The organism is Vibrio sp. 10N.222.55.C7, assembly GCF_041473335.1.
Taxonomy (GTDB): Bacteria; Pseudomonadota; Gammaproteobacteria; order Enterobacterales; family Vibrionaceae; genus Vibrio; species Vibrio crassostreae_C.
Genome location: NZ_JBFRSC010000062.1, coordinates 1 through 49,864 on the forward strand (window position 1 = coordinate 1; position 49,864 = coordinate 49,864).

Below are 49,864 nucleotides of genomic sequence, written 5' to 3' on the forward strand. Positions count from 1 at the left end.
TTAAATTGTTAAAGAGCTTTACTTGTTGAGCCTTCCTTTTAGTAAGGAGCCTCTCGAAGTGGACGGCCATTCTAGCGGATTAGATTCCAGTGTCAAACACTTTTTCCAGCTAATTTTTCAAAGCATCTTAAATGCTTATCACCGTCTTGTTACTCAGTTCAAACCGCTTGGTTATCCTTGGCAACGGAGGCGCATTATAGAGAGAATAATCCTTTGTACAAGGCTAAAAACGAAAAAAAGCCGCCACCGGCGACCGTTCGAACACTATTCATACAAAGCGTTTAAAATAGGTACGATTAAGCCTTAATTTCGGCCAATCGTACCTACCGCTCTTACTTCAACTATTGGTGAGCAATAATGCGGTCGTTGTTTACTAATAGCTGCACTTTCTTATCTGGATTAATTTTTCCTGCCAGTATCGCTTTCGCTAACGGGTTCTCGACACTTTGTTGAATCGCTCTTTTCAAAGGTCGCGCGCCATATACTGGATCAAAGCCAACTTGAGAAATCAACTTGAGTGCTTTATCCGAAACTTCAAGCTCATAACCATTGTCTTCCATTCGCTTCTTAAGGTGCTCAAGCTGAATAGCAGCTATCGACTGAATGTGCTCTTGACCCAATGGATGGAACACCACGCTTTCATCAACTCGGTTCAAAAACTCAGGACGGAAATGTTTACCTACCACTTCCATCACTTCATTCTTTATTCCTTGGTAGTCGAGCGTATTGAAGTTCTCTTGAATTCTCGAAGAGCCAAGGTTGGATGTCATGATCACTACCGTGTTTCTAAAATCGACTGTACGACCTTGTCCATCAGTTAAGCGTCCATCATCAAGCACCTGCAATAAGATATTGAAAACATCCGGATGCGCTTTCTCTACTTCATCTAACAAAATCACCGAGTAAGGCTTGCGACGTACCGCTTCTGTTAAGTAGCCACCTTCTTCATATCCAACGTAACCCGGAGGAGCACCAACTAAGCGAGCAACAGAGTGTTTCTCCATAAATTCAGACATGTCGATACGCACCATTGCATCGTCACTATCAAACATGAAGTTCGCGAGTGTTTTACACAACTCGGTTTTACCAACGCCGGTTGGGCCAAGGAATAAGAAAGAGCCAATCGGCTTGTTCGGATCAGATAAACCTGCACGGCTACGACGAATCGCATTCGATACCACTTCGACTGCTTCCGCTTGGCCAATAACGCGCTTATGCAGAACACCTTCCATTTTAAGAAGCTTCTCTTTCTCAGCTTCTAGCATTTTAGAAACAGGGATGCCTGTTTGCTTCGATAACACATCTGCAATTTCTGCATCCGTGACCTTATTACGCAGCAGTGTCATTTCTTGCATTTCAGCTTGAGTCGCAAGATCTAACTGCTTCTCTAATTCTGGGATTCGACCGTATTGCAATTCAGACATTCGGTTAAGATCACCAGCACGTCTCGCAAAATCCATATCCATACGAGCCTGTTCTAGCTCTGACTTGATGTGTTGCGTGCCTGAAAGCGCGGCTTTCTCTGCATTCCACACTTCTTCAAGCTCTGCGAAATCGCGTTCTTTGTCAGAAAGCTCTTCTTGTAATGTTCGAAGACGTTTTTCACTGGCTTCATCATTTTCATTGGTAAGAGCTTGCTGCTCGATCTTCAATTGAATGATCTTACGCTCGAGCTTATCTAGCGACTCAGGTTTTGAGTCGATCTGCATACGGATACTCGAAGCCGCTTCATCAATCAGATCAATCGCCTTATCTGGCAGCTGACGATCAGAAACGTATCGATGAGATAATGTTGCCGCCGCAACAATCGCTGGGTCGGTAATTTCTACATGATGGTGAAGTTCATAGCGCTCTTTCAAACCGCGGAGAATTGCGACCGTGTCTTCCACGGTTGGCTCATCGACAAGCACTTTTTGGAATCGACGCTCTAACGCAGGATCTTTCTCTATATACTGGCGATATTCATCGAGTGTGGTTGCCCCTACACAGTGAAGCTCACCACGAGCCAATGCTGGTTTTAGCATATTACCCGCATCCATAGAGCCTTCGCCTTTACCCGCACCTACCATGGTGTGAATTTCATCGATGAAGAGAATGATATTGCCCTCTTCTTTCGATAATTCGTTAAGAACTGATTTCAAACGTTCTTCAAATTCACCACGATATTTAGCGCCTGCAATCAAAGAGCCCATATCTAACGAAAGTACACGTCGGCCTCTCAAGCCTTCAGGTACTTCATTATTGATAATACGCTGTGCTAAACCTTCGACTATCGCTGTTTTACCAACACCTGGTTCACCGATAATGACGGGGTTGTTCTTAGTGCGGCGTTGAAGTACTTGGATCGTGCGACGGATTTCGTCGTCTCGGCCAATTACCGGATCCAGCTTGCCTTGCTCTGCTCTTTCGGTCAGATCAATGGTGAACTTCTCGAGCGCTTGGCGTCTATCTTCCGCATTCGGGTCATCGACCTTCTGACCACCGCGAACTTGTTCAATAGCTTGAGATAATTTTGGCTCAGTAAGACCTAGTTCTTTAAGTAGGTTTCCTAAAGGACCTTTGTCTTCAATAGCAGCAAGTAGGAATACTTCTGAAGATATGTAACTGTCTTGACGCTTTTGCGCGACCTTATCACATAGGTTAAACAACGTTCCCATCGCATTCGATAGCTGAACGTCACCACCGATGCCGCTTACTTTAGGCACTCGGTCTAATATTTCGCTCAATTTAGAACGCAATTGAACCACATCAATATTCAGCATGGTGAGCAATGGGCGAATTGCACTACCATCTTGATTAAGCAAAGACACCATTAGGTGTACAGGTTCTATATATTGGTGATCACGACCTAATGCGAGCGACTGAGCATCAGATATCGCAATTTGGAATTTACTAGTGAATCGATCGAGACGCATGCCAACCTTCCTACTCTTAGATATGTTTATCTTATGGTTAGAAGATGGATACGGTAACGCGGATTTTCAAGGGATAAGAATGAAGAATAGAGCTGATATAAAAATATAAATTAACTGGATGACTAGTTGCACTAGCTAAAGGTTACTCTAGCCAAATAAAAGTAGCTTGGCGCCCAGTAATACCATCACGACGATAAGAATAGAACGCATCCGCATCAGCGAAGGTACATAGATTGGAGTCTGTCACAGAAGTGACACCAACTTTGTTCAGTCGTTGCGTTGCAAGCTGAGACATATTCGCTAGCCATTTGCCTGGTTCAGCTTTGGCTTCAAATGCGAGCTTAGCTTGAGGGTCAAAACTAACGAAAGCTTCCAACACATCATCGCCTACTTCAAAGGCTTGTTTGCCTATTGCAGGACCAAGCCAAGCAATGAGCTTATTCTCTGAATCTAGGTTTGAAAACTTTGCGACGGCATTTTCAAGAATTCCACCAGCAAGACCACGCCAACCAGCATGAACAGCAGCAACTTGAGTGCCTTTGGTATCAGTAAGGATTACAGGTAAGCAATCGGCTGTCATCGCAGAACAAACAACACCTTTAGCTGTGGTAAATGCACCGTCAGCATTAAGAATATCTGCCGTAGATTGTAAAACCGTAACGACATCTGTTGAGTGAGTTTGATTTAGCCATACCGGAGCTGCAGGCATATTAGCGTGTTGCTTGAGCCAGGTTCTGTTGTTTTCAACAAGCGAAGTATCATCCCCAACATGCGTACCTAGGTTTAATCCTTGATACTCACCAGTTGAAAAACCATCAAAACGTGTCGAAGCAAATGCTTTCACGTTTTTTGGTGCATTCCAGTTAGGGATGATCATCGACATGATTAAATGTCGTCTTCCAAGTTTTCGCGAGCATCAACACGTAACGCTTCAGCCATCACAACCATGTCATTTGGCACAGGAGCGTGGAACTCAACTTCTTCACCTGTAATTGGGTGAACAAATTTAAGCATAACGGCGTGCAGTGCTTGGCGATCAAAAGAACGAATCATAGTTGTTAGTTCTTCAGATGCACCTTTTGGAATACGAGCACGACCACCGTATGCAACATCACCTAGCAGCGGGTGCTGAAGGTATGACATGTGAACACGAATTTGGTGAGTACGACCCGTTTCTAGGCGTAGACGAATACGAGTATGCTCGCGGAAGTGCTCAGCAACACGGTAGTGAGTTACCGCAGGCTTTCCTAATTCATTTACGTCCATCAAGGTACGCTTAGTTGCATGACGGCTAATGCCTTTCTCTACCACACCACCAGCGGTCATTTTGCCAATTGCAATTGCTTCATATTCACGAGTAATACGACGCTTAGCAAGAGCACGCACAAGACGAGTTTGAGCTGGAACCGTTTTAGCCACAACCATAAGGCCTGTTGTGTCTTTATCAAGACGGTGCACAATACCTGCACGAGGCACTTCTGCAATCTGTGGGTAATGGAAAAGCAATGCGTTTAGTATGGTTCCATCCGGTGTGCCTGCGCCTGGGTGTACAACCAGATCGCGAGGCTTATTGATAACCAATAAGTCATCATCTTCGTAGACAATGTCTAGAGGAATATCTTGTGCTTCCCAGCGCTCTTCATCTGCAAGTTCAGCTTGCAAGATGATCTCTTCACCGCCCAAAACCTTAACGCGCGGCTTTGTAATAACTTCGCCATCCACTTGGATTTTGCCGTCAAGAAGCCACTCTTTAATGCGAGAGCGAGAAAAATCGGTAAATAGTTCAGCGACAGCTTGGTCTAAACGTTGACCTAACTGGCTGCTTTTTACTGTGTCTGTTAATGTGATCTGCTGAGCCATATCGAACTTTTTTAAAAACCGTGAGACTAATACCCATTAGTATGGATAAAATAGAATAATTGCATCATTGTATCTGTTACTGGTTAGAAAGTAACGGAAGCTTACGAAATATTTAATTCAAGGAATCGACGCCTGACATGAAACACCTTACTTTATCGGGTCTATTAGCCGTATCACTCTTGGTTGGTTGTTCAAGTAGTGAAGAGATAGTGCCAGATGTACCACCATCGGTTCTCTACTCTGACGCTCAAGAATCACTGCAGAGCGGTAGCTGGCTTTCAGCAATAGAAAAGCTAGAAGCCCTAGACTCACGTTACCCATTCGGCGCCTATTCTGAGCAAGTACAGCTCGATCTGATTTACGCTTACTACAAAAATGATGACTTGGCACTTGGCCTCGCTACCATTTCACGTTTCCTACGTTTGAACCCAACGCATGAGAAACAAGACTGGGTTCTTTACATGCGCGGCTTAACGCACATGGCGCAAGACCGAAACTTCATGCACGATATTTTTAATATCGACCGTAGTGACCGAGATCCTGAACCAGTGAAACTTGCGTTTGCTGACTTCAAGCGACTACTCGAACGTTTCCCTAGTAGCCCTTATGCTGAAGATGCACAAAAACGCATGTTCGCACTTAAGAACCGCCTAGCAGAGTATGACTTAGCAACCGCTGATTTCTACCTACGCCGCGAAGCTTGGATTGCTGCGATCAACAGAACGCAAGAGCTGCAAAAAACTTACCCAGACACCATTGCTGCGCGTAAGTCTTTAGATATCCAGCTAAAAGCTTATCAACAACTCGGCCTAGATGACGCTGTGTTAAGAACAGAAAAGTTGATTGAGTTAAACCCACTACCTTAATCAAACCTCTTACATCTCAATCCTAAAAGCGCGCTAATTTACTAGCGCGCTTTTTTTCATCTACATATCGCAAACTTGATGGATCGCATAATACACGGTATCTTCAAAAGATAACTTTTAACAAAACATCAACATGGAGTGTGGATGTGAGTAGGTTGTTATTATTTATCTGGATATCGCTATTTAGCCACTTATCCTACGCATTAGAACTGTCTCCATTAAGCAATAAGCCTTACATGGGTGACTTGGATGTGCTCAAAACCAAAGGAACGGTTAGAGTGCTAGTGTCTGCCGATCTTGGTTTCTATTACATCGAGGATGGCAAGCCAAAAGGCATCGTGGCAGAAATGCTCTACCACTTTGAGAAAAGCCTTCGTAAGAAACATCCCTACCTCAATGTTCAAGTCATCCCCGTGCAACGAGATGATCTACTTCCCTCTTTAGAGTCTGGCTATGGTGATGTCGCTGTCGCTAACCTAACGATCACCGATAAACGATTACGAACCATCGATTTTTCGGATCCGATGATTAAAGATGGTAAAGAACTCATTATCACAGGGAAAAAGGCCGAACCTATCACCGAAATCAAGCAATTGAGTGGCAAAGAGGTGTGGATACGAGCAAGCTCGAGTTACTTCGAGAGTGTACAAAGAGTCAATAAGGAGCTTAACGAGCTAGGTTTACCACCACTGCATGTCCACTTTATCGAGGAGTCATTACAAGACTACGAGCTGATAGAACTGGTTAACCAAGGTTATATACAAGGCACAATTCTGGATAACCATAAAGCCAAGCTCTGGATCGATGTAATGGAAAACATTCAAGTCCATAACGACTTACCTTTACGAGAAAATGGTCGTATTGCTTGGGCTTTAAGAAAAGACAGCCCTCAACTGAAGAAAGAGATAAACAAATACGTCAAGACCGCACGAACAGGCACCCTGCTTGGGAATGTCATCTACCAGAAATACATCGACAATACTCGCTGGTTAGGCCGAGCACTCAACCCCAATAAAGTAGACCGAGTAGCTAAACTCTCAGATGTCTTTGAAAAGTATTCGAGCAAGTATGAATTTGATCCTTTGATGATGTCAGCTCAAGGTTTCCAAGAATCAGGACTGGATCAGAGCCGGATTTCTCATCGCGGGGCTATTGGTGTGATGCAGGTATTACCGAGTACCGCCAAAGATAAAAACGTCAACATCAAGAACATCCATAAGGTGGATAACAACATCCATGCGGGTGTGAAGTATATGCGCTTTATCAAAGACCGATATTTTGACGACCCGGCAATATCACCCGACAATCAAATCTACTTTACCTTGGCTTCTTACAACGCTGGTCCTGCTAAGATCAGAAAGATGAGGAGCATTGCCAAGCAGAAAGGTTACAACCCAAACATCTGGTTTAAAAACGTAGAAATCATCACTCGCAAATACGTGAGTAAAGAACCCGTAACCTATGTTGCCAACATCAATCGTTACTTCGTAATCTATAAACAATTACAAGCTATCAATGCTATCCGAGAGGACGGCACAGCGAGATTACTGAACACTAACGACTAGGATCGCCTCCATCCCAGAGCTGGGGAGCCAAAGGTATTAGGTAAAGCTAAAAAACACAAAAGCCGCATAAGAATACTTATGCGGCTTTTGTTTATCTAATTCTGAAGAAGCTTATGTAGCGACCTATATTACAAGACCTATATCACAAAACACTATTGAGTAAATTTCAATCAAGCACTTTCCATAGGCTGTAGGACGCCCCTAAAAACTGATTTAATTTTTAGCGAAGCCTTGCCTCCAAGTTATCGTTTTTCATAAGGATAACAAGCATTTTTCGCCAAAAAGATACTAAGACTTGCGTAAGATCACATTTGATTTTAATGCTTATCCCACCCAACCAAAACAAGATCTAGATCACATTCTTTATTCCTAAAAGTCGTAATCTGAAGTTAACCCATGAGGGATACAACAGAGGAAAACTTCTATGAAAATGAACATCACTGGTAAAAACATCGACATTACCTCTGCAATCCGTGATCACATAGAAAGCAAATTTAAAAAGCTAGATAAATGGCAAGTAGACATCATTGGCTGCCAAGCGAGCTTTAGCGAAGAACCAAACAAGAAGAAGAAATTTGAAGCGGTACTAACCGTACCAAAAGGCCAACTTGTTGCTTCATCAATCCATGACGACCTCTACGTAGCGATCAACGAAGTAGAACAAAAACTAGAGCGTCAACTCAACAAGCTACGCCATAAACCAGAAGCGCGCCGCGCTGAAAAGCCTGAAATCGAAGAGCTAGAAGCTGAAGTAGAATAAGGAAAGAGAACAGATTAAAAAATAGCGCCTCAGGGCGCTATTTTTTTGCTTGACGCTCGTAGCTCGCTTGCTTATTGTGTTTAAACATTCATAAAACAATCACTTTTTATGCACACTCAATCTTTGTTTATTTTTGACTTCTTTTTTCTTCCGTAAATCGGAGGCTAAGTCGTTTTAGAAAAACAAGTCAAAAACGAACAAGAAGCCTCCCACACTAGGGAGGCTTTTTTATAAGGACACATTTATGACTGACCGCTCAATTTCACTGGATGATATCCGCCTTCGTCTTAATGATTTAGACGACGAACTCCTGAAGTTACTTTCAGAGCGTCGCAAGCTAAGTATCGAAGTCGCTAAAAGCAAAGTAGAGACATCAAAACCAGTTCGTGATGCAGTACGAGAACAACAACTATTAGTTAAGCTGATCAACAACGGGAAAGATAAATACGAACTTGATGCGCAGTACATTACCAAGCTGTTTCACACCATCATCGAAGATTCCGTTTTACTACAACAGTCATACTTACAAAACCTAGCGAACCCGCAAAGCCGTAAACCATTGGCTCGCGTTGCATTCTTAGGTTCTAAGGGATCGTATTCTCACCTTGCGAGCCGCGAATACTTCAGCCGCAAGAATATGGAATTGATTGAGCTGAACTGTAATCACTTCAAAGAAGTCGCATCAACAGTAGAGTCTGGCCATGCCGACTACGGTGTCCTGCCGATTGAGAACACCAGTTCAGGGTCAATTAACGAGGTCTACGACCTGTTACAGCATACGACTCTATACATTGTTGGCGAACTTTCTCAACCGATTGAGCACTGCCTTGTTGCTAAAAGTGATATCCGTTTAGAAGACATCAAAACACTCTACTCGCACCCACAACCTCATCAACAATGCAGTGAGTTCTTGAGCCGCCTTAAGGGTGTCAACCTTGAGTCTTGCGCAAGCACCGCTGATGCAATGAAAAAAGTTAAAGAATTGGGTGGTAATGACGTAGCTGCTATTGGTAATGCATCGAGCGGTAAGCTTTATGGACTACAGCCAATCCAGAGCAATATTGCAAACCAAACAGAGAACCACACTCGTTTCATCGTTGTGGCGCGTAAGCCTGTTGAAGTATCGACTCAAATACCAGCGAAAACAACGCTCATCATGTCGACATCTCAAGAGGCGGGTTCTTTGGTAGAAACACTACTGATCCTGCAACGCTTAGGCATCAACATGACTAAGCTAGAATCTCGTCCTATCATGGGTAACCCTTGGGAAGAGATGTTCTATGTCGATTTAGAGGCGCATCTGGATTCAGATAATATGCAACAAGCGATAACGGAACTAACAGCCATTACTCGCCACCTTAAGGTGTTGGGTTGCTACCCAAGTGAGAACATCAAAGCGACTCAAGTTAAGTTGTCATAGCTGAAAGTGAGTATCAGCTTTTAGCTAACATAAGTATTTGGCCTACAGCAGGCCAAATACTTAAATCACCCTCTAGTCGAGTACTATTCTCGCTAAGAAAACTCACCCTAGCATGCCTGAAACACAATTCACTTGTTTCGCACATTCGGCACGCTTACTCTCTCCACTACTTGAGCCTTTCTAACAAAAACTCATTAGTGGCTTTTTTTATCAATAAAGACAAAACCTTACCCCCTTCACAGGAAATCATCGAACTACGTATAATTAATAGCGAGTAAGCATTAAGTAACATAAACTTATGCGCTTAATTTATAAATAGTGTTGTCATTAACTATGAAGCTAAGTACTAAAATCTTACTACTAATAGCCCCTGTGATACTGATCAGTACCGCGGCTTCTAGCTATATTATTTATTCGACGCAAAAAAGCAGTTTCATCAAACGCGAAGACAACGCACTTCAACTGAACATGGAAAAACTAGCCGGATACTTTCGCCAATCTCGTTCGTTCCTCAATAGCTACTCTTACACCTTGACCCAGAGTGATATGGTGAAGCGTTATTTTCTCACTGATCAAAATCTATCTCGCGATCTTGAACTGGTCAGTAATCTTCGAGAAGCCATTCATTTCCTGCAAGATGACGATGAAAGCTATACAGGTTTAGCGCTTCTTAATGGTGATCGAAAACTGCGTTATTACGCGGATAATAGCAATGACTCACGCACTCAGATTGACAGTAAGATATTGGAGTATGTTGACCTGCACTATCAAGACACCTTAGCAACATCGAGTACCAACTATATTCAAAACTCCCAAGGCGAAGGGATGTTGGTTCACTATGACAAGGTAGATAGAAAAGCGATTTTCCCAACCGTTAACAATCAACCCGACGATGTGTTCTTTGTTGTTGTCTCTGTCTCTCTCGACAAATTTAATGCGCTGAGAAAACAGATAGAGTTCGACTACCAAACCAGCTTGTTCTTCACATCCATAGCGGTTTCTTTGGAAAATGATGTTACTCACTCAGTCAAGCTTGCACCAGAACTGTACGCCACGGTCGATCCGGCGCAATTCCTGTTGGAAAACAAGCTCGATTCAATTTGGAACAAGCTGAGTTTGTCGTTTGCACTGTCTGCGTTTGTAACTGTCGCTCTGCTACTCATGCTTCTGTCTCGCACTGTGATTACTCCAATAACACGGCTCGATCGACAGCTACAGCAAGTCGAAAAAAAACAACGTAAGAACATTGAACGCTTAGGCACTCGTGATGAACTTGGCCGCTTATCACAGCGTTTTTATGACATGTACCAAGAGCTAGACAACACCTACCAGCAAACCAAGCTCTTGGCCGAAAATGATCAGTTAACCCAAATAGCCAATAGGCATCAGTTTCAAACCTTCGTTCAGCAATCGTTGCCAAAACCGAGTTCGAATACCGAAACCTGGGTTCTCTATTTTGACTTGGACAACTTCAAGTTTGTGAACGACAAATACGGGCATCAAATCGGCGACTCGATTCTGGTTTCTTTTGCTCAGCGTATTTCAGATATTTGTCGTCATTATAAAGAGGAATTCGACGCTCATTGTATGCCAGCCCGACTTTCTGGAGACGAGTTCGTTGTCTACATTAACGCTCCTAGTCACCGAGGAAATGTCGCGCATCGATTCTCGAATGATTTACTGACTCCACTGCAAAAAGGTTTTGTCACCGAATCAGGCAGCTTTCCGATCACGGTCAGTATTGGTATTGCGACCTACCCTAATGATGGCAACTCAATCGAGAAGCTACTGTCCAACGCGGATACTGCGATGTACCAAGCCAAGCGTGCCGGTAAAAACCAATTTGCTGACTATTCACGGGATTTAGACAAAGCCATTCAGCGCCAAGCAGACATTGAACGTGCGCTTAGAGGTAAGAATTTTGATGATGAATTCAGGCTCGTTTACATGCCCTACATGGATTCTACCGGGACTGATGTTATTGGCGTTGAGGTGTTATTACGTTGGAATTCAAAGCAACTTGGTTTGGTTCCACCGGATGAGTTCATTCCAATAGCCGAACAAACCGGGCTGTTCGAACATGTTGACCGCTGGGTAATACAGAATGCGTTTGCTTCATTCCATCGACTTCAGACTCAATTTGATCACTCGATTCAATTGTCGATCAACTTATCTTCTGCTGGCATTGAAACCACTCACCTTGCGGGTTTCATTAAAGAACACGCGGAGTTAAATCGAATTCCACCAAGCCTAATCGATTTTGAAATCACTGAAACCTTTTACTCAAACTCAGAAGGCTTCCCATTGCTGAATGAGCTGTCATGCATGGGTTATCGACTGGCGATTGATGACTTTGGTTCCGGTTACACCTCTATCACTCAACTGGTGCAGTATCCAACTCAGAAAATTAAATTGGATAAAGCGTTTTTGGATACCTTAATTGAAACCGATAACCAGAACATCGTAAAACCAGTTATCGGGTTGTGTCATGCTCAGGGGAAAAAGGTCACCGCCGAAGGGATTGAAACTCAAGACATGCACCAGTGGTTACAGGATGCACAGTGCGATATGCTGCAAGGCTATTACTTTGGTAAACCCATGCCACTAGAAGAATTGAGTGACTGGTACCGACAACATCAACTCAATCTAATCGACAACAAAAAGAATCCGACACATGAAATCTGTAATCATCGCATCGCTGAACCCAGCTAAAATAAACGCCGTTAAAAGTGCGTTCTTATCTGCTTTTCCTGATACTGAATTTGATTTCAAAGGCATCAGCGTCCCTAGTGGTGTCGCCGATCAACCGATGAGCAATGATGAAACCTATCAAGGTGCCGTGAATCGAGTTCACAACGCAACTCAAGCTCAGCCTGATGCAGACTTCTATGTTGGTCTAGAAGCGGGAATAGAAACAAACGTCACCTTTGCCTGGATGGTGATCGAAACGAATGGCCAACGTGGCGAGTCTCGTTCAGCAAGTCTGATGCTGCCACCAGCCGTGCTTGAGAAACTAGAGCATGCAAACGAGTTAGGGGATGTGATGGATGAAGTGTTTGGTACCGACAATATCAAACAGAAAGGTGGTGCCATTGGCCTACTGACACATAACCAATTATCACGCAGTTCGGTCTATCATCAAGCTTTAATTTTGGCTCTGATCCCATTTGTGAATCCTGAACACTTTCCTATTTAGTATTTGAGGCTTCCTTAAACTTCAAAAGATTCCAAGAACAATCTTCAGAAACAAAAAACGCTAACATCCAGTTAGCGTTTTTTATCGAATTCGTATTCATACTATCGCGTGATAGCTTAATTCCATTATTACTTTAGCAATAGGTCGGCGATCACGATTTTCTCTTGCTCAGATTTGGCCTTTAGCTCATTTGAGCCTCTGGTTATCGTCGCTACGCCTACGCCCAGCATTTGACTCACCTGTCGTTGAGACATATCGCCTTTCATCAGCTCACAGAAGATATTAATTCGAGCAACCAGAGCATCTCGCTCGTCTGGTGTCATCATCATAGTCAACAACAGCTCGTGCTGATCTTTTTCGACAGCCGTCTTTACCAAGTCCATCAGTTGTTGCCAATTATCATATTCAGGTTGTGATGCCATATCTCTACACTTACTTTTAAATTCTGACTTTAAAGAGTCGCTTAACGATTGAAAGCGTTTAACACTTTATACCGAAACACTTGATGCGATCCAATGTAAAAAGGCAGTAAGTGGAAATGGTTCGCACTCACTGCCTTTATTCTTACTCAGTTTCGGGCCAAATGCCGAAGGCTTAGTATTTCGTTTTTGCCTCATGGGGCGCTAAAAACGTCCCTTTCTCACCCAAGATATCTCGATAGTAGGTCTCAAACATCAAGATATTCTGAACGTAGCCACGTGTCTCTTTGAATGGGATCATTTCGATAAATGCAAAGGCATCGAGCTTTTCATCGCTGCGTGAACGCCACTGTTTCACACGGCTAGGTCCAGCATTATAAGCCGCAAACGCAAAGATACGGTTGTCATCATATTGAGCGAGTAAACCATCTAAGTAGTGACTGCCAATCTCAATGTTTTTGCCGACATCATAAAGATCATCGCTGCCCTGATACTTAATCTTATGTTTGTTCGCTGTGTATTGCGCCGTCTTGGGCATAATTTGCATAATGCCACGCGCGCCAACTGGAGAGCGAGCTTCTGAATCCATCGCACTCTCTTGTCTTGCTAAAGACATCAAAGTGATTGGATCGAGATCGTGCTTTTCAGCGTAGAAGTTAAACCACCACTTATGAGCAACAGGGAAGCGCAGCGCAATGTTATCCCACATCTTCGCAGAGATACTCGCTGTTACGGTAAAGTGATTCCAACGCTGTGTCGCAGCGTAAGCGGCAAGCATCTCTTTTTGCTCTTTATCTGCATTGGTCAGTAACCAGCGCCATTCACTTTTCGCTGCCGCAATTTTGTCTCGGTCAATCAGTTCACCAATACGCACCAAAGAGGTGTCGAATGGCTTCACTGTTTCAGCATTGTATTTAAGTGTCGATGTTGGATATTGAACTGGCTTACCTAACTGCTTAGCCGCAGCCACACTGTAGAAATTACGCTGACCCAAGATATCTGACAGTCGCTTATTGCCTTTGTCAGTATCGCCCGTCGCGATTTCAGCTCTGCCCTGCCAATATTGCCAACGAAGCGAAGCCTGATGTTTATCATCCAAGCGCGCTATCCACTCTTTCAAACCCGTCCAATCGGCATGTTGAATTGCTAAGCGAGCACGTCGTTCCAGCAGAACTTGCTTTGATGAACTCGCGAGCATTTTGTCGCGCCACACCATTAACTCTTCAGAGTCGGTGTTGATCAGACGAAACGTTAGGTAATCAGCGAGCTCTTGAGATTTCTCTTTCGAAAACTTCTGAGCCTTGATGACATCATCAAACACCTTTTGAGCACTGCTTGATGATTTCCTTGCTAGCTTCTCGAAAGCAAACTCGGTTTGAGCTTGGTAGAATTCATTCGCTGGATGTTTTTTAGCAAACGCGAGTACATTTTCAGGCTTGTTGTACAACGCCTTCATCTGCTTCGCTTGAGCAATTGACTCATCATGATCCAATTGCTTAATCAGATAGCTCATTAACTTACCGTTACGGCCCTCGAACGCTAGCAGCATTCTATCCAGAATCAGCTCATCAGTTCTTAGCCCAGCTTGATCCCAGCTTTTAAATAAAGGGTCACAAGCGTCATCAACACCACTACCACTCAACCAAAGTTGTTTAGCTCCTTTAAAGGCAAGCTCTTGGTTACCTTGCTCGTAATGCGCTCGATAATAAATACATTGGTATTTTTCACCGACAGGCTCTTTGGTTTGAAACTCAAGGATCGTCTTCCACTGTTTTTGAGAAGCCAATGAGTCCAAATAAGGTGCGCGCATTCGATTGGAGAAAGGCAATGCCTTGTTCTCTTCAATGAAAGCATCGACCTCAGCAGGTGTGCGATCACCTAAGCCAATCAGAAAGGCCCGATAATCGGTGTAAGGTGTTAAAGGGTATGTTTGAATTTTGTTACGCAGCGCGGAGTAAGCTTTTAGATCACGGCTGTCTAAAACCTCTTGCGCTTTGTCATAAACGTCACGCTGCATTTCAAGCTCGGATGCATTGCTAGCCATAGCGACCGGAGCCAGTGAAACCGAAGACAAAATTGCCGATGCAGCCACAGCAATTTTCGTATTACCAATGCGGAAAAACATTCGCTCTTTCCTTAGTGCGTGTATGAATACGTGAAGTCTATTTACGCCCGACATCACATCAAATGTAAAGGATTTGAGTGTAAATATTATTAATATTTAACACTTCGCCTCAGAAGCCCATTAAATATAGTTTTAATGACCAATGTGACAATAATAGGTAAGGATTTGTTCAAGAGTGGCTTTTCTGCCCTAGGAGTAACATCTTTGAGGATATTGGTATAAAATAACAGACAATTTTGAACAATAATTAGGATCGATCGGCAATGGCTGAATACGTATATACCATGTCTCGGGTGAGCAAAACTGTTCCACCTAAGCGTCAAATTCTTAAAGACATTTCTCTTAGCTTTTTTCCTGGCGCTAAAATCGGTGTTTTGGGTCTAAATGGTTCAGGTAAATCTACCCTACTACGTATCATGGCTGGTATTGATACTGATATTGATGGTGAAGCACGTGCACAACAAGGCCTTAAAGTAGGTTATCTACCACAAGAGCCTGTGCTAGACGAATCAAAAACTGTTCGTGAAATCGTAGAAGAAGCGGTTTCTGACGTTGCTGACGCACTTAAGCGTATTGATGCGGTTTACGCAGCTTACGCAGAACCAGATGCAGACTTCGATGCACTGGCAAAAGAGCAAGGCGAACTAGAAGCTCTGATTCAAGCAAAAGACGGTCACAACTTAGAGACTGCTCTAGAGCGTGCTGCTGATGCACTTCGTCTTCCTGAGTGGGATGCGAAAATTGAATTCCTATCAGGTGGTGAGCGTCGTCGTGTTGCTATCTGTCGTCTACTTCTTGAAAAGCCAGACATGCTGCTTCTTGATGAACCAACCAACCACTTGGATGCAGAATCAGTAGCATGGCTTGAGCACTTCCTTGTTGATTACAGTGGTACTGTTGTGGCGATTACCCACGACCGTTACTTCCTAGACAACGCAGCTGGCTGGATTCTAGAACTTGACCGTGGTGAAGGTATCCCATGGGAAGGTAACTACACGTCTTGGCTAGAGCAAAAAGACGAGCGTCTTAAGCAAGAAAAAGCGGGCGAAAGCGCACGTCAAAAGACAATCGAGAAAGAACTTGAATGGGTTCGTCAAAACCCTAAAGGCCGTCAAGCTAAGTCTAAAGCTCGTATGGCTCGTTTTGAAGAACTGACAACTGGCCAATACCAGAAGCGTAACGAAACTAACGAACTGTTTATCCCGCCAGGTGAGCGTCTAGGTGACAAAGTTCTTGAAGTGAACAACCTAACTAAATCGTTTGGTGATCGCGTTCTTATCGACGACCTATCGTTCAGCATGCCTAAGGGTGCAATCGTCGGTATCGTTGGTGCCAACGGTGCAGGTAAATCAACACTATTCAAGATGCTAAGCGGTGCAGAACAGCCAGATTCAGGTACAGTTGAACTAGGCGAAACCGTTAAGCTTGCTTCTGTTGATCAGTTCCGTGACAGCATGGACGACACTAAGACAGTATTCCAAGAGATCTCTGAAGGCGCTGATATCATTAAGATCAACAACTTCGAAATCCCTGCGCGTGCTTACTGTTCTCGTTTCAACTTTAAAGGCAACGACCAACAGAAGATCATCGGTGAGCTTTCTGGTGGTGAACGTAACCGTGTTCACTTAGCGAAACTGCTAAAAGCGGGCGGTAACGTACTGCTACTCGATGAGCCTACCAACGACCTTGACGTTGAAACGCTACGTGCTCTTGAAGAAGCACTGCTTGAATTCCCGGGCTGTGCAATGGTTATCTCGCATGACCGTTGGTTCCTTGACCGTATTGCGACCCATATCTTAGACTACCGTGATGAAGGTCAAGTTAACTTCTACGAAGGTAACTATACTGAGTACACTGAGTGGCTTAAGCAGACTCTAGGCGCACAAGCGGCAGAGCCGCACCGTATCAAGTACAAGCGTATAGCTAAGTAAATAAGCTTGTATTTTGAACAAAGGCCGCGATAATAGCGGCCTTTGATATATCTGGCTTACGTGTAATGCATCGATATAGAGAGATTACTTATGGTTGAAAGACGTCAATTTTCACGAGTTATTTATCAAGTCCCGACTGAGATCTCACAAGGACAAGTAAAGGTATCAGGCTCAGTGCAAGACTTATCACTCCATGGTTTACTCATTCAATGCAATGAATCAAAACAACTTAGCCATGATGTCCCTGTTCAAGTGAGCTTTAAACTCGAAAACAGTGATATCAATATTCAGTTAGAAGCAACGATAGTCTCTACCATCAATACCTCAATGCGTTTACGCATAGAGCATTTAGATATTGATAGTATCAGCCACCTTAAGCGCCTTGTTGAGCTTAATGTTGGTGACAATGACCTGCTTTATAGAGAGATTGAACACCTTACCGACTTAGGCAAGGAATAATATCTCCATTACCCTTTTTCTATTAGAAGCATTTAGTTAATACAGAACCATGTCTAAAAAAGTGTCCATTACTATTCCCTCTAGTCAGGGGGAACAGACGTTTTACTTCGGCCGTAAAGCCGTGCTCATTTGCACTACTGCCATTTTTTCAGTACCGCTATTGATTGGCGGAGCGGCGTACATGCACTTCGAGAGTAAACAAGAACTCGCACTGCAAGCGGGTGATGCCCAACAGTTGATTGAAACACTGATTGTTGAAAAAGAACAAACAGAATTTCTTTATGCTGAGCAAGTAGAAACCAACCATTCGCTATCGCAAACACTGACCGAGAAAGAAGGCACGATTCAGCTACTTGGTAAGCGTGTATTCGATGTGGAATCAGTACTGGGTCTTGCTGATGAAGATCTGCTTACCGATGATATTTCTTTAGAAGATCGCATTGATGCGGCTGCAGTCGATTCAGCAGTAAGAGCCACAATGTTCCGCTTGATTCCAAACGACAGTCCGATGGCTTATCAACGTATATCTTCTTCTTATGGTAGCCGCACTAACCCTATTTCAGGGAAACGCCATGTACATACTGGTATCGATCTAACGTGTAAGCGTGGTGAAGATATTGTCGCGCCCGCAGATGGAGTCATTGAAACGGTACGCCCAAGTAAAAAAGGCTTCGGCAACTTTATTACTATGCGTCACTCGTTTGGTTTCATGAGTTCTTATGCGCACCTACAGAAGTTCAAGGTACGTAGCGGTCAGTTTGTCAGTAAAGGTGATGTGATTGCGAGCTGTGGTAACTCAGGTAACTCAACTGGGCCACATCTGCATTATGAAGTACGCTTCCTTGGTCGCTCATTGAACCCTCAATACTTGATGGATTGGACACCAGAAAACTTCAATTACGTGTTCGAGAAAGAGAAAAAAGTTAAGTGGGGTCCACTGGTTCAACTGATTGATAATGTGGTTCGCTTGCAGATCAACCTGACCAATGTGCCTTACATTAGCTCGACTATCGACACCGTATCCAGCGATGATAACCGAGTATCGAACGAGAATAACAAAGAGCCTATCGTGACTAACTAGGTTTGTTCGTTTGGCCCATGATGATCCAAATGCATTTCGCCTACTATAGGCCAGATGCAATATCGGCATTCAACACAAACAAAAAGAGCGACCAAATGGTCGCTCTTTTTTATTTTTCAAACCACACTATTAACCGCGATGAATCGAGTCATGTGCTTGTTTTAACAGGCTTTGGCTCTCTTGTAAAAATTGTTGTGAGTAGTCACCAAACCAATCACTCACTTGGTTGAAGCTCTCAACAAACTTAGCCTTATCTTTGCCATCTAGGATTTCTAACGCTTCTCCGAAACAGCTATGGAAGCGTCGAATCATCTCTATATTCTCATCCGAAGACAGAATGATATCACCGTACAAGTTCGGGTCTTGAGCAAATAGACGACCAACCATCGCAATCTCAAGTCGGTAGATTGGTGAGCTTAGCTTCAGAAGCTGATCAATATTCGGGTTCTCTTTACTCAGGTGTAAGCCGTAAGCAAAAGAGGTGAAGTGACGAAGTGCTTGAATCAAGGTCATGCCGTGATCGTGTTCAGCTGCATCCATCTGGCAAAGGCTCGCGCCCCAAATACCAAATTGATTCAGTAGCCATTGGTAACTTTCAGAACCACGACCATCACTGTAAACAATCACCTGCTTAGCAAGGCTAGGAACATCAGGACCAAACATTGGGTGCAATCCAACTACTGGGCCTTGATGCATGTTCATCATTGCTTGTAGAGGTTTAGATTTAATTGACGTCAAATCACATAGAATACAATCGCTTGGTAGATTACCTAGCTTCGCAATCACACCTTCCGTTAAGTGAATTGGAACAGTCACAACCACAAGTCCTGCATTATCCAAGATTTCATCGGCTGTATCCCAATCTTGGCTGCCAAGGACTTTCACTTCGTAGCCAGACAGTTTGAACATACGACCAAACAAGCCACCAAGTTGACCATTACCACCAACGATCACCACTGAACGTAACTCTGGGTTAAGACACTTAAAGCCAGAATCTTTCTCACTGGCATAAGACTCACGCATAGTACGACGCAAAATATCTTCGATTAACTGTGGTGGAACCCCTATTTTCTCGGCTTCTTGACGACGAGATGCCAGCATCGCAGCTTCACGTTCTGGTACATAAATAGGTAAACCATGTTCACTTTTTACTTCGCCTACTTTCTCTACTAGAGCAAGGCGTTGAGCCAGTAAATCCAACATTTGTTTATCGACAGCATCGATTTGGTCGCGTAATTCGTTCAGTTCAACGGCCATTTTATTCCTTACTAATCTATAAGCCCGTGCCAATCTATCATCCCACAATCACGTAGGTTCGCTAGCAACAGATCTTAAAATGCCCCATTAGATGAGGCACTTAAATTTAAACTCTGACTAACCTTTCAAGCGGTTCTCTAAGAACGGGACTAATTCCGTATGTGCATGTTTCAATAGTGCCTCAGTTGAATCCCAATTGATACACGCGTCGGTAATAGAAACGCCGTATTTCATCTCATTGAGAGGTATATCCGAAGATTGATTTCCTTCGTTAATATGGCTTTCAATCATCAGGCCGATAATCGACTTGTTGCCTTCACGAATTTGGTGAATCACATCTTCTGCAACTAAAGGTTGGCGACGGAAATCTTTACGAGAGTTCGCGTGGCTACAGTCGACCATTAGCGCGGCCTCTAAGCCAGATTTACCCAGCTCTTGCTCACATTCGTGTACCGATACTGAATCGTAGTTCGTCTGCTTACCGCCACGTAAAATCACGTGACCATTTGGGTTACCTTGCGTTGTTAGTAGTGCAACTTGACCTTCGCGGCTGATACCCATGAAACGGTGGCTAGAAGAAGCCGCCTGCATTGCATTGATTGCAGTGCCTAGGTTGCCATCGGTACCGTTTTTAAAACCGATTGGCATTGAAAGACCACTTGCCATCTCACGGTGAGTTTGAGATTCAGTCGTACGTGCGCCAATTGCCGCCCAGCTGAAGGTATCTGCTAGGTATTGCGGGCTGATTGGATCTAATGCTTCAGTCGCCAATGGAATTTCCATCTCAGCGAGTTCAACAAGTAGCTCACGACCCACATGCAGACCATGCTCAATATCGAAAGTGCCGTCTAGATGCGGGTCATTGATCAAACCTTTCCAACCCACAGTGGTTCGAGGCTTCTCAAAGTAAACACGCATAACAATATACAGTTGATCGCTAAGTTGCTCAGATAAGGCTTTTAGGCGTTTCGCGTACTCTTTCGCAGCTTCAATGTCATGGATAGAACATGGGCCACATACAACAAGCATGCGATGATCTTTCTTATGAATGATGTTTGCGATAGTTTGACGAGACTCTTGAATGAAACGACGAGCATTATCACTCAAAGGCAGTTTTGCTTTTAACTCCTCAGGAGTAATCAGTACCTGTTCGTCGATGATATTGACATTGCTTAATTCACTTTTCTGCATAACTCAACCTGTATATTTATTTTTACACCCAACATTTCCATTTGGGCTAACAATCTTTAAAAACACAATAACAGCTAAAAAAACGATTGCAAGTGTAAACAATAAAAAACATTGCGTGTAAATTAAAATTTACACATTAACTTTAACTCACTCTGAGATATAAATAGGTTTAAACCACGGATCACACATACAAAAAAGGCGATATTTATCATATCGCCTTATCTAAAATTATTATGTGTTTATTTATCACTCACTGCCTAGCATTCGTTTAATCGTCTCTGAGGTCGCTTTCCACCTAGCATCTGAGTGAAGCGTCGACAAATCAAAACTATGTTTTTTAAGCAATGAGTTGGCTAAAGGCACCTGTTGAATCGCTAAGTGATCAAGAGCTTCAATTTGTGCATCTCGTTTATTACACATCAATATCATGTCACAACCCGCATTCAAGGCCGCTTTTGCTCTGTCGGCTGGTCCGCCCATAATAGCAGCACCTTCCATGGTTAAGTCATCCGAAAATATTAGGCCTTTAAAGCCAAGTTTTTGTCTCAAGACTTTCTGTAGCCAATACTGAGAGCCACTTGCTGGTTGATCATCATAATGAGAGAACACCACATGTGCAGGCATCATGGCATCCAATATTCCGGCTTCAATTTGCGCCTTGAAGATTACCATGTCTGTTTCAAAGATATCGTCTCTAGGGTCATATGGCGTCTCTAAGTGTGAGTCAGCAATTACGCCACCATGTCCAGGGAAGTGCTTTCCTGTTGTAGCCATACCAACCGACTTCATGCCTTTGATGAAAGCGCTGCTATGACGAACAATGGTATCAATATCTTCACCAAACGCTCGGCTACCAATCGCTTTGCAGTCGTGACCTTTATCTAATACCGGTGCAAAACTCAGATCGATATCATGGGCAATCAATTCCGCCGCCATCAGCCAGCCGGCCTGTTCTGCTAACTGCTCACCATTATTCTTAGTCGCAAATTCCTGAGCAGCTGGGATAATTGAAAAGCCGTCACGAAAACGCTGTACTCGTCCGCCTTCTTGGTCAACGCCGATTAAAATAGGACGTTTTGCAACTTTGCGAATCTCTTTATTTAACGCCGATAACTGTTTGCTATCGTGGTAGTTTCGAGCAAATAAGATGAGACCACCAACGGTTGGGTGCTCCAAAATTTCTCTGTCTTCAGCTGTCAGCTCGTAGCCTGCAACATCAACCCACAACGGTCCCATATTTATCCCTTATTAAACCTAATTTCGTAAACTTCCCGAGATTATTCTCTTTAAATTTGCTTTACAATGTTTTTAAACCAATCTGTGGAAGACTTTAGGAATGCAGCGCAAGAGCTTAGGAATGGATCATAAAGAACTGTATATCGGTGTGATGTCAGGCACGAGTATGGACGGTGTTGATACTGCCTTAGTTTCGATTGAAGATACGCAAATCACATTGCTTGCTCATGATGAGTTCCCTATGCCTGATGACCTCAATGCGCGTCTGCTGGAGGTTTGTATTGGTCAGAAAACGGATTTGATTGCTATTGGTGAACTCGACCACCAGCTTGGCCATCTGTTTGCTGATGCGGTTCTACAACTTCTCGACAAGTCAGACACACCTGCATCTTCTGTGACTGCGATTGGTAATCATGGCCAAACAGTGTTTCATCAGCCAACAGGCGAATCTCCATTTACCATGCAGCTGGGTGATGCCAACATCATTGCCGCTAAAACACAGATTCAAACCGTCGCTGACTTCAGACGTAAAGACATGGCATTAGGCGGACAAGGTGCACCGTTAGTCCCCGCCTTCCACCATACAATTTTCCACCCGCAAGACAGCTCGGTTGTGGTGTTGAATATTGGTGGTATCTCGAATATTTCAGTGCTGCGCCCGAATCAGCCAACACTTGGTTATGATACAGGCCCAGGGAATATGTTGATGGACGCTTGGGTTGATAAACACACGGGCGAGAAGTTTGACCGTGATGCGCAATTCGCACTTAAAGGTCAACTCAATCAAGCCTTGCTCGAACAGCTGTTAAATGAATCTTATCTATCTCAAATGCCACCGAAAAGTACCGGCAGAGAGCTGTTCAACCTACCCTGGCTAGAGCAACAGCTTACAGAATTTAAAGATCTTACGGCAGAAGATGTTCAGTGCACGCTTTGTGAATACACCGCATTGACGATAGCCAATGAAGTGAAAGCTTATCGCTTGGGTAACCAACCTGCACTGTATGTGTGTGGCGGTGGTACAAGAAACCCATTGTTGATGAAGAGACTGTCTGAATTGCTTCCAAGTTGGGAGGTTGACTCAACCACCAGTAAAGGCGTGGACGCCGATTACATGGAAGCGATGGCTTTTGCGTGGCTTGCTCAACGTCATATTCATCAACTGCCAAGCAATTTACCAGAAGTGACTGGCGCAAGCAGAGCGGCCTCTCTAGGCGTTCTCTATCGTGCTGACTAAACAACTTTAGAACCATCATTTTAGAATCACCATTTAAGGATCATTATGAGTAACGACGCTCTCATATCAGCGCTCTCGCACCTCGTTTCGGAGGGGAGAAACCCTGACACTATGGATATTGATCTGCTCACCTCTCTCGAAGTGGTTGAAAAGATTAACCAACAAGACAAGCAAGTCCCGCTGGCGATTGAAGCGGAACTGCCACAGATCGCGAAAGCGGTCGATAAAATTGCTCATGTCTTTCAAAACGGTGGTCGACTGATTTATATGGGCGCAGGCACCAGTGGTCGATTAGGTGTGTTAGACGCCTCAGAATGCCCACCGACTTTCGGTGTTTCGGACAAAATGGTTATCGGCTTAATTGCAGGCGGACCAGAGGCGATTTTAAAAGCCAAAGAAGGTGCAGAAGACTCGCTAACTCTCGGCATTGAAGATCTGAAAGCGATTCAGTTTTCAGAAAATGATGTCGTGGTAGGTATTGCTGCGAGCGGTCGCACACCTTACGTGATTGGTGCACTCAACTATGCCAATCAGCTTGGCGCAGTAACGGTTGCATTATCTTGTAACCCTGACTCTCCAATTGCTGAAATCGCTCAAATCGCAATTAGCCCGGTGGTTGGCCCAGAAGCATTGACTGGTTCAACACGACTCAAATCAGGTACAGCACAAAAGCTGGTGCTTAATATGCTGACCACTGCCAGCATGATTCGCATTGGTAAGAGCTACCAAAACCTTATGGTCGACGTAAAAGCGACCAATGAAAAGTTGGTTGCCCGCGCCGCTCGTATCGTTATCCAAGCAACGGAGTGCGATAAAGCACTGGCGGTGTCGACACTTAAAGCGACTGATTACGATGTGAAGTTATCTATTTTGATGATTCTAACAGGGCTAGATTTAGAGTTAGCCAAGGCTCAGCTTGATAAGCAAAATGGCTTCTTGAGAAAAGCCGTCGAGAATAATCAGTAATCTTAATTTGGCTTGTAGCTTCTCATTTAGACAGCTACTTCAACGACATACAAAAAGACCAGCACACACGCGGTACTGGTCTTTTTTTAGTTTTAATTTTTTATGGCTAGCTTGGGCTTAATAGTCGTTTGAGAACTCGTCCCAGCCGCGTTGCCATTCCATACGGAAACGTTGAGCGTCTTCCGTACCAGAACACACGCCTTCATACACCTGACCAGATAAACCAATCTGATAAGCATGGTTCGGATTACAATATTCAGTCACACCTAGGTGATAACCTTCTGTGTAACTCGCTTGATCGACAGCACCAAGCGCGGTCATATCTGAATACGAACGCTGAGTGTGGCCTTTGATGCCATCACGGTAGCCGATCTCTTGCCAATTGCCTTCAGCGGCTAAATCTTGAACATTAGCGCTGCATCCTGCAAGGCTAAATGCCACAGTGAATAGTGCGATTATTTTTTTCATTTCAATCCTTTATTTTTACAGAGCCACTTCCTGACGAAGCATTGCTTTGTTTGTGATTCTCCGCTGAACACCAGTCGATGTCCACTCATTGTCTAATCTTCGCCACTTTCGTCCAATAACAAACCATTCAATCAGTCATAGCACCACTAAATTTGCTATTCGACCACTCACTCAAGAAGCGGAAGTTTATTCTCTTCGACTTCTTTAATATACACCCTGACTTAATTAATACATTCAGGGATAACAAATTATGATGTGGTTTCTTACCTGTGTTGCAGCACTCATTGGTGGCTACTTTATTTACGGTGCCTTTATCGAGAAAATTTTCGGTATCAATGAAAAGCGTCAAACACCAGCTCATACTAAGCAAGATGGCGTGGACTACGTTCCAATGTCGACGCCAAAGGTTTACCTAGTTCAACTGCTTAACATCGCGGGTGTAGGTCCAATCTTCGGCCCTATCATGGGTGCCCTTTACGGCCCAGCAGCAATGCTTTGGATCGTTCTAGGTTGTATCTTCGCAGGTGCAGTACACGACTACTTCTCAGGTATGTTATCTATCCGTAATGGCGGAGCTTCGGTTCCAACCATCACTGGACGTTACCTAGGCAATGGCGCAAAACACTTTATGAACATCTTTGCCATTGTTCTACTGCTTCTTGTTGGTGTGGTATTCGTATCTGCTCCAGCAGGTATGATCACTAACCTAGTGAACGACCAAACTGATTTCGCGATGTCTGCAACTACGATGGTTGTTATCATCTTTGCTTACTACATCATCGCAACGATTGTCCCTGTCGATAAAATCATTGGTCGCTTCTACCCACTGTTCGGTGCACTGCTTATCTTTATGTCTGTTGGCCTAATCACTGCGATTGGTCTATCTGACGAACACCAAATCATGGGGGGCTTTGAGATCAGCGACATGTTCACCAACATGAACCCGAATGACCTACCACTTTGGCCTGCTCTCTTCATCACTATCGCATGTGGTGCTATCTCTGGCTTCCACGCTACTCAGTCTCCTCTGATGGCGCGTTGTATGGAAAACGAGAAGAACGGTCGCTTCGTATTCTACGGCGCAATGATTGGTGAAGGCATCATCGCTCTAATCTGGTGTGCACTTGCTCTGTCTTTCTTCGGTTCGGTTGAGTCTCTGTCTGACGCAATTGCAAACGGCGGCCCAGGTAACGTGGTATACAGCGCTTCATTTGGTCTACTGGGTGTATTTGGCGGTATCCTTGCTTTCCTTGGCGTGGTTATCCTACCAATCACTTCTGGTGACACAGCGTTCCGTTCAAGCCGTCTTATCCTTGCTGAATACTTCAACATGGAACAGAAAACACTGCGTAACCGTCTACTAATGGCGTTACCACTGTTCGTTATCGGTGGCATCCTGACTCAAGTTGATTTCGGTATCATCTGGCGCTACTTCGGTTTTGCTAACCAATCAACAGCCGTAATGATGCTGTGGACAGCTTCAGCTTACCTACTTCGCCACAACAAACTGCACTGGGTAACAACTGTTCCAGCTATCTTCATGACGTCTGTGTGTATCACATTCATCCTGAACAACAGCCAACTGGGCTTCGGTCTACCAATGCAAATCTCAACCATCATTGGTGTGGTGAGTGCGCTAGGTGTTGCGGCTTACGTTATTAAAATTTCAAAAGGCAAAGGCGATATCGACCTAGCTGATGAAGAAGAGAAAGAAGCAAAAGGCGTCACCAAAACAGCCTAGTTCTTTAAGGCTCTTGGGAACAAGAGACCAATCTTCATAGAAAGAGATAAAAGAACAGCCAAACACAACTTCGCTTGCTCCCGTAATCACTCAGTGATTCGTGGAACCTAAGACTAAAGCCCGTCCACTGTGATGGGCTTTATTGTTTGTAGGCGTTAGTGCTTTCAACTCTGGGAAGCGAATATAGGCTACTAAAACACAAGCAAAGCTACCGTTACCAAGCAATGAGCTTTACACTTAACAAGCGTCTCAATAGGTGAAAATATGGAACTCATTCTCTCTCTGCTGCAACAAACCTGCGTCTACTTAGTGATTGCTTACATGCTGAGTAAAACCCCACTGATTCTCCCTTTGTTGAGCATCTCTTCACGCTTAGGCCATAAGATCAGCTGCTACGTTCTGTTCTCCCTATTCTGTATTATGGGCACCTATTTCGGACTGCAAATCAATGATGCCATCGCCAACACGCGAGCGATGGGCGCGGTAATGGGCGGTTTGTTTGGTGGTCCTGTAGTTGGCTTTTCGGTCGGCTTTACTGGCGGGATTCATCGCTATTCATTGGGTGGATTTACGGACTTAGCTTGTGCTATCTCAACGACAGCAGAAGGCTTGATTGGTGGCCTGCTGCATGTGTACTTAGTCAGAAAGAACAAAGCCAGTCAGCTGTTTAATCCGCTGGTAGTGTTCTCTGTCACCCTATTTGCAGAAATTATTCAAATGTTGATTCTGCTCGCAGTCGCCAAACCATTTGAGCAGTCCTACGCGCTTGTTTCCGATATTGCCGCGCCAATGATCATTGCCAACTCTGTGGGTGCAGCACTGTTCATGAGCATCATCCAAGACAGAAAGACCATCTTCGAGAAATACTCCGCCACCTTCTCACGCCGCGCACTTACTATTGCCGAGCGTTCGGTAGGTATTCTGCATGGCGGCTTCACTTCCGATAACGCACAAAAGATCGTGCGTATCGTTTATGAAGAAACTAATGTTGGTGCCGTGGCGATTACCGACCGAGAAAAAATCCTCGCGTTCGTCGGCATTGGCGATGAGCACCATATTCCAAATACCCCTATTTCATCGCAAAGTACCCTCACCTCGATGGAAAAGAACGACATCATCTACCTTGACGGTAAAGAGAATCCATACCAATGTTCTCTATCTCAAGATTGTAAGTTGGGCTCTGCACTAATCATTCCACTGCGTGCTGGTAACGAAGTCGTCGGCACCATCAAACTGTATGAGCCAAAGCTGAAGCTATTCTCGACCATTAATATGTCGATGGCAGAGGGTATCGCTCAACTACTGTCGAGTCAGATCCTGTTCAGCAACTATCAGCAGCAGCAAACGTTACTCACCCAAGCAGAGATCAAGCTGTTGCACGCTCAGGTTAACCCGCACTTCTTGTTCAATGCGCTCAACACCATTAGTGCTGTTACACGCCGTGACCCTGATAAAGCACGAGAGCTTATTCAGCACCTGTCTCACTTCTTTAGAAGCAACCTTAAGCAGAACATCAACACCGTGAAACTCAAAGATGAACTGGCACACGTCAATGCGTACCTCACCATTGAGAAAGCACGTTTCACCGACCGATTAGAAGTCGAATGGGACATCGACCCACAGTTGTACGAATCTCAACTGCCGAGCTTTACTCTGCAACCATTGGTTGAGAACGCCATCAAACATGGTATTTCGAACATGTTGGAAGGTGGCACAGTAAAGATCTACAGCGAACCTTTCGGAGGTGGATTCAAACTGATCGTCGAAGACAATGCAGGCAACTATCAGAAACCATCTCAAGATCATGTCGGATTAGGTATGGAGATTGTTGATAAACGACTCACTAATTTCTTTGGACAAGACTCAGCACTAAAAATAGAATCTCAACCACAGCAATTTACTCGAATGAGCTTTATCATACCTATACTAAAATAACGGTCTTTTCGTGGGTGATAGCTTCTCGGTAAGCATATTTAGAAGACATATATAGAAACAAGCAGGGATAGAATCAAGATGAAGATTGTAGGATGTTAAAAGCACTAGTTGTCGATGATGAGCTTTTTGCTCGCGAAGAGTTGATTGAGCTGCTGACTGAAACAGGAGAAGTGGAAGTCATTGGCCAAGCGAGTAATGCAATTGAAGGGCTAAAGCAAATCAACCTTCTCAAGCCTGACGTGGTGTATTTGGACATTCAAATGCCGCAGGTTACTGGGATTGAATTGCTGAGCATGCTTGACCCGGAAACCATGCCTTATGTGGTGTTTGTGACCGCCTACGATCAATATGCGATTCAAGCCTTTGAAGACAATGCCTTTGACTACCTACTCAAACCCGTCGAACCTTGTCGATTAAACAAGAGTGTTTGCCGTCTGAATAAGGTCATCAAGCAGAATCAGAAAGCGCCAGCACAAGACATCTCTGCGATTGCTCCCTGCCACTTAGAGCAGATTCCGTGTATTGGTCATAACCGCATTGTGATCATGGCAAGCCAAACGGTTGAATGCGCCTATTCTGATATCAGTGGCGTGCATGTTCGTAGCTCATCACAAACAGCAACCTCGCAACTAACCCTGAAGATCTTGGAAGAAAAGACCGATTTGATCCGCTGCCATCGACAATATTTGATCAACATAAAATCGATCCAAGAGATCAAGTTACTAGAGAATGGATTAGCCGAGATCATCACACTGACGGGCTTTGAAGTCCCGGTGAGTCGTCGCTATCTCAAGACGTTAAAAGAGCAACTCGGCCTCCAGTAAACAAATTTCAGGTTTAGATATAGCACGATCAAAAAAGCCAACGCATCAACGTTGGCTTTTTACTGTTTAAGAATCGATAGAAATTAGTCGACTTGCTTAATCTGTAGCTCTTTTGGTACTTCAAAGAACATGTTCTCTTCACGACCTTGAATCTCTTCAACGTCAGTCGCACCTAGCTCACGAATACGATCTAGAATTTGGTTTACCAGCTCTTCAGGAGCAGAAGCACCGGCTGTTACACCGATTTTCTTTTTCCCTTCAACCCACTCGGTTTGAATGTCTTCAGGACAGTCAGTTAGGTAGCCTGGTGTGCCTAGTTTCTCAGCTAGCTCTTTTAGACGAGTTGAATTCGATGAGTTCTTAGAACCAACCACTATCACCACATCAACGTCATTCGCCATCTCACGCACAGCGTCTTGACGGTTTTGAGTCGCGTAACAGATGTCGTCTTTACGTGGGCCTTGAATCTCAGGGAACACTCGACGTAGCTCTTCAATCACATCTGCAGTTTCATCTACTGATAGCGTAGTTTGGCTAACATAGTGCAGGTTACTTGGATCATTCACCACGAGGTTCTGTACGTCCTCTGGTCTTTCAACCAAGTACATACCACCAGTTTGGCTCGCGTACTGACCCATAGTGCCTTCCACTTCAGGATGGCCGGCGTGGCCAATCAGTACCACTTCCATATGTTTGCGGCTCGCACGAGCAACCTCCATATGAACTTTAGTCACCAAAGGACACGTCGCATCAAATACCGTTAACTCACGCTCTTTCGCTTCTTTACGAACCGCTTGAGAAACACCGTGAGCCGAAAAGATCACGATGTTGTCGTCTGGCACCTCACTCAGTTCTTCGACAAAAATAGCACCACGCTGCTTGAGCCCCTCAACAACAAAGCGGTTGTGTACCACTTCATGGCGAACATAGATCGGTGGCTGATACATTTCGAGTGCACGCTCTACGATGCTGATCGCACGATCGACACCGGCACAAAAGCCACGAGGGTTAGCTAACATTATTTTCATTTCATTGCTCATCATTTACCGCGGTACTAAGGTTGCTTCTATAGAGTTCGCCGTCAGCGAGGTTCGCATTCTACAGTGAAGCGTCTAGACAGTGAAGCTCTGGGTGAGATCACAGCTGTAAGGCTATCTTATTCTAGCGTGAAGACAGCTATTCTAACGTTAAGAGAGTTATTCTACCGTTAAGATATTGACGTCAAAGCTAACGTCTTGACCAGCGAGTGGGTGATTAAAATCAACCGTCACTGAATCACCTGCGATCTCAGTAATAATACCTGGAATTTCCATACCGTCAGGACCTGAAAATGCCATGATAGTGCCCACTTCAACTTCAGAGTCGCCAACAAACTTAGCACGATCCATATAGTGAATATGATCTGGGTTTGGCATACCAAACGCGTCTTCCGCCTTCAGTTCGATAGACTTTTCAGTGCCGGCTTCAAGTCCAAGTAAGCACGCTTCAAAGTTCTCACTTAGGCTGCCATCACCCATGACGAACTTCGCTGGTTTGCCCATGTTCTCCGTACTATCGGCAACTGAACCATCCTTCATTTTAATCGTAAAATGTAGAGTTACTGCTGAATCATTTTTAATTGCTGCCACGTTACTTTCCTTAGACTTCTTTATTATTTGAGGATGCGCTGTGCTTTGCTTCCTTGTTGACTGAAGCATAAAAAAAAGCGCCGTCGGAATCAACCGACAGCGCTTAGGGCTATTCTATTCTGTGAGTCATAGACTGACTTTGAAGCAAGCTATTTGCTTTCGTCTTTCTTACGGAAACCATCTAAGATGATCATCGCAGCACCGATACAGATTCCCATATCCGCTAAGTTAAATGCAGGCCAGTGGTAAGTGCCCCAGTAGAAGTCTAAGTAATCGACAACAAAGCCATGTACGACTCGGTCAAACACATTACCTACTGCACCACCAATGATGACCGCATAAGCAATGTTATTCCACTTCTCTGTTGCTGGTAGTTTGCTCATCCAGTACGTCAGCATACCTGTTACCGCAAATGCGATACCCGTAAATAACCAACGCTGCCAACCACTTTGATCACTCAAGAAGCTAAACGCTGCACCGTAGTTATGCACGTACAAAAAGTTAAAGAATGGCAGCACCTCAATACGGTTTGCCCAACCATAACCCATATTGTCCATGACAAAGAGTTTAATGCCGATATCAGCCAAGAAGACCAATAGAGCCAGCCATAACCAACGTACACCAGATTGTTTTAACGAAACTTCACTCATTTCTATTCCTAGTATTTACGAAGTTGGTATTCATTGTTAGTCACCTTACGTGACCTTGATTACCAACTTGGTTAAACACATTTCCTATAACTAAAAATAACCCCAGTTGATACTGGGGCTATGATTTTTACAAAAAGTTCAGTCTTTCTCTGAGTCGTTATGCGAACTTACGCACTTCGCCTTCACCGTCGATGTTCGACACACAACGACCACAAACTTTCTCGTGACCTTCGATAGTGCCTACATCTGGAGTGTGGTGCCAGCAACGGTCACACTTCTCAGCTTCAGTAGCCGCAACTTCAACGAATAGACCAGCAACGTCTGTCGCTTGCGCTGCATCAGACTTCTCGCTCAGTGGCTTAACAACAGCTGCAGAGGTGATAAGTACGAAACGTAGCTCATCTTCTAGCTTGTTGATTTTAGCCGCTAGTGCATCGTCAGCGTATAGAGTAACTTCAGCTTGCAGTGCACCACCGATCGTTTTCTCTTTACGAGCATCTTCAAGAAGCTTGTTCACTGCGCCACGAACAGACTGGATTTCAGTCCAGAATTCGTTGCTTAGCTCTTCGCCTTCTGCAAGACCAAATAGACCTTCGAACCACTCACCTGTGAATACGAACGTGTCGCGCTGCTCTCCAGTTGGTAAAGAGCTTGGCATTTCGTTCCAGATTTCATCTGCAGTGAACGACATGATAGGTGCCATCCAACGAACTAGAGCTTCTACGATGTAGTAAAGCGCCGTTTGACAGCTACGTTGAGCATGGCTGCCCTGCTTCGCTGTGTACTGACGGTCTTTGATTACGTCTAGGTAGAAAGAACCCATTTCGATAGAACAGAACTGCATTAGACGTTGAGTCACACCGTGAGTGTTGTACTCGCCGTATGCTTTAACAATCTCTTCTTGTGCAGCTTGAGCACGGCCAACAGCCCAGCGATCAAGTGCAACCATCTCTTCAGCAGGAACTAGGTCAGTTTCAGGGTTGAAACCGTTCAAGTTCGCTAGGAAGAAACGAGCCGTGTTACGAATACGACGGTAAGCATCCGCTGAACGCTTCAGGATTTCATCAGAAACCGCAACTTCACCCGTGTAGTCTGTAGAAGCAACCCATAGACGCAGGATATCTGCACCTAGCTTGTTGGTTACGTCTTTAGGAGCAACAACGTTACCGATAGATTTAGACATCTTACGGCCGTTACCATCCACCACGAAACCGTGTGTTAGTACTTGCTTGTATGGTGCTTCGTCTTTCATCGCGATAGATGAAATTAGAGAAGACTGGAACCAGCCACGGTGTTGGTCTGAACCTTCAAGGTAAAGATCAGCACTGTGAGTGCGCTCTTCGTTCGGGAAGTTGTACTCTTCGCGAGAATCAACAACAGAGAAGTGCGTAACACCTGAGTCGAACCATACGTCTAGCGTATCCATTACTTTTTCGTACTTATCAGCGTCTTCTGCGCCCATAAGTTCAGCAGCGTCTACATCCCACCAAGCTTGAATGCCTTTCTCTTCAACTAGCTTCGCAACTTTTTCAATAAGCGCTGGGCTTTCTGGGTGAAGTTCTGCTGTTTCTTTATGAACAAACAGAGCAATTGGCACACCCCAAGTACGTTGACGAGAGATACACCACTCAGGGCGACCTTCAACCATGCCTTCGATACGGCTTTGACCCCATTCAGGCAACCACTCAACACTCTTGATTGACTCTAGTGCTTTAGCACGTAGGCCAGCTTGATCCATAGAGATGAACCATTGTGGTGTTGCGCGGAAGATGATTGGAGTTTTGTGTCTCCAACAGTGTGGGTAGCTGTGCTCGTAAGCGTGGTGATGCAGAAGTGCACCTTTCTCTTTTAGAACTTCTAAAACAGAGTCGTTCGCTTTGAATACGTGCTGACCAGCAAATAGCTCTGTATCTGGCAGGTAAACGCCGTTAGAACCAACTGGGTTAGCGATTTCTAGGTTGTACTTTTTACCAACCACGAAATCTTCTTGACCGTGACCAGGCGCAGTGTGAACCACACCAGTACCTGAATCTGTTGTTACGTGATCGCCAAGAACTGCAGGAACAGTAAAGTCGTAGAACGGGTGGTTGAACTGAGAAAGCTCAAGATCAGCACCTGTAGCAAAACCAAGGTTGTGGAAGTGCTCGATACCTGCACGATCCATTACGTCTTTTGCTAGTTCAGAAGCAACAACGATACGTTGAGCAGGCTGGTCGCCATTCGCTTCAACTTGGATAAGCACGTATTCAAGATCATCACGTAGACATACTGCGCGGTTAGCAGGCAGAGTCCATGGTGTTGTTGTCCAGATAACGATAGAAATTTCGCCTTGACCCGCATGACCTTCAGCTAGAGTAAATTTCTCTAGAAGCGCCGCTTCGTCAGCTGCTGTAAATTTCACATCGATAGATGGAGAAACTTTATCTTTGTATTCAACTTCAGCTTCAGCCAGAGCAGAACCACAATCAGTACACCAGTGAACGGGTTTGAAACCTTTAAGAAGGTGACCTTTGTCTGCGATTTTGCCAAGAGAACGAATGATGTTCGCTTCTGTGCCAAAATCCATAGTGCGATAAGGTTTGTCCCACTCGCCCATGATGCCAAGACGTTTGAAGCTCTCTTTCTGACCTTCAACTTGACCCGCAGCGTACTTTCGACACTCTTCGCGGAATTCAGCCGCCGAAATCTTCTGACCAGGCTTACCTTTCTTCTTCTCAACCATTAGCTCGATTGGAAGACCGTGACAGTCCCAACCAGGGATGTACGGTGCATCAAAACCAGAAAGGGTCTTAGATTTGATAATAATGTCTTTAAGAATCTTATTCAGCGCGTGGCCAATGTGAATATCGCCGTTCGCGTATGGAGGGCCATCATGCAGTACGAAAGATTTTTTACCTTTCTTTGCCTTACGGATTTCGCCGTAAAGATCTTCTTTGTACCAACGCTTCAGCATTTCTGGCTCACGATTTGCCAGATTGCCGCGCATTGGGAACCCTGTTTCTGGTAAGTTCAGGGTATCTTTATAATCACTCATCGATTCTTAATTCCGTTATATTGGGCGAAGTTAGACATTATGTTAATCGGTGGAATCATCCGATTAATTCTTTAGCTGAAGCAGCCACACCCTTGCGGCTTCAGCATCCAATTCTATTTGATTCTTTAGTGCGTCGAACGATTCAAATTTTATCTCGTCGCGCAGTTTGTGCAAAAGTCGTACTTCTAACTGTTTACCATATAAATTGGCTTTAAAGTCAAAAAAATGCACTTCCAATTGCTGCCTTACCCCATTAACTGTTGGTCGTTGTCCAATATTAGCAACGCCACCGACAGGAACACCGTCGATATCCAAAGCTTCAACAACATACACTCCCGATACAGGAGAAACACAACGCTTTAATGGAATATTAGCGGTAGGGAAACCGATAGTTCTCCCTAGTTTTCGACCATGGGACACTCGACCACTAATACTGTAATCACGTCCTAACATGGTAGCACTTGCAGCCAAGTCATCGACCGCTAATGCATTTCGTATCTCAGTACTGCTTACTCGTAATTGGTTTAAGCAATAGCTTTGGGTGCTGACCACCTCAAAACCGTACTTCTCGCCCGCCTCTTTGAGCATAGCGAAATTACCGGTACGACCTTTACCAAAGCAAAAATCGTCACCAACCACCAAGAACTTCACACCAAGCTTATCAACCAAAAGATCCTTAATGAATGCTTCCGCGGATAAACTTGCAAAATACTGATTAAAATTAACACACAATAAGCGACTGATATCTAGCTTACTCAGTTGCACGTATTTGTCTCGTAAACGAGTTAAACGTGCTGGCGCTCTATCTCGGGCAAACAGCTCCATAGGCTGCGGTTCAAACGTCATAACAACAGAAGGTAGCCCTAATGCTGCAGCTTGTTTAGAAACCTGACTCAAAACCTCTTGATGTCCTAAATGAACACCATCGAAGTTACCTATGGTTAATACACAGCCATGATGCTGCGCTTTAATATTGTGTATACCTCGGATCAGTTCCATTATGATCAGCTAAAACCTGTTATTTGCATCATTTATTGTGTGAAACCGACGGATTATATACTAATCAGTATTAATCTGTCGCTGCTTTTAAATGTTTTACTCGGATACCTAAAACCAGTACCGAAACAATATAAACAAAGCCACCAAGTCCAATCAAGCCTGTTAGCATCAGCGCTCTCTGACTAAAGCTCCATTCAAGCCATTGTTGCATATTCTCTAACTGCCACAGAATTGCCGCGACCATCACGCCGCCAGAGACAATTAACTTCGCGCAGAACAGCAAAGTGGTCTTTGTCAGCTTATAGACACCAGCAAGGTGTAAACCGCGATATAACAAGGCCATATTTACAAAGGCTGACAGAGCGGTTGCAATTGCCAAACCTATATAGCCATAGAAATAAGCAAAGATAGCGTTAAATACCATGTTCGTGACCATCGCGATAATGCCGTACTTCACTGGGGTTTTAGTGTCTTGACGAGAGTAATAACCCGGAGCTAACACTTTAATCAGCATGAAGTTAAGCAAGCCAGAGGCGTACGCTACTAAAGACATTGATGCTTGCTGTACATCGTGTGGAGAGAACTCACCACGCATAAATAGCACCATCAACATGGGTTTAGCTAAAACGATAAGACCTAACATCGCAGGAATACCAAGCAGCAACACCATGCGCACGCCCCAATCCATGGTATGCGCGAACCCTTCCCCTTGAGCATCTACGTGTTTACGAGACAAAGCAGGAAGAATCACAGTCGCAATCGCGATACCGAATAAACCCAGAGGAAATTCAAGCAGTCGGTCTGAGTAGTACAACCAACTGATAGAGCCTGTTGCGAGGAAGCTGGCAATAAAGGTATCAAACAATAAGTTGATTTGGCTGACCGATACACCGAACAGAGCAGGGATCATTAATGTGCGGATCTTAACCACACCCGGGTCTCTCCATCCCCACTTCGGCTTAACCAACACACCCGCTTTGATCAAGAAAGGCATTTGGAAAAGGAATTGGACTAAGCCACCAAGAAACACACCAATAGCCAAACCAATTTCTGGTTGTTCTAAATTAGGTGAGATAAACCATGCAGCGCCTATGATCATCACGTTCAAGAACACAGGAGTAAAAGAAGAGACCGCAAATTTACCTAATGTATTAAGAATGGCACCAGATAAAGCGACGAAGGTGATAAACCATAAATAAGGAAAGGTAATCTTGAGCATAAAGCTCGCTAGCTCAAATTTGGGTGCTGATGGGCCATCATTTAGCCAGTCGATAAACCAACCCGCACCAAACATCGCGGTGATCACGCCAGAGCCCAATACCCCGATGACGGTGACAATAGAAACTAAAACCCCGAGCGTCCCCGACACCTTAGCAATTAAATCTCGTGTCTTATCTTTATCACCTGCGGCGTGATATTCCGTTAATACAGGAACAAACGCTTGAGAAAACGCACCTTCTGCAAAAAGTCGACGTAAGAAATTAGGAATTTTATTAGCGAAGAAAAATACGTCGGCACTCGCTCCTGCCCCCATCAAATTTGCTACTACTACATCACGTACTAGCCCCAATACACGGGAAACAAAAGTCATTGCGCTGACAATCAGGCCTGACTTTAATAGTCGTTTACTCACAGAAACCTCTGACACTGGTTGATTACTTTCAAGCGAGGATAAATACTATCCTGTCCTAAGAAGCATATTTATTAGCATTGGTCTAAAAATGCTGTTAGAATCCCCGCCATCTTAACCGCGATGACCTTTCCATACCAAAGTTTGTTTGGCTACGATTGGTTTTTGCACAAATCATTTGACAATTAAGCGCTAATGAGGGATAGTCCTCGCCCTTAAATTGTCACCGAACTAAGTTTTTGGGAGTTAGACCCTTGGCAAACAGTAAATCTGCTAAGAAGCGCGCTATCCAAGCTGAGAAACGTCGCCAGCACAATGCTAGCCGTCGTTCTATGATGCGCACTTACATGAAAAAGACTATCGCAGCTATCGCAGCTGGTGATAAAGAAGCTGCAACTGCTGCTCTTGTAGAAGTTACACCACTTCTTGACCGTATGGCGACTAAAGGCCTTATTCATAAGAATAAAGCTGCACGTCATAAGTCTCGTTTCGCTGCTGCAATCAAAGCTCTTTAATAGAAATTTGATTACAACGCAAAACGAAAAAAACCGGCCTAGGCCGGTTTTTTTATATCTAAATTTTGAGTAACGCTTTTATTTTACGTGCTAACAGCCGTTTTTCTGACCGATAAACAATTTAAGCAGATAGATAAAACAAACAATCAGAAAAATAAATAGAGAAGCAAATTGGTACGTAGATAGATAGGTAAACACTAACGTTCAATGTGAAATGCTAACACTTCCTTGTGTCATTCTATCGCTGATAAGAAATCCCCCTCCCACCAGCAATAAGCTACTTGCAGTAAATACCATGCAGTAGGTTAATCATCGCTTTTACTTCTTCACTACTCAATGTGTAATACACAGTTTGAGCTTCTTTGCGAGTTTCGACCAAACCATCTCTTCTCAACCAAGCAAGATGTTGAGATAAAGCAGACTGACTCAGTTCCAACTTGCCACACAACTCCCCAACCGACAGTTCAGTGCCATGTAATAGGCACAAAATCTGTAAGCGACGCTCGTTAGCCATGGCTTTGAGTAGAATCACAGCTTGTGCTGAGTTCTTCTCCATCTCTTTTAAGTTCATAGTTTGGCTCCCTACAACCTTTACGCCAACTACAGGCTATCAGTATTTCCGGCATATTGCGGAGTTATGATAATCGATATCAATTCATTAACAAACTATCTCACTCGAACAATTTGCTAAAATCTGCGTCACATACGTTTTTTACTGCTGGATGTTGGATCATCCTCTCAGCAAATATGACGTAGTACTCCTCTTTTAACTCTTCAATACCGCCTAATAGTTGCAGTGATGTGTCGTCTTCCACTTCAGACATATAAATCGTCGGTGCTAAAAATATTACGTCATGATGGTAACGAGCAAAAGCCTTCATCAATGCGGCATCATCAAACTCACCTAAAATATCTGGCTTAAGCCCTTGTCTATCAAACCATTGCAGCACTTTACGACCCATTGAGGTTCGGCTGCCAGGGATCAAAAGCTTTCTTTGCTCCAATACAGCAGGGAAATTAACCCCTTCAACCTGACCTGAACTAAAAAAGCTCATTCCACTCTCACCCAGCTTTTTACTGAACAGGCCCGGGCTTTGACTAGAGTCCACCGGACAGTCAGACAAAATCATATCGAGCTTATGTTGAGAGAGTTGCTCAAGTAGCATTTCATGGGTCGATTCAAAACAGCGCAAGTGAATGCTGTTATCTGGAGGGATGGTCGACATCAGTATCTTACTGACGAGTCTTTTAGAGAGCGCATCCGCGACGCCAACATCAAACAGAATATTGGAGTGCTGGCTGTAATTCACGATGTCCAGCATCTCGTAACTCAGGCCAAACATACGATCGGCATATTTAAAGACCAGTTGCCCAAGCTCTGTAGGCTCAACACTTCGGCCATTACGCTTGGTCAACTTGCCATCCATGCGTTCTTCTAAGGCTTTTATCTGCCCCGTTACCGTTTGTGGTGTTAGGAATAGGGCTTCTGCAGCTTTAGTAACAGAGCCTTGCTTGCAAACCATCCAGAAGTAATACAGATGGTTGTAGTTGAGATGCGACATAGATGTGCCGTAATAAAAGAGTAGATACCCTTTTATATCAAATATGACACCGCCACTCAACAAACTCGAAAAAACCTAACCAAACATAGATTTACCACTTATTTTTTCGAAGTGTCTGATTTCATAATGTAATATTTCATCGATTATTTTCAATTTTTTTCTAACTTTTAAGATCTATATCACCTATAGAATTTCCATTAAAAAACAATTTAAAACAACAACTTAAAACAACCACATTAGCAATTGGAATATTTAAAGAGTAAATCATCACAAAAAAGTCGCACCTAAACCAAAATGTAATATTACTGAAATATTTCCCCTCTAACATCACGCTCAGATTAAACAAACAGACCAAACACAGACTTAAACGGTCCAATGGAGAAAACATTATGAACCAAGCTACTACTGCAGCAGCGCCTATCTCGAGCACTACTCGTTGGCTACGCTGGGCTAACTTGGCATTCATGCTTTACCTACTATTACTTTCAGTTTCAATGGTTGGTACAGGCTTCAAATGGGCAACAGGCGAGCAAGCAAAGGTTCTTTTCGAATTTGCTTCACACCCAGTTGCAGGCTTAATGATTGGTTTAGTAGCAACAGCGCTTATTCAATCATCAAGTACAGTTACTTCAATTATCGTTGGCCTTGTGGCAGGTGGTTTACCTGTTGAGCTAGCAATTCCTATGATCATGGGTGCTAACATTGGTACTACGGTAACCAATACGCTAGTTAGCCTTGGTCACGTTCGTTGTAAAGAAGAGTTCAAACGTGCATTCGCAAGTGCGACAATCCACGACTTCTTTAACCTATTAGCCGTTGCTATCTTCCTACCACTAGAGATGGCGTTTGGAATTCTAGAGAAAATTTCTCACTGGTTAGTATCACCGATGCTAGCAACAGGTGATATGAGCATGGGTGGTCTTAACTTCATCAAGCCAATCACTAAGCCTGTTGTAAGTGCGATTAAAGAACCACTATCAACGTTTGGCGACACTGTTGGCGGCATCATGCTTATCGCTCTAGGTATCGCAACTATCTTCGTAGCTATTACTGTAATGGGTAAGCTGATGAAGAGCCTAATGGTTGGTCGTGCTCGTGAGATTCTAAAGAACGCAATCGGTCGTGGTCCAATCCACGGTATCGCTTCTGGCTCTATCGTGACTATCCTTGTTCAGTCTTCTTCTACGACAACAAGCTTGATGGTTCCACTAGTAGGTTCAGGTGTTCTTAAAGTACGTGACGTTTACCCATTCACTCTGGGTGCAAACATCGGTACATGTATTACGGCTCTACTTGCAGCTACAGCAGTGTCTGGTGAGTTCGCAGTATTCGCACTACAAATTGCTCTAGTACACTTGGTGTTCAACATCATGTCAACGGTATTCATCTTCGGTATCCCGTTCCTACGTGAACTTCCAGTTAAAGCGGCAGACATGATTTCAGACATGGCTGTGAAGAACAAAGCTGTAGTGGCTGGTTACCTTGTTGCGGTATTCCTTGTACTGCCTGGTAGCGTGTTAGCTCTTACCGCTTAATAGCAAAATAAACATCGCTTATAGCAAAGCCCGCTACCTCCTAGGTTGCGGGCTTTTTCTTTTTAAGAGCAGATACGGGATTCGTGTAAGCGAGTATCGAAGAGAAAGAGCCAATGCGCGTTGAGAGTATACGAGTAACATAAAGCATCACACAGCATATGATTTCTCTGCTCTTCGAATCTCGATTACTCGTCACTGTAACTTAGATACAAAAAAGGCTGCACAGAGGCAGCCTTTCAATCAAACAAAGCGAGTGAGATTAAACCGAGAATGGGTACTTAATCGCTTCGTGGCATTCGTAACCTTCAACCCAGAAGTCATCCATCGTTACCCATGTTTCCAAATCTTCTAGAGACTTAATCTGAGGATTGATATGGAATGTTGGGCCAGCTAACGGCTCACGCTTTAACTGGATATCACGCATAGGTGCAAGTTGATCTTCGTAAATATGAGCATTTACTAGCTTATGGTAAGCCACGCCAGCTTTCTTACCCGTGATTTGCGCTATGATAGCTAGGAAGACATACACTTGAACCATGTTGAAGTTCAGGCCTAACAACTTTAAACCCCAAAATTATTCGCACACTACGATGTTTCAAAAGGGTTCAATGCCAATTTTAGCCTCTATTTTCACTGTGAATTACCAACTATGCACAATTAATATTGTATATTATGAATCGAGAAAAATAAAAACTCACCTACTAAAAACGCTATAAAAATAGTCCGCCAACCCGTTTCTGAACTCACGAGTTGAATTGGCTGCGTTTTTATACAAGCGGCCATTTGAATCTAGTGCCATCACTTCGCAGTCATTCCAATGCGTAGCCTTCTTACTGTAATCAAGGCGACCTAAAACTAAGCCTGCATGACTAACATCTTGAACACTCGCACCATCAGAAATTAATCGATATATGACTAAAGCCAGTGCTTGCCATATTTGCGCAGATAAACGAAAACCAGCACGTTCAGCCTTGCCTCCTTGCTCTAGGGGAGTAAGCCACGAACTCAAGAATGCTTTTATATAATCAAGGTGGCCTTTAGCAAGACACTCTGAGACTTTCTTACCAGAGTGAGTTGTCACATCATCTGACATCTTACAAATCTCTTGAACATGCGCACCAGCAATCGCTCCCACTAAAAACTTAAACAAGATGTACTCTGTTGTTAGGTAACTCTCAGACATTTTTACATGTTTGGACTTGTCGGATACTCCTCCAAAACCTTCCAAATTTAAATAATCAGCAAGCCTCAACACATAAGACTTCAGAGGAAAGGCGTTGTTGACCTGCGAGAATTGACTGAGGTGCAACCCAGAATGTTGCCGATTAAATTTAAAGAATAACTCTTTAACTTGCTCTTCATCGATGCCGATTTCATCATCAAAAATAACAGTCAATACAACACTTTGAACGGCTAACATTTGTCGAAATACGCTTTTCTTCTTTATTTCTGAAACACTTAATCTAGACGAAAAAAGAGGCGTTCTGATGCCAAGAGATTTTAAGACAGCAGTCAGAATCAAAACCTCCCCCACAACAAAGCTGGAAGAGCGATCATATGTAACCTTTGCAGTACCGCCAGCCAAAGAGAGAGTCGGTTTTCCATCCAGCACTATCGTGAGTGAGATTGGTGCACCGATCACCCCTTGAGATAACTCTTTTTCCAAATCAGCCTGAATGTCATTAACCCTTTTAAGATTAGTTTTATTTTTAGCCGCATCGAAAAAGACCTCCAGCTTAGATGGAATTCGATTAACAAAAAAATAATTTTCAAGCTCAATAGCTGGTATGTAAGTTACTAAACTTTTTATTGTTTTATCTGAACTAGCAATCAAGCAGCCCGTTAAATTTAACTCAGACAACTTCAACCTCGTGTCCTTTAAGCACTCTTCAAAGCAGTCTAACGAAAACAAACAAATTGATCAGACTTTATGTCTGATCAATAATGGCGACGCAAAAATCAACCATTCCATAACTGCCACCGCTAATACAGACTTATTTGGTAATACAGATGAACGATGACAATGAACGCACTCAATTAGATGAAATTGGAGATAATTCTTTAGCAAACTCAGTAAGTAGTAGTTTGGTAAAGAAATACGAAAATAAAGAAAGTTCTAGCTACCTTGCTAGCTCCAAGGTGATTGTCGAAACGTCGAGTGAAGTCCTTAGCTCTCAAAGTATCTATGATATTTTTAAATCCAAATCTAGGTACTACGCTGGGATCAAGTCCGTTAAGACCAGCCTCAAACACATAGAAATTTTCATTTCACCTCAATTGGCACGGGATATGTTGCAGTTTTCGCAACGCGGTGCCGTGAACAAGAAAAATAAGAATAGGAAACTTAGCAAAACCAAGGTAAACAAGTATACCGAAGCAATGAAAGCTGGAAAATGGTGTCTGACTGGAGAACCCATTATCATCTCGTATGATGGAGAGATTCTCAACGGACATCACCGCTTGCAGGCATGCCTAGAAGCAGGTGTGGGATTCATATCAACCGTCACATACGGCGTAACCGATGATTTATCTTTTGCTCATATCGATGTTGGCAATATGCGTTCTAGAGCGCAAGTCTTAGAAATGTCAGGGGTAAAAGTCAGCGCCCCAACCTTGTCTCGCGTAGCGATGTTGGCAAAAGCCTTTGATATGACGAAGAACAAGTACAATTTTAGAGGAACCCAAGGCACCTCTTTTCAGCCTGCTGAAATTCTCAGCTACGTTGAAGAACACGAAGAGCTAGCGCTCTCAGTGGATTTTGCGTCAACCATTGTTAAGCGTCACAGGCTAGAAAGCCAAATTTCAGAACCGATATACGCATTTGCGCATTATTTGATAACACAACACTTAAAAGAGATGGTGTTTGACGGCTTACCCGTCACCCCTGAGGTTTACTTAACAAGAGTGATCTCTGGTTTAGGGTTAAACTCAGAAGAAGATATTGAGTATCAAGTTCGTAACTATCTACAGTCTCTGGTACGTGAATCTACATCTTATGCTCTATTGTGTAAGTTATCCGCGATCTTTAAGGGCTGGAATCTTCATTTAAATATCCCCGTAACTGGCAATAAAGTAAGTGTGAAGCGAGTCGCTCAATTTAAAAAAGATGCTGAAGGAAATAAACTGCCACTACCATCAGCAGGGAATATCAACGAAGCATTCACTGTGCCTTGCTTACCCAAAGGCACAACGCCTAAACGCATCCTCAAGCAAAGTAATATTCAGATAAAAAAATAGCGAATTTAATTGTACAAAAGGCAAGGTATTAACCTTGCCTTTCTCATTTACTTATACCAACCATCAGCCAACACTTCAGCCTGCTCCAGCACAAGCTTAATTGCTTCTTCAGCGGCATCAGGCGGGTATTTCCATCTACGCAGTAATCGACGTACAAGATTGCGCATACGAGCACGAACACTATCCCTCTTTTGCCAATCAACCGTAGCTGACTTACGCAGTTGTTGAGTCAGTTCAATAGCAAGCTTACGTAAGTTGTCATCACCAAGCTCTCTAACCGAGGATTCGTTGTCGACCAAAGCACGATAGAAGGCAATTTCGTCGACAGAAAGGTTGAGCTTATCTAGGGCGTGTTGATCTTTCGTGAGTGTTTTTTGAACAGCATGGTAAAGAGTTATAATTTGCTTCGCCAAAAGTAAAACCATAACCAATACCATGCCAAGAACAATGCTAACTGATATTCGCTGGAAACTGCTACTCCAAGTTATGAAAAGTACAGGTCGTATTTACGATAAAACTGAACATCGAATGACATTTGAAGGAATACTTTATCGAATGAGAACAGGTATTCCTTGGCGAGATCTACCCTCTGAGTTCGGAGAGTGGAGTACCGTTTACAGACGATTTAATCTTTGGTCAAAGAAAGGGATTTTAGATAATCTTTTCAAAAGCTTATCTAACATGGCTGATTTTGAATGGATATTTCTTGATGGCTCTATAGTTAGAGCACATCAGCATAGTACAGGTGCAGCTACTGAAAGTTCAGAGCAAATAGGAAAAAGTCGCGGGGGCAACTCAACCAAAATTCACTTAGCCGTAGATAGTGGTGGCCTGCCGATTTGCTTTGATTTATCAGAGGGACAACGGCACGATATAGTGCATGCCGAAAGCTTAGTTGAGCAACTCGATGAAGTTAATACCATCGTTTGTGATAAAGGATATGACAGCGAACCTTTCCGTACTTTTGTTAAGGAACGTGGCGGAGAAACGGTAATTGCTAAACGCAATTACGGACAAGATATAGACAAAGACAGTATGGATTGGTGTCTATACAAGTATCGTCACTTGGTCGAAAATGCCTTTGGGAGAATTAAGCATTATCGATCTATTTCAAGTAGATATGACAAGCTAGAAAGGAATTATGCCAGCATGTTATCGCTGGCATTCATGTTAATGTGGCTACCGATGTATTGTTGAACGCGAAATGTACAGCAAAGATCAACACGCCCTAGTAACAAAGCACTTAGCAAACGCATTCTTGAGCATGCTACCAAACAATATGAAGTATCTTCGCCGGATAGAGTAGTAATTGACGCTCTGACTCGGTACTACTCACAAGTTGATCATGTTCTAAAGTCCAAAGAATCAACTTTTGAAAAAGAGCTTTCAAATTTGAGGGGGAGACCCATTCGATAACATTGCGGTCATTGACACTAAAGTATGTTGTTTAAAAAGCTTGGCTACTGATGTCGCCAAGCTTTTTTAATGACTGTTAAGTATAGGAACTTAATAAGTTTAGCGTTTAATCATCGCCCTAAACCTGTACCAACTCGGCGATTTTTTCTGCTACAACTATCATAGAGTCCTCTGAAGTATCCAGACCAGTTCTAGAAGCAAGCATTGGACTAACATTTCTTAAAGCATCATAAGATGTATTGTGCACGATAGGAATCAACTGGTTACCTGCTAATAAAGTTGAGAGTTCTTTATCAGCTACACTCTCTTTAGGTAATCGATCTAACATTGCAGGAGTTACCAATACAAGACCAATTCGAGAGTTTGCTAATCCCTTATCGATGGCTCTCATCATTGGGACACCCAGACCAAGATCCTTCTCACTAAACCAGACTTTGACACCTGCTGCCTCTAATAAATCATGCAGCTCTTTAGCTGCTTCTTTGCGATCGCCCCAAGCGTGACATAAGAAAACATCACGAAGATCAGGCTGCTGCGCTGCACGAATCTCCACTGTTTCTCTGATTGGTGTGAGAGATTGAATTTGAGCGGACGTATATAAAACAGGTGAATTTGACTTAGACCAGCGTGGTTTTCTATTGCTATTTGTTCCGCTGTTGCCACTAACTTGAGGGGATGAATAAGATGGCGATGAATATGAACTGTAACCGCCTCCCGAGTAACGGCTATAGCGCCCACGACATGCTGGACAGTTGGCTGCGGCACTTGCTGAACGGTGCCCTCTTGATGGTGCTGTGCATCTAGTCATTTTCACTTACCTCTCTAGTACAATAAACGTTCTGGGAAAGCTGCTTGAATTATTACGAGGGTGTACAACAAGCAGTTCAAGCCAAGGTATTTAGAAAGACCAAAGTACAACATATGGTGTCATTAAAACCGAAGCACTATAGATATGGGAATAAAAATCCCACACTCAAGGTGTAGGTATTAAAAGGATTAATAGAGTGACATATTAATAGAATCGCATCACACATTCATGCAATTGACAATAAAAGCGATTACAAGTAAATCTTCAGCTAATATATTGACGGTTAATCTAGCTAAATTTGAGAACATTGGAATTAGTAAGGTCCATAACTCGCTTTTGTCTCCAAACGTAGTGCTGCGATACCATGCTCACCAGCGGCTCTTTCATCATCCGGCATAATGAGCAATCATCAATAAGGTATTGGCTATATGAAAAAAATCTAATACGGGCGTGGTTATATTCTTGATAACCTTTAGTCATCCGTCTTTTTCTCAGGATACGATAAACGAAGGAAACTCAATCACAAACAACTGTCGTGAAGTAGGTAAAACAGCACAGTATTTCATGACTTTTCGACAAATGGGAATGGAATACAACACGATGGAAGAAACCCTAAAGGGAACCACAAAAAGTGTTGATGCGTACATCAGTGGTAAAATTATTATTGGAGACGTATTTGAATACCCAATTGTTCAAGGAAAAGAAGAAAAACAACAAATGTCCACACATTATTCAGAATATAAAGCAGGTGAGTGTTTAATGGGTTATATCAAGTAACATTGTCCAATTCTTGTCACTAAGGTGTAATTTTGAGTCACCAACGTTTAAGGCAATAAATCTAAGGCGCTTTTGTCCCAAAGCATGGCATCCCAAAGCATGGCGGCATAACACGCCTCTGGACAAAAGCGTGTCAGTGATTTTACTAATTTAGTAAACAATGAATTACTACAAGTATATAAAGTCGTTTAATCAACTTCCATGAGTGATGTCAATCTGAGTGATATGTCGGCCAAGCACAGCATTTTTGTGAATCGTTGTATTTTTATCACAGGTTTATCCAATACAGTCCCGCTTTAGACGTAAGAAGCTACGCTGCTATCAATTCATTAGGAGCAACATCTTATGACTATTAGATAAAACCGACATTAACGTTGAACTTTATGAAAACAATACATCAAGGTTTGAACTGGCAACTTAATAAATACGCTTTCATTATGTAATGATTTTACTTACAAAGTCATACTGTCATAGACAAAAGATTCCGTAATAATACGTCAAATGGTATGAGTTAAAACTTATATGGCGGTTCGTATCATTGGTGTTAAGTTTGGCTACACCAATTACGCAAACTAAAAAAATAGTGCAGAAAAGCTTTCGATAACATTAGCTTCAATATTCCAGGGCTGTGTCTATTTTTGCATTGCGATTGGCCATCTTCGATAACATCAAGATTTGGCCTACACTAAAACTTCAGGGTAACCAGCACTCTTTCTTTAACGCTTACCGAACTAGTTGTCCAAATTTAAACAAGTGGACTCGATATGAGAACAAGTGCGCCTAATGAGAGAGCACTCGTCAATGGAATGAACGTCAGTGTTGAATGCAAAGGCGATAAGATATTGGCCACCATTTTAGCTGATAAGTGATATACAAAATGTAGCTGGCTGAGAACACATTAAAGTTATCTTTAATCACACTCGTCAGCATTCTATCAGGGAGTTTGTTTTGGGTTTTGTGACGGCACTATTGTAAAAATACTATACGTACCCTCTTTTTGAATCATCGTGGGCAACGCTTGGAACTAATATTTCTGTCATGGGGGCAGACAAAATAGGAAACAATAACTTCCATCATCGTTTTTAATTAAGATATACATATACCTTAATTAAAAAAATTGGCGCGTTCTAATATGCGCCAGATAAAGAGATCTATAAGATACTTGAAGAGTCTATGTTAAAAGACAGGAGCAAAAGCGACATTACCATTTTGATAACTCAAGATTAGCTTATCAAGATCCTTACATTGGCCAGTTACTTTTAATGAAACACCTACCCAAGGTAAATAAGCATGAATAAAATTAGCTTTTTAAAAATAAACAATACCATTATCAATGACATTATTGATCTCTCAGTGGAAGAGTCTCAAAAACAACTCATTGCTAACAACGCAGAGTGGCTTGCAGAAGCCAGTTTTAACGACGATAGTATCAACTATGGTATTTACTTAAACAATAAACCTGCGGGGCTAATCTCTCTGATTGACCCTAGAATACTGGACACACACGATGAACACTTTCAAAAGGAGCATTTATATGTATGGCGCGTCATGATTGACCATCGTTTCCAAGGAAAAGGATTGGGGAGTCAAGCGATTAACTTCAGTAAGAAATACGCTTCCATTACCGGTTTAAAAGGCGTCTCCCTGACCACGATGGATAAAGAAAAAGGCAATGCGCTCTCTATTTATCAAAAGCTTGGTTTTATACCAACGGGCAGAAGACTTGATGATGAAATTGAATTAATTTTTGGCTTAAAGGAATGAGTGGATAAACAAGTCAGATGGTGTGTCTGGGACGGCTATTTGGCCGCCTCATTTTATACTTCAACTGTAAAGGTATTGAAGAGTTCATTCAAAAACGCTGACCCCTCGTGCACTCTCACCTCCCCCCGGTCACAGAGTAACCAACAATCAAATTGACTCTTATTCAGTCTCCGTAACCTTTAAAGATCTTGAATCGCTTCGATGAGCTTTTTGACTGGAGTATGGTCTGACTCTATCCTATTGTCCATACTATCTAAATATGCTGACTACCTAGAGTGAAGAAAGAAAAGGTGTTGGGCCTTTTCCTAACCATTAGTTTATGTATTGTAAAAATAGATTGCCGATGTAGTTCACTCATCGAAGTGAACACACAATGGGGCACTTTCGAGTTAGAAAGTGCCACGAGTCAAAATTCAGGTCTATGAAGCCTCTGGACAAAAACGCGTTAAACTCAAAACTCTAATTCACTTAACTGATATTAGAAAAAGTATCTTGAAACCTTAAAGCTGAGAGGTTGATACGGCGACGTTGAACAATGAGTCTTAGATCTCTAATCAGTCACGTTAGTATGGGTGAAGCCTGAAAGTGATAGACTGAGAAAGCGTATTAATAATAACCAACAAAAGTCTGGTGAGTGTGTTACCTTGGTTGTTATCCCTACCGCTTAGTGGGGACTTCTTTTCTTTTCCGAACTCGCATCTCGGCACTCCTTAGTTGCCCTCCTAAGCCTCACCGCAGGCTTAAATTATGTCCATTTCAACTCAAAAGTTAAGAAACATCTTCAAACTCACTAGAATTGAAAATGTAGAAATCAACAACGACGTACCCCATTTCGCACCTTGGTTACCACTTGCTCA

At 43.4% G+C, this 49,864-nt stretch carries 39 protein-coding genes, 2 pseudogenes and 1 other annotated feature; of the genes and pseudogenes, 20 read left to right on the plus strand and 21 right to left on the minus strand.

The window, feature by feature from the left end; all coding sequences use genetic code 11:
• Nucleotides 1–341: 341 nt before the first annotated feature.
• The 3 genes from clpB to rluD form a co-directional block, all read right to left on the minus strand.
• Nucleotides 342–2,915, minus strand: coding sequence for an ATP-dependent chaperone ClpB (clpB, locus tag AB4482_RS20540; protein ID WP_372181553.1), 2,574 nt, complete (start codon nucleotides 2,913–2,915; stop codon nucleotides 342–344).
• Between the two features lie 142 nt (nucleotides 2,916–3,057).
• On the minus strand, nucleotides 3,058–3,798 hold the full coding sequence (gene pgeF, locus AB4482_RS20545) for a peptidoglycan editing factor PgeF (protein WP_372131558.1): 741 nt from the start codon (nucleotides 3,796–3,798) through the stop codon (nucleotides 3,058–3,060).
• Between the two features lie 2 nt (nucleotides 3,799–3,800).
• Nucleotides 3,801–4,775, minus strand: coding sequence for a 23S rRNA pseudouridine(1911/1915/1917) synthase RluD (gene rluD / locus AB4482_RS20550; RefSeq protein ID WP_017056156.1), 975 nt, complete (start codon nucleotides 4,773–4,775; stop codon nucleotides 3,801–3,803).
• A 137-nt stretch (nucleotides 4,776–4,912) separates the two neighbouring features.
• Between rluD and AB4482_RS20555 the strand changes: the two genes are divergently transcribed.
• From AB4482_RS20555 to yjjX, 6 genes are all read left to right on the plus strand, one after another.
• Nucleotides 4,913–5,641, plus strand: coding sequence for an outer membrane protein assembly factor BamD (locus AB4482_RS20555; protein ID WP_017059363.1), 729 nt, complete (start codon nucleotides 4,913–4,915; stop codon nucleotides 5,639–5,641).
• A 140-nt stretch (nucleotides 5,642–5,781) separates the two neighbouring features.
• The gene (locus tag AB4482_RS20560) at nucleotides 5,782–7,206 is read left to right on the plus strand and encodes a lytic transglycosylase F (RefSeq protein ID WP_346762950.1); all 1,425 of its coding nucleotides are present in this window, start codon (nucleotides 5,782–5,784) and stop codon (nucleotides 7,204–7,206) included.
• Nucleotides 7,207–7,630: 424 nt separating this feature from the next.
• Complete coding sequence (gene hpf / locus AB4482_RS20565; protein WP_004735034.1) at nucleotides 7,631–7,966, plus strand: ribosome hibernation-promoting factor, HPF/YfiA family; 336 nt, start codon at nucleotides 7,631–7,633, stop codon at nucleotides 7,964–7,966.
• 110 nt (nucleotides 7,967–8,076) lie between these two features.
• Nucleotides 8,077–8,198 (plus strand) — a sequence feature (Phe leader region).
• 12 nt (nucleotides 8,199–8,210) lie between these two features.
• Nucleotides 8,211–9,386, plus strand: a complete 1,176-nt coding sequence (pheA, locus tag AB4482_RS20570) for a prephenate dehydratase (protein WP_017059361.1) — start codon at nucleotides 8,211–8,213, stop codon at nucleotides 9,384–9,386.
• Nucleotides 9,387–9,719: 333 nt separating this feature from the next.
• Nucleotides 9,720–12,098, plus strand: a complete 2,379-nt coding sequence (locus AB4482_RS20575) for a bifunctional diguanylate cyclase/phosphodiesterase (RefSeq protein WP_017059360.1) — start codon at nucleotides 9,720–9,722, stop codon at nucleotides 12,096–12,098.
• The gene (yjjX, locus tag AB4482_RS20580; RefSeq protein ID WP_017059359.1) at nucleotides 12,061–12,582 is read left to right on the plus strand and encodes an inosine/xanthosine triphosphatase; all 522 of its coding nucleotides are present in this window, start codon (nucleotides 12,061–12,063) and stop codon (nucleotides 12,580–12,582) included. The genes AB4482_RS20575 and yjjX overlap by 38 nt, the downstream gene beginning before the upstream one ends.
• A gap of 128 nt (nucleotides 12,583–12,710) precedes the next feature.
• Here yjjX and trpR read toward each other — a convergent pair whose 3' ends face one another.
• Both trpR and sltY read right to left on the minus strand, forming a co-directional pair.
• Nucleotides 12,711–13,004, minus strand: a complete 294-nt coding sequence (gene trpR / locus AB4482_RS20585; protein WP_102394033.1) for a trp operon repressor — start codon at nucleotides 13,002–13,004, stop codon at nucleotides 12,711–12,713.
• Nucleotides 13,005–13,176: 172 nt separating this feature from the next.
• Nucleotides 13,177–15,126, minus strand: coding sequence for a murein transglycosylase (gene sltY, locus AB4482_RS20590; RefSeq protein WP_102321444.1), 1,950 nt, complete (start codon nucleotides 15,124–15,126; stop codon nucleotides 13,177–13,179).
• 263 nt (nucleotides 15,127–15,389) lie between these two features.
• Here sltY and ettA point away from each other — a divergent pair, with 263 nt between their 5' ends.
• The 3 genes from ettA (at nucleotide 15,390) to AB4482_RS20605 (ending at nucleotide 18,597) form a co-directional block, all read left to right on the plus strand.
• Complete coding sequence (ettA, locus tag AB4482_RS20595) at nucleotides 15,390–17,057, plus strand: energy-dependent translational throttle protein EttA (RefSeq protein ID WP_017056147.1); 1,668 nt, start codon at nucleotides 15,390–15,392, stop codon at nucleotides 17,055–17,057.
• Nucleotides 17,058–17,147: 90 nt separating this feature from the next.
• Entirely contained in the window at nucleotides 17,148–17,516 is a 369-nt protein-coding gene (locus tag AB4482_RS20600) for a PilZ domain-containing protein (RefSeq protein ID WP_371724422.1), read from the plus strand.
• A gap of 49 nt (nucleotides 17,517–17,565) precedes the next feature.
• Nucleotides 17,566–18,597, plus strand: coding sequence for a M23 family metallopeptidase (locus AB4482_RS20605; protein WP_372102423.1), 1,032 nt, complete (start codon nucleotides 17,566–17,568; stop codon nucleotides 18,595–18,597).
• Nucleotides 18,598–18,726: 129 nt separating this feature from the next.
• Here the strand turns inward: AB4482_RS20605 and tyrA are convergent, their stop codons facing one another.
• The 3 genes from tyrA to nagZ all read right to left on the minus strand — a co-directional run bounded on the left by tyrA (nucleotide 18,727) and on the right by nagZ (nucleotide 22,281).
• The gene (gene tyrA, locus AB4482_RS20610; RefSeq protein ID WP_017062859.1) at nucleotides 18,727–19,854 is read right to left on the minus strand and encodes a bifunctional chorismate mutase/prephenate dehydrogenase; all 1,128 of its coding nucleotides are present in this window, start codon (nucleotides 19,852–19,854) and stop codon (nucleotides 18,727–18,729) included.
• A 117-nt stretch (nucleotides 19,855–19,971) separates the two neighbouring features.
• Nucleotides 19,972–21,045 carry a 3-deoxy-7-phosphoheptulonate synthase gene (locus tag AB4482_RS20615; RefSeq protein WP_017059354.1) on the minus strand — a complete coding sequence of 358 codons (1,074 nt, stop codon included), beginning with the start codon at nucleotides 21,043–21,045 and terminating at the stop codon, nucleotides 19,972–19,974.
• 246 nt (nucleotides 21,046–21,291) lie between these two features.
• The gene (gene nagZ, locus AB4482_RS20620) at nucleotides 21,292–22,281 is read right to left on the minus strand and encodes a beta-N-acetylhexosaminidase (RefSeq protein WP_372181554.1); all 990 of its coding nucleotides are present in this window, start codon (nucleotides 22,279–22,281) and stop codon (nucleotides 21,292–21,294) included.
• A gap of 121 nt (nucleotides 22,282–22,402) precedes the next feature.
• Here nagZ and AB4482_RS20625 point away from each other — a divergent pair, with 121 nt between their 5' ends.
• Entirely contained in the window at nucleotides 22,403–23,518 is a 1,116-nt protein-coding gene (locus tag AB4482_RS20625; RefSeq protein WP_372181556.1) for an anhydro-N-acetylmuramic acid kinase, read from the plus strand.
• Nucleotides 23,519–23,563: 45 nt separating this feature from the next.
• On the plus strand, nucleotides 23,564–24,484 hold the full coding sequence (gene murQ / locus AB4482_RS20630; RefSeq protein WP_032545650.1) for an N-acetylmuramic acid 6-phosphate etherase: 921 nt from the start codon (nucleotides 23,564–23,566) through the stop codon (nucleotides 24,482–24,484).
• A gap of 117 nt (nucleotides 24,485–24,601) precedes the next feature.
• On the opposite strand, the gene AB4482_RS20635 is transcribed toward murQ, so the two are convergent.
• Nucleotides 24,602–24,952: a DUF2799 domain-containing protein gene (locus AB4482_RS20635; RefSeq protein WP_010434845.1), complete on the minus strand. Its 351-nt coding sequence runs from the start codon at nucleotides 24,950–24,952 to the stop codon at nucleotides 24,602–24,604.
• A gap of 250 nt (nucleotides 24,953–25,202) precedes the next feature.
• Between AB4482_RS20635 and AB4482_RS20640 the strand changes: the two genes are divergently transcribed.
• From AB4482_RS20640 to btsR, 3 genes are all read left to right on the plus strand, one after another.
• Nucleotides 25,203–26,693 carry a carbon starvation protein A gene (locus AB4482_RS20640; protein WP_372181558.1) on the plus strand — a complete coding sequence of 497 codons (1,491 nt, stop codon included), beginning with the start codon at nucleotides 25,203–25,205 and terminating at the stop codon, nucleotides 26,691–26,693.
• Between the two features lie 264 nt (nucleotides 26,694–26,957).
• Entirely contained in the window at nucleotides 26,958–28,628 is a 1,671-nt protein-coding gene (locus tag AB4482_RS20645; protein WP_372181559.1) for a LytS/YhcK type 5TM receptor domain-containing protein, read from the plus strand.
• Nucleotides 28,629–28,720: 92 nt separating this feature from the next.
• The gene (gene btsR / locus AB4482_RS20650; protein WP_132744213.1) at nucleotides 28,721–29,452 is read left to right on the plus strand and encodes a two-component system response regulator BtsR; all 732 of its coding nucleotides are present in this window, start codon (nucleotides 28,721–28,723) and stop codon (nucleotides 29,450–29,452) included.
• 83 nt (nucleotides 29,453–29,535) lie between these two features.
• On the opposite strand, the gene ispH is transcribed toward btsR, so the two are convergent.
• The 6 genes from ispH to murJ all read right to left on the minus strand — a co-directional run bounded on the left by ispH (nucleotide 29,536) and on the right by murJ (nucleotide 37,396).
• Nucleotides 29,536–30,492, minus strand: a complete 957-nt coding sequence (gene ispH, locus AB4482_RS20655) for a 4-hydroxy-3-methylbut-2-enyl diphosphate reductase (RefSeq protein ID WP_029235087.1) — start codon at nucleotides 30,490–30,492, stop codon at nucleotides 29,536–29,538.
• Nucleotides 30,493–30,648: 156 nt separating this feature from the next.
• Entirely contained in the window at nucleotides 30,649–31,080 is a 432-nt protein-coding gene (fkpB, locus tag AB4482_RS20660; protein ID WP_017059345.1) for an FKBP-type peptidyl-prolyl cis-trans isomerase, read from the minus strand.
• 149 nt (nucleotides 31,081–31,229) lie between these two features.
• Entirely contained in the window at nucleotides 31,230–31,730 is a 501-nt protein-coding gene (gene lspA, locus AB4482_RS20665; RefSeq protein ID WP_372181561.1) for a signal peptidase II, read from the minus strand.
• 157 nt (nucleotides 31,731–31,887) lie between these two features.
• Entirely contained in the window at nucleotides 31,888–34,764 is a 2,877-nt protein-coding gene (gene ileS, locus AB4482_RS20670) for an isoleucine--tRNA ligase (RefSeq protein WP_017059344.1), read from the minus strand.
• Nucleotides 34,765–34,827: 63 nt separating this feature from the next.
• The gene (gene ribF / locus AB4482_RS20675; protein WP_017062867.1) at nucleotides 34,828–35,763 is read right to left on the minus strand and encodes a bifunctional riboflavin kinase/FAD synthetase; all 936 of its coding nucleotides are present in this window, start codon (nucleotides 35,761–35,763) and stop codon (nucleotides 34,828–34,830) included.
• A 70-nt stretch (nucleotides 35,764–35,833) separates the two neighbouring features.
• Nucleotides 35,834–37,396, minus strand: a complete 1,563-nt coding sequence (murJ, locus tag AB4482_RS20680) for a murein biosynthesis integral membrane protein MurJ (protein ID WP_372181563.1) — start codon at nucleotides 37,394–37,396, stop codon at nucleotides 35,834–35,836.
• A gap of 251 nt (nucleotides 37,397–37,647) precedes the next feature.
• On the opposite strand from murJ, the gene rpsT reads away from it, so the two are divergent.
• Nucleotides 37,648–37,908: a 30S ribosomal protein S20 gene (gene rpsT, locus AB4482_RS20685; RefSeq protein ID WP_004739529.1), complete on the plus strand. Its 261-nt coding sequence runs from the start codon at nucleotides 37,648–37,650 to the stop codon at nucleotides 37,906–37,908.
• A gap of 277 nt (nucleotides 37,909–38,185) precedes the next feature.
• On the opposite strand, the gene AB4482_RS20690 is transcribed toward rpsT, so the two are convergent.
• Nucleotides 38,186–38,479, minus strand: coding sequence for a metalloregulator ArsR/SmtB family transcription factor (locus tag AB4482_RS20690; RefSeq protein WP_004735028.1), 294 nt, complete (start codon nucleotides 38,477–38,479; stop codon nucleotides 38,186–38,188).
• A gap of 100 nt (nucleotides 38,480–38,579) precedes the next feature.
• The gene (gene nhaR, locus AB4482_RS20695; RefSeq protein WP_017059341.1) at nucleotides 38,580–39,470 is read right to left on the minus strand and encodes a transcriptional activator NhaR; all 891 of its coding nucleotides are present in this window, start codon (nucleotides 39,468–39,470) and stop codon (nucleotides 38,580–38,582) included.
• Nucleotides 39,471–39,859: 389 nt separating this feature from the next.
• On the opposite strand from nhaR, the gene AB4482_RS20700 reads away from it, so the two are divergent.
• Nucleotides 39,860–41,005, plus strand: a complete 1,146-nt coding sequence (locus tag AB4482_RS20700; protein WP_017059340.1) for a Na/Pi symporter — start codon at nucleotides 39,860–39,862, stop codon at nucleotides 41,003–41,005.
• Nucleotides 41,006–41,264: 259 nt separating this feature from the next.
• Here the strand turns inward: AB4482_RS20700 and AB4482_RS20705 are convergent.
• Both AB4482_RS20705 and AB4482_RS20710 read right to left on the minus strand, forming a co-directional pair.
• Nucleotides 41,265–41,561, minus strand: a pseudogene (locus tag AB4482_RS20705) (thymidylate synthase); the annotation flags it as partial.
• A 138-nt stretch (nucleotides 41,562–41,699) separates the two neighbouring features.
• Nucleotides 41,700–42,872 (minus strand): hypothetical protein, encoded by a 1,173-nt coding sequence (locus AB4482_RS20710; RefSeq protein WP_372181564.1) that lies wholly within the window; start codon nucleotides 42,870–42,872, stop codon nucleotides 41,700–41,702.
• A gap of 143 nt (nucleotides 42,873–43,015) precedes the next feature.
• On the opposite strand from AB4482_RS20710, the gene AB4482_RS20715 reads away from it, so the two are divergent.
• Nucleotides 43,016–44,242 carry a chromosome partitioning protein ParB gene (locus AB4482_RS20715; RefSeq protein WP_102305302.1) on the plus strand — a complete coding sequence of 409 codons (1,227 nt, stop codon included), beginning with the start codon at nucleotides 43,016–43,018 and terminating at the stop codon, nucleotides 44,240–44,242.
• A gap of 47 nt (nucleotides 44,243–44,289) precedes the next feature.
• On the opposite strand, the pseudogene AB4482_RS20720 reads toward AB4482_RS20715, so the two are convergent.
• A pseudogene (locus tag AB4482_RS20720) lies at nucleotides 44,290–44,592 on the minus strand (type I restriction enzyme endonuclease domain-containing protein); the annotation flags it as partial.
• A gap of 85 nt (nucleotides 44,593–44,677) precedes the next feature.
• Between AB4482_RS20720 and AB4482_RS20725 the strand changes: the two are divergent.
• Nucleotides 44,678–45,439: an IS5 family transposase gene (locus AB4482_RS20725; RefSeq protein ID WP_108161985.1), complete on the plus strand. Its 762-nt coding sequence runs from the start codon at nucleotides 44,678–44,680 to the stop codon at nucleotides 45,437–45,439.
• Nucleotides 45,440–45,776: 337 nt separating this feature from the next.
• Here the strand turns inward: AB4482_RS20725 and AB4482_RS20730 are convergent, their stop codons facing one another.
• Complete coding sequence (locus tag AB4482_RS20730; protein ID WP_233435520.1) at nucleotides 45,777–46,211, minus strand: toll/interleukin-1 receptor domain-containing protein; 435 nt, start codon at nucleotides 46,209–46,211, stop codon at nucleotides 45,777–45,779.
• Between the two features lie 855 nt (nucleotides 46,212–47,066).
• On the opposite strand from AB4482_RS20730, the gene AB4482_RS20735 reads away from it, so the two are divergent.
• Both AB4482_RS20735 and AB4482_RS20740 read left to right on the plus strand, forming a co-directional pair.
• Complete coding sequence (locus tag AB4482_RS20735; protein ID WP_233435521.1) at nucleotides 47,067–47,243, plus strand: hypothetical protein; 177 nt, start codon at nucleotides 47,067–47,069, stop codon at nucleotides 47,241–47,243.
• Nucleotides 47,244–48,533: 1,290 nt separating this feature from the next.
• Entirely contained in the window at nucleotides 48,534–49,007 is a 474-nt protein-coding gene (locus tag AB4482_RS20740; protein ID WP_004734802.1) for a GNAT family N-acetyltransferase, read from the plus strand.
• Nucleotides 49,008–49,864: the final 857 nt, after the last annotated feature.

Coding starts and splice junctions, on each gene's coding strand:
- AB4482_RS20555 (WP_017059363.1), top strand. CDS start 4,913: ATGAAACACCTTACTTTATCGGGTCTATTAGCCGTATCACTCTTGGTT.
- nagZ (WP_372181554.1), bottom strand. CDS start 22,281: ATGGGACCGTTGTGGGTTGATGTTGCAGGCTACGAGCTGACAGCTGAA.
- ileS (WP_017059344.1), bottom strand. CDS start 34,764: ATGAGTGATTATAAAGATACCCTGAACTTACCAGAAACAGGGTTCCCA.
- lspA (WP_372181561.1), bottom strand. CDS start 31,730: ATGAGTGAAGTTTCGTTAAAACAATCTGGTGTACGTTGGTTATGGCTG.
- yjjX (WP_017059359.1), top strand. CDS start 12,061: ATGAAATCTGTAATCATCGCATCGCTGAACCCAGCTAAAATAAACGCC.
- AB4482_RS20725 (WP_108161985.1), top strand. CDS start 44,678: ATGCCAAGAACAATGCTAACTGATATTCGCTGGAAACTGCTACTCCAA.
- AB4482_RS20575 (WP_017059360.1), top strand. CDS start 9,720: ATGAAGCTAAGTACTAAAATCTTACTACTAATAGCCCCTGTGATACTG.
- pgeF (WP_372131558.1), bottom strand. CDS start 3,798: ATGTCGATGATCATCCCTAACTGGAATGCACCAAAAAACGTGAAAGCA.
- AB4482_RS20645 (WP_372181559.1), top strand. CDS start 26,958: ATGGAACTCATTCTCTCTCTGCTGCAACAAACCTGCGTCTACTTAGTG.
- nhaR (WP_017059341.1), bottom strand. CDS start 39,470: ATGTCGCATCTCAACTACAACCATCTGTATTACTTCTGGATGGTTTGC.
- ribF (WP_017062867.1), bottom strand. CDS start 35,763: ATGGAACTGATCCGAGGTATACACAATATTAAAGCGCAGCATCATGGC.
- ispH (WP_029235087.1), bottom strand. CDS start 30,492: ATGAGCAATGAAATGAAAATAATGTTAGCTAACCCTCGTGGCTTTTGT.
- AB4482_RS20605 (WP_372102423.1), top strand. CDS start 17,566: ATGTCTAAAAAAGTGTCCATTACTATTCCCTCTAGTCAGGGGGAACAG.
- pheA (WP_017059361.1), top strand. CDS start 8,211: ATGACTGACCGCTCAATTTCACTGGATGATATCCGCCTTCGTCTTAAT.
- murQ (WP_032545650.1), top strand. CDS start 23,564: ATGAGTAACGACGCTCTCATATCAGCGCTCTCGCACCTCGTTTCGGAG.
- AB4482_RS20600 (WP_371724422.1), top strand. CDS start 17,148: ATGGTTGAAAGACGTCAATTTTCACGAGTTATTTATCAAGTCCCGACT.
- ettA (WP_017056147.1), top strand. CDS start 15,390: ATGGCTGAATACGTATATACCATGTCTCGGGTGAGCAAAACTGTTCCA.
- AB4482_RS20715 (WP_102305302.1), top strand. CDS start 43,016: ATGAACGATGACAATGAACGCACTCAATTAGATGAAATTGGAGATAAT.
- sltY (WP_102321444.1), bottom strand. CDS start 15,126: ATGTTTTTCCGCATTGGTAATACGAAAATTGCTGTGGCTGCATCGGCA.
- AB4482_RS20635 (WP_010434845.1), bottom strand. CDS start 24,952: ATGAAAAAAATAATCGCACTATTCACTGTGGCATTTAGCCTTGCAGGA.
- AB4482_RS20690 (WP_004735028.1), bottom strand. CDS start 38,479: ATGAACTTAAAAGAGATGGAGAAGAACTCAGCACAAGCTGTGATTCTA.
- AB4482_RS20700 (WP_017059340.1), top strand. CDS start 39,860: ATGAACCAAGCTACTACTGCAGCAGCGCCTATCTCGAGCACTACTCGT.
- hpf (WP_004735034.1), top strand. CDS start 7,631: ATGAAAATGAACATCACTGGTAAAAACATCGACATTACCTCTGCAATC.
- AB4482_RS20615 (WP_017059354.1), bottom strand. CDS start 21,045: ATGCAGAAAAGTGAATTAAGCAATGTCAATATCATCGACGAACAGGTA.
- AB4482_RS20625 (WP_372181556.1), top strand. CDS start 22,403: ATGGATCATAAAGAACTGTATATCGGTGTGATGTCAGGCACGAGTATG.
- rluD (WP_017056156.1), bottom strand. CDS start 4,775: ATGGCTCAGCAGATCACATTAACAGACACAGTAAAAAGCAGCCAGTTA.
- AB4482_RS20640 (WP_372181558.1), top strand. CDS start 25,203: ATGATGTGGTTTCTTACCTGTGTTGCAGCACTCATTGGTGGCTACTTT.
- AB4482_RS20735 (WP_233435521.1), top strand. CDS start 47,067: ATGGAAGAAACCCTAAAGGGAACCACAAAAAGTGTTGATGCGTACATC.
- clpB (WP_372181553.1), bottom strand. CDS start 2,915: ATGCGTCTCGATCGATTCACTAGTAAATTCCAAATTGCGATATCTGAT.
- AB4482_RS20740 (WP_004734802.1), top strand. CDS start 48,534: ATGAATAAAATTAGCTTTTTAAAAATAAACAATACCATTATCAATGAC.
- btsR (WP_132744213.1), top strand. CDS start 28,721: ATGTTAAAAGCACTAGTTGTCGATGATGAGCTTTTTGCTCGCGAAGAG.
- trpR (WP_102394033.1), bottom strand. CDS start 13,004: ATGGCATCACAACCTGAATATGATAATTGGCAACAACTGATGGACTTG.
- tyrA (WP_017062859.1), bottom strand. CDS start 19,854: ATGGCCGTTGAACTGAACGAATTACGCGACCAAATCGATGCTGTCGAT.